At 44.1% G+C, this 57,671-nt stretch carries 58 protein-coding genes, 1 riboswitch and 1 other annotated feature (2 of these 60 only partly in view); of the genes, 6 read left to right on the forward strand and 52 right to left on the reverse strand.

Annotation, left to right across the window (positions count from 1 at the left end; translation table 11 throughout):
• Positions 1–1,627, reverse strand: the 5' portion of a protein-coding gene (locus tag FC62_RS01385) for a ribonuclease J (RefSeq protein ID WP_054745168.1). 95 nt of this gene lie to the left of the window's left edge; 1,627 of the gene's 1,722 nt are visible here — the first part of the coding sequence; the start codon lies at positions 1,625–1,627; its stop codon lies beyond the left edge, outside the window.
• Between the two features lie 142 nt (positions 1,628–1,769).
• Positions 1,770–2,039, reverse strand: a complete 270-nt coding sequence (rpsO, locus tag FC62_RS01390; protein WP_054745171.1) for a 30S ribosomal protein S15 — start codon at positions 2,037–2,039, stop codon at positions 1,770–1,772.
• A gap of 197 nt (positions 2,040–2,236) precedes the next feature.
• On the opposite strand from rpsO, the gene rpsT reads away from it, so the two are divergent.
• The gene (rpsT, locus tag FC62_RS01395; protein ID WP_056946089.1) at positions 2,237–2,488 is read left to right on the forward strand and encodes a 30S ribosomal protein S20; all 252 of its coding nucleotides are present in this window, start codon (positions 2,237–2,239) and stop codon (positions 2,486–2,488) included.
• Between the two features lie 52 nt (positions 2,489–2,540).
• On the opposite strand, the gene holA is transcribed toward rpsT, so the two are convergent.
• From holA to pdhA, 14 genes are all read right to left on the reverse strand, one after another.
• Positions 2,541–3,524: a DNA polymerase III subunit delta gene (gene holA, locus FC62_RS01400; RefSeq protein WP_056946088.1), complete on the reverse strand. Its 984-nt coding sequence runs from the start codon at positions 3,522–3,524 to the stop codon at positions 2,541–2,543.
• Between the two features lie 7 nt (positions 3,525–3,531).
• The gene (locus FC62_RS01405) at positions 3,532–5,814 is read right to left on the reverse strand and encodes a DNA internalization-related competence protein ComEC/Rec2 (RefSeq protein WP_056946087.1); all 2,283 of its coding nucleotides are present in this window, start codon (positions 5,812–5,814) and stop codon (positions 3,532–3,534) included.
• Positions 5,783–6,442, reverse strand: coding sequence for a helix-hairpin-helix domain-containing protein (locus FC62_RS01410; RefSeq protein ID WP_056946086.1), 660 nt, complete (start codon positions 6,440–6,442; stop codon positions 5,783–5,785). Before FC62_RS01410 ends, FC62_RS01405 begins: the two co-directional genes overlap by 32 nt.
• A 46-nt stretch (positions 6,443–6,488) precedes the next feature.
• On the reverse strand, positions 6,489–7,529 hold the full coding sequence (locus FC62_RS01415; RefSeq protein ID WP_056946085.1) for a SepM family pheromone-processing serine protease: 1,041 nt from the start codon (positions 7,527–7,529) through the stop codon (positions 6,489–6,491).
• A 9-nt stretch (positions 7,530–7,538) separates the two neighbouring features.
• On the reverse strand, positions 7,539–8,021 hold the full coding sequence (gene coaD, locus FC62_RS01420) for a pantetheine-phosphate adenylyltransferase (protein ID WP_056946419.1): 483 nt from the start codon (positions 8,019–8,021) through the stop codon (positions 7,539–7,541).
• 3 nt (positions 8,022–8,024) lie between these two features.
• Positions 8,025–8,576: a 16S rRNA (guanine(966)-N(2))-methyltransferase RsmD gene (rsmD, locus tag FC62_RS01425; protein WP_054745191.1), complete on the reverse strand. Its 552-nt coding sequence runs from the start codon at positions 8,574–8,576 to the stop codon at positions 8,025–8,027.
• Positions 8,576–8,896 carry a DUF2129 domain-containing protein gene (locus FC62_RS01430; RefSeq protein ID WP_054745193.1) on the reverse strand — a complete coding sequence of 107 codons (321 nt, stop codon included), beginning with the start codon at positions 8,894–8,896 and terminating at the stop codon, positions 8,576–8,578. Before FC62_RS01430 ends, rsmD begins: the two co-directional genes overlap by 1 nt.
• Positions 8,886–10,070, reverse strand: coding sequence for an FtsW/RodA/SpoVE family cell cycle protein (locus FC62_RS01435; protein WP_056946084.1), 1,185 nt, complete (start codon positions 10,068–10,070; stop codon positions 8,886–8,888). Before FC62_RS01435 ends, FC62_RS01430 begins: the two co-directional genes overlap by 11 nt.
• Positions 10,071–10,180: 110 nt before the next feature.
• Entirely contained in the window at positions 10,181–12,019 is a 1,839-nt protein-coding gene (gene typA / locus FC62_RS01440) for a translational GTPase TypA (RefSeq protein ID WP_141322540.1), read from the reverse strand.
• A gap of 42 nt (positions 12,020–12,061) precedes the next feature.
• Entirely contained in the window at positions 12,062–12,835 is a 774-nt protein-coding gene (locus FC62_RS01445; RefSeq protein ID WP_056946082.1) for an inositol monophosphatase family protein, read from the reverse strand.
• 105 nt (positions 12,836–12,940) lie between these two features.
• Positions 12,941–14,347, reverse strand: coding sequence for a dihydrolipoyl dehydrogenase (lpdA, locus tag FC62_RS01450; protein WP_056946081.1), 1,407 nt, complete (start codon positions 14,345–14,347; stop codon positions 12,941–12,943).
• Between the two features lie 6 nt (positions 14,348–14,353).
• Complete coding sequence (locus FC62_RS01455) at positions 14,354–15,943, reverse strand: dihydrolipoyllysine-residue acetyltransferase (RefSeq protein WP_056946080.1); 1,590 nt, start codon at positions 15,941–15,943, stop codon at positions 14,354–14,356.
• Positions 15,944–15,961: 18 nt separating this feature from the next.
• Positions 15,962–16,939: an alpha-ketoacid dehydrogenase subunit beta gene (locus tag FC62_RS01460; protein ID WP_056946079.1), complete on the reverse strand. Its 978-nt coding sequence runs from the start codon at positions 16,937–16,939 to the stop codon at positions 15,962–15,964.
• Positions 16,940–16,941: 2 nt separating this feature from the next.
• Positions 16,942–18,054, reverse strand: coding sequence for a pyruvate dehydrogenase (acetyl-transferring) E1 component subunit alpha (gene pdhA, locus FC62_RS01465; protein ID WP_054745203.1), 1,113 nt, complete (start codon positions 18,052–18,054; stop codon positions 16,942–16,944).
• 183 nt (positions 18,055–18,237) lie between these two features.
• Here pdhA and def point away from each other — a divergent pair, with 183 nt between their 5' ends.
• The 4 genes from def (at position 18,238) to FC62_RS01485 (ending at position 21,810) form a co-directional block, all read left to right on the forward strand.
• Entirely contained in the window at positions 18,238–18,792 is a 555-nt protein-coding gene (def, locus tag FC62_RS01470) for a peptide deformylase (RefSeq protein ID WP_054745205.1), read from the forward strand.
• 130 nt (positions 18,793–18,922) lie between these two features.
• A complete protein-coding gene (locus FC62_RS01475) occupies positions 18,923–19,144 on the forward strand; it encodes a DNA-directed RNA polymerase subunit epsilon (protein WP_054745207.1) in 222 nt (73 codons plus the stop codon).
• Complete coding sequence (gene rnjA / locus FC62_RS01480) at positions 19,144–20,829, forward strand: ribonuclease J1 (RefSeq protein ID WP_056946078.1); 1,686 nt, start codon at positions 19,144–19,146, stop codon at positions 20,827–20,829. The genes FC62_RS01475 and rnjA overlap by 1 nt, the downstream gene beginning before the upstream one ends.
• Positions 20,830–20,865: 36 nt before the next feature.
• Complete coding sequence (locus FC62_RS01485; RefSeq protein WP_056946077.1) at positions 20,866–21,810, forward strand: diacylglycerol/lipid kinase family protein; 945 nt, start codon at positions 20,866–20,868, stop codon at positions 21,808–21,810.
• A gap of 36 nt (positions 21,811–21,846) precedes the next feature.
• Here the strand turns inward: FC62_RS01485 and recD2 are convergent, their stop codons facing one another.
• The 27 genes from recD2 to FC62_RS01615 form a co-directional block, all read right to left on the reverse strand.
• Complete coding sequence (recD2, locus tag FC62_RS01490) at positions 21,847–24,249, reverse strand: SF1B family DNA helicase RecD2 (RefSeq protein ID WP_056946417.1); 2,403 nt, start codon at positions 24,247–24,249, stop codon at positions 21,847–21,849.
• Positions 24,242–24,874 (reverse strand): tetratricopeptide repeat protein, encoded by a 633-nt coding sequence (locus FC62_RS01495; protein ID WP_056946076.1) that lies wholly within the window; start codon positions 24,872–24,874, stop codon positions 24,242–24,244. Before FC62_RS01495 ends, recD2 begins: the two co-directional genes overlap by 8 nt.
• Complete coding sequence (locus FC62_RS01500) at positions 24,874–25,539, reverse strand: histidine phosphatase family protein (protein WP_054745214.1); 666 nt, start codon at positions 25,537–25,539, stop codon at positions 24,874–24,876. Before FC62_RS01500 ends, FC62_RS01495 begins: the two co-directional genes overlap by 1 nt.
• A gap of 62 nt (positions 25,540–25,601) precedes the next feature.
• Positions 25,602–26,480: a proline iminopeptidase gene (gene pepI / locus FC62_RS01505; protein WP_056946075.1), complete on the reverse strand. Its 879-nt coding sequence runs from the start codon at positions 26,478–26,480 to the stop codon at positions 25,602–25,604.
• 148 nt (positions 26,481–26,628) lie between these two features.
• Positions 26,629–27,750, reverse strand: coding sequence for a tRNA 2-thiouridine(34) synthase MnmA (gene mnmA, locus FC62_RS01510; protein WP_075362824.1), 1,122 nt, complete (start codon positions 27,748–27,750; stop codon positions 26,629–26,631).
• 14 nt (positions 27,751–27,764) lie between these two features.
• Complete coding sequence (locus FC62_RS01515; protein WP_054745215.1) at positions 27,765–28,106, reverse strand: hypothetical protein; 342 nt, start codon at positions 28,104–28,106, stop codon at positions 27,765–27,767.
• 68 nt (positions 28,107–28,174) lie between these two features.
• Positions 28,175–29,335 carry a cysteine desulfurase family protein gene (locus FC62_RS01520; protein WP_056946074.1) on the reverse strand — a complete coding sequence of 387 codons (1,161 nt, stop codon included), beginning with the start codon at positions 29,333–29,335 and terminating at the stop codon, positions 28,175–28,177.
• A gap of 14 nt (positions 29,336–29,349) precedes the next feature.
• Positions 29,350–30,048: a 5'-methylthioadenosine/adenosylhomocysteine nucleosidase gene (locus tag FC62_RS01525; protein WP_054745219.1), complete on the reverse strand. Its 699-nt coding sequence runs from the start codon at positions 30,046–30,048 to the stop codon at positions 29,350–29,352.
• Between the two features lie 10 nt (positions 30,049–30,058).
• Positions 30,059–30,343: a hypothetical protein gene (locus tag FC62_RS01530; protein WP_056946073.1), complete on the reverse strand. Its 285-nt coding sequence runs from the start codon at positions 30,341–30,343 to the stop codon at positions 30,059–30,061.
• Positions 30,336–30,896, reverse strand: a complete 561-nt coding sequence (locus tag FC62_RS01535; RefSeq protein WP_056946072.1) for an NUDIX hydrolase — start codon at positions 30,894–30,896, stop codon at positions 30,336–30,338. The genes FC62_RS01530 and FC62_RS01535 overlap by 8 nt, the downstream gene beginning before the upstream one ends.
• A 15-nt stretch (positions 30,897–30,911) precedes the next feature.
• On the reverse strand, positions 30,912–31,127 hold the full coding sequence (locus FC62_RS01540; RefSeq protein ID WP_056946071.1) for a cold-shock protein: 216 nt from the start codon (positions 31,125–31,127) through the stop codon (positions 30,912–30,914).
• A gap of 1 nt (position 31,128) precedes the next feature.
• Positions 31,129–33,906, reverse strand: coding sequence for an isoleucine--tRNA ligase (gene ileS / locus FC62_RS01545; protein ID WP_056946070.1), 2,778 nt, complete (start codon positions 33,904–33,906; stop codon positions 31,129–31,131).
• Positions 33,907–34,128: 222 nt separating this feature from the next.
• Positions 34,129–34,863, reverse strand: a complete 735-nt coding sequence (locus FC62_RS01550) for a DivIVA domain-containing protein (RefSeq protein WP_141322539.1) — start codon at positions 34,861–34,863, stop codon at positions 34,129–34,131.
• Positions 34,864–34,867: 4 nt separating this feature from the next.
• The gene (locus FC62_RS01555) at positions 34,868–35,668 is read right to left on the reverse strand and encodes a YlmH family RNA-binding protein (RefSeq protein WP_056946069.1); all 801 of its coding nucleotides are present in this window, start codon (positions 35,666–35,668) and stop codon (positions 34,868–34,870) included.
• A 4-nt stretch (positions 35,669–35,672) separates the two neighbouring features.
• Positions 35,673–35,963, reverse strand: a complete 291-nt coding sequence (locus tag FC62_RS07910; protein WP_075362823.1) for a YggT family protein — start codon at positions 35,961–35,963, stop codon at positions 35,673–35,675.
• A complete protein-coding gene (locus tag FC62_RS01560) occupies positions 35,963–36,382 on the reverse strand; it encodes a cell division protein SepF (protein WP_054745226.1) in 420 nt (139 codons plus the stop codon). Before FC62_RS01560 ends, FC62_RS07910 begins: the two co-directional genes overlap by 1 nt.
• A 35-nt stretch (positions 36,383–36,417) precedes the next feature.
• A complete protein-coding gene (gene ftsZ, locus FC62_RS01565; protein ID WP_056946068.1) occupies positions 36,418–37,752 on the reverse strand; it encodes a cell division protein FtsZ in 1,335 nt (444 codons plus the stop codon).
• A gap of 16 nt (positions 37,753–37,768) precedes the next feature.
• The gene (gene ftsA, locus FC62_RS01570) at positions 37,769–39,169 is read right to left on the reverse strand and encodes a cell division protein FtsA (RefSeq protein ID WP_056946067.1); all 1,401 of its coding nucleotides are present in this window, start codon (positions 39,167–39,169) and stop codon (positions 37,769–37,771) included.
• A gap of 89 nt (positions 39,170–39,258) precedes the next feature.
• Complete coding sequence (locus FC62_RS01575; protein ID WP_056946066.1) at positions 39,259–40,131, reverse strand: cell division protein FtsQ/DivIB; 873 nt, start codon at positions 40,129–40,131, stop codon at positions 39,259–39,261.
• 37 nt (positions 40,132–40,168) lie between these two features.
• A complete protein-coding gene (murG, locus tag FC62_RS01580; RefSeq protein ID WP_056946065.1) occupies positions 40,169–41,284 on the reverse strand; it encodes an undecaprenyldiphospho-muramoylpentapeptide beta-N-acetylglucosaminyltransferase in 1,116 nt (371 codons plus the stop codon).
• A complete protein-coding gene (gene murD / locus FC62_RS01585) occupies positions 41,284–42,657 on the reverse strand; it encodes a UDP-N-acetylmuramoyl-L-alanine--D-glutamate ligase (protein WP_056946064.1) in 1,374 nt (457 codons plus the stop codon). The genes murG and murD overlap by 1 nt, the downstream gene beginning before the upstream one ends.
• Before the next feature lie 27 nt (positions 42,658–42,684).
• Entirely contained in the window at positions 42,685–43,641 is a 957-nt protein-coding gene (gene mraY, locus FC62_RS01590) for a phospho-N-acetylmuramoyl-pentapeptide-transferase (protein WP_056946063.1), read from the reverse strand.
• A gap of 3 nt (positions 43,642–43,644) precedes the next feature.
• Positions 43,645–45,813 carry a penicillin-binding transpeptidase domain-containing protein gene (locus FC62_RS01595; RefSeq protein WP_056946062.1) on the reverse strand — a complete coding sequence of 723 codons (2,169 nt, stop codon included), beginning with the start codon at positions 45,811–45,813 and terminating at the stop codon, positions 43,645–43,647.
• Positions 45,810–46,202, reverse strand: coding sequence for a cell division protein FtsL (ftsL, locus tag FC62_RS01600; RefSeq protein WP_056946061.1), 393 nt, complete (start codon positions 46,200–46,202; stop codon positions 45,810–45,812). The genes FC62_RS01595 and ftsL overlap by 4 nt, the downstream gene beginning before the upstream one ends.
• A 19-nt stretch (positions 46,203–46,221) precedes the next feature.
• The gene (gene rsmH, locus FC62_RS01605) at positions 46,222–47,169 is read right to left on the reverse strand and encodes a 16S rRNA (cytosine(1402)-N(4))-methyltransferase RsmH (RefSeq protein WP_056946060.1); all 948 of its coding nucleotides are present in this window, start codon (positions 47,167–47,169) and stop codon (positions 46,222–46,224) included.
• Positions 47,166–47,597, reverse strand: a complete 432-nt coding sequence (gene mraZ / locus FC62_RS01610) for a division/cell wall cluster transcriptional repressor MraZ (protein WP_056946059.1) — start codon at positions 47,595–47,597, stop codon at positions 47,166–47,168. Before mraZ ends, rsmH begins: the two co-directional genes overlap by 4 nt.
• Before the next feature lie 194 nt (positions 47,598–47,791).
• A complete protein-coding gene (locus tag FC62_RS01615) occupies positions 47,792–48,127 on the reverse strand; it encodes a DUF3397 family protein (protein WP_056946058.1) in 336 nt (111 codons plus the stop codon).
• A gap of 122 nt (positions 48,128–48,249) precedes the next feature.
• On the opposite strand from FC62_RS01615, the gene FC62_RS07915 reads away from it, so the two are divergent.
• The gene (locus FC62_RS07915) at positions 48,250–48,366 is read left to right on the forward strand and encodes a DUF4044 domain-containing protein (RefSeq protein WP_082611548.1); all 117 of its coding nucleotides are present in this window, start codon (positions 48,250–48,252) and stop codon (positions 48,364–48,366) included.
• Positions 48,367–48,418: 52 nt separating this feature from the next.
• Here the strand turns inward: FC62_RS07915 and thiT are convergent, their stop codons facing one another.
• The 9 genes from thiT to thiI all read right to left on the reverse strand — a co-directional run.
• Entirely contained in the window at positions 48,419–48,997 is a 579-nt protein-coding gene (gene thiT / locus FC62_RS01620) for an energy-coupled thiamine transporter ThiT (protein WP_056946057.1), read from the reverse strand.
• 60 nt (positions 48,998–49,057) lie between these two features.
• Positions 49,058–49,157, reverse strand: a riboswitch (TPP riboswitch).
• Between the two features lie 34 nt (positions 49,158–49,191).
• Positions 49,192–49,734, reverse strand: coding sequence for a rod shape-determining protein MreD (locus FC62_RS01625; protein ID WP_156408166.1), 543 nt, complete (start codon positions 49,732–49,734; stop codon positions 49,192–49,194).
• Positions 49,731–50,591: a rod shape-determining protein MreC gene (gene mreC / locus FC62_RS01630; protein WP_056946056.1), complete on the reverse strand. Its 861-nt coding sequence runs from the start codon at positions 50,589–50,591 to the stop codon at positions 49,731–49,733. The genes FC62_RS01625 and mreC overlap by 4 nt, the downstream gene beginning before the upstream one ends.
• Positions 50,592–50,636: 45 nt before the next feature.
• On the reverse strand, positions 50,637–51,638 hold the full coding sequence (locus FC62_RS01635) for a rod shape-determining protein (protein WP_056946055.1): 1,002 nt from the start codon (positions 51,636–51,638) through the stop codon (positions 50,637–50,639).
• 95 nt (positions 51,639–51,733) lie between these two features.
• Positions 51,734–52,360, reverse strand: coding sequence for a RadC family protein (gene radC, locus FC62_RS01640; protein WP_056946054.1), 627 nt, complete (start codon positions 52,358–52,360; stop codon positions 51,734–51,736).
• A 45-nt stretch (positions 52,361–52,405) separates the two neighbouring features.
• Entirely contained in the window at positions 52,406–53,074 is a 669-nt protein-coding gene (locus FC62_RS01645; RefSeq protein ID WP_056946053.1) for an HAD family hydrolase, read from the reverse strand.
• On the reverse strand, positions 53,071–54,363 hold the full coding sequence (locus FC62_RS01650) for a bifunctional folylpolyglutamate synthase/dihydrofolate synthase (protein ID WP_056946052.1): 1,293 nt from the start codon (positions 54,361–54,363) through the stop codon (positions 53,071–53,073). The genes FC62_RS01645 and FC62_RS01650 overlap by 4 nt, the downstream gene beginning before the upstream one ends.
• On the reverse strand, positions 54,363–57,002 hold the full coding sequence (locus tag FC62_RS01655; protein ID WP_056946051.1) for a valine--tRNA ligase: 2,640 nt from the start codon (positions 57,000–57,002) through the stop codon (positions 54,363–54,365). Before FC62_RS01655 ends, FC62_RS01650 begins: the two co-directional genes overlap by 1 nt.
• A 35-nt stretch (positions 57,003–57,037) precedes the next feature.
• Positions 57,038–57,251 (reverse strand) — a binding site (T-box leader).
• A 47-nt stretch (positions 57,252–57,298) separates the two neighbouring features.
• On the reverse strand, positions 57,299–57,671 hold the 3' portion of the coding sequence (gene thiI, locus FC62_RS01660) for a tRNA uracil 4-sulfurtransferase ThiI (RefSeq protein WP_054745244.1). Its footprint extends 848 nt past the window's final position; only the last 373 of its 1,221 coding nucleotides appear in the window; its start codon lies off the right edge, out of view; it ends in the stop codon at positions 57,299–57,301.

The raw sequence follows: 57,671 nt of genomic DNA on the forward strand, positions 1-57,671 counted from the left end.
TCCTGTGCGTTTGATCGTAGAGAAATTTCTCAAGATCACTTCTAACATCTTGTTTCAAATCGTTCCAATCAAATTTCTTATTCTCAAAATTATTGGTAATTGCGGTTTTTACAACTTCAATAGCCTGATTCATTAAGTCACGGTTAGCCTTAATATAGACGAATCCACGCGTTGTTACCTTTGGCTGTGAGATGATTTTCTTCTTTTTCCGATCAATTGTGACCGCAGTAATGAAAATACCATCGTCGGACAATACCTTACGATCACGCAGGACAATCGTGCCAATATCGCCAATTCCAGAACCATCAATCATCATATCATCAGCAGGTACGGGCGTTGACAAGTGGAACCCATCCTCCTCATACCGCAGAGTATCACCATTCTTTGTAATGAAGATATTCTCCGGCTGGACACCAGCTTCAACAGCCAGTTCAGAGTGATTTGCTAGCAGACGGTATTCACCTTCAACCGGAATAAGATACTGCGGCTTTAACAGGTTGAGCATCAGTTGTAAATCACGTTTAGTTGCGTGACCACTCGAGTGGATATCACGGCCAATCTCCTTTACCTCACCGCCAGCACGATAAACCAGATCTGCAGTGCGCGCTACGTTTGTCTCCATTGCGTGAGATGGTGTGGTGGTGATAAAGACTAGGTCGCCCTCTTGAATCTTAATCAAACGGTGGCGATTTGTCGCCATCTTTTGCAGTGATTTCAATGGTTCGCCTGTTTTGCCGGTTTCTAGAATTACCAGATTCTCAGGATTGACCTGCTTGATATCCTTTGTCTGAATGAGCAAATCTTCTTCCGGTAACGTGAGGTAATTCAATTTCAACGCCGTGCGTACTATCTTTGCCAAATCCCGACCAGTTAGCAGAACCTTCCTGTCCGATGCTGCTGCGGCATTAAATACCTGCTGAATTCTTGAAATATTCGAAGCAACGGAAGCAACAATGATTCTACCTGTATGATATTTAAAAGTATCCAGTACATACTCTTCTATCTCGCGCTCACTAGCATTCTCATACGGAGCCTCTGCATTGGTGGAATCACTAAGTAAAGCGAGTACGCCCTCCTGACCAAGTTTGGCCAAACGACCGAAATCAGTCGCATACATTGGCTTTGCAGATTGATCAAATTTGAAGTCCCCGGTATAAACTATGTGACCATAAGCAGTCTTCAACGCAATACCGATTGACCCAGGGATTGAATGTGTGACCTTAAAGAAGCTAACGGATGTCTTGCCAAACTCAATCTCGGTATCCGCATCAATCTTGTGAAATGTACTATTCTTGACCTTCTTATTCTCTTTCTCAACCGTAATCTTTGCCAGTTCGATGGTCAATTCCGAGCCAAAAACAGGTATATCATATTGCCGCAGAATATATGGTAATGCACCAATTGAATCTGCGTGTCCGTGAGTCAGGAAAATACCGGCGATCTTGTCGATATTCTCCTCGAAAAATTTCAACTCGGGAATGACAATGTCAATACCTAGCAACTCTGTTTCTGGATACTTGAGTCCTGCATCGAGAATGAAAATCTCATCGTCAACTTGAACGGCGTACATATTCTTACCGTTCTCACGGACGCCTCCCAAAATCATTATTTTGATATCTTGCTTCATTTTTTTACCTCATCATATTTGTTTAGCTTAAAACTATGGACCGATTATGGTCGAAACGATAACTAACTAGTTAATTCTAACATAAAGCCCGAACAAAGTGATAGTAATAAAAAAACCGGCCACATATGTGTCCGGTTGTCGCTTAACGACGTAAGCCTAAGCTCTTGATTAATTCACGATATCTTGTAACATCTTTATTACGTAGGTAAGCAAGTAAGTTACGACGGTGACCAATCTTCTTCAAAAGACCAACATATGAATGATGATCCTTCTTGTGAATACGTAAATGTTCATTTAATGAATTGATCTCTTCGGTCAAGACAGCAACTTGCACCTCTGGTGAACCAGTGTCTCCTTCGTGTGTAGCATACTTGCTAATGATTTCGTTCTTCTTCTCTTTTGAGATAGCCATGGTTGTTCCACCTTTCAAATAATTGCCACTAACAACGCTTATCGTCGGTGAGTCGATAGGCAGCGTTAGTGGTTCCGAAGTAGTATTCTACACTATTGCTTTGTTACGTGCAAATAATTTTTAACTTGCAAGGAAGTTATTTCTTCAGTATAATAAAGACCGCTGAGATTTAAAACTATTTTACGGAGGTGATTTTAATGCCACAAATCAAATCAGCTATCAAACGTGTTAAAACAGCTAATGCTGCCAGCGCGAAAAATTCTGCTCAATTAAGTAGTTTACGTACTGCAGTAAAGAAGTTTAAGGTAGCGCAAGCCGCTGGTGCAGAAAACGCCTCTGAACTACTTAAAGACGCAATCCGTGCAATCGACAAAGCTGCTTCTAAGGGATTGATTCACAAGAACAAGGCTAACCGTGACAAGTCACGCTTAACATACCTAGCTAAATAAGTATTTTTTAAAGAGAACGTAGATGATTATCATCTATGTTCTTTTTTTGTCGCTAAAAAGTTAACAGAAAGCTCTTCAGCGGCGTCTCACCTTGAAACTGACCACTTTTGTAGCCAAATTCAAGCTCAATTATGCCCTTCTGTTTTGCAACCAGCATGGCCAGCGCTGCACGATTTTGAAGTGCAAGTTTAACACGATATGGGTGGGCCTTTAATGCGGCCACTATCTCTCCCTCACTCATCCGCTTACTTAGAATCTTCACTGACACGATAAAACTAAGTTGGCTCGAGAGGATCGATGTGAGCTGCACGACCGCAGTACCCTGTCGCATTTGGTCGTCAAACAGCGTCAGCATCTGAGTATAGTCGTGCTTCAGCGCAGCAGTAAGCACTTCGAAGATATTCTGTTCAATACTCTGCTCAATATTTGCCCGCACTAATTCCACCGTAATGGTATGCGTGCTAGTTGCGCTATACAACTTGTTTAAATTAGCAATTAACGGATCAATTTGGTTGTTGGAGCGATTCAGCAACTCTTTTTTAGCTGTGGGTTCAATCGTGAAATCATGCTCCCCTACTAGTTCGTCAACCAACTGCGGTAAAACAAATGGTTTGAAATCAGTCAGCATGACTTGAAAATGCTGTTTAACCAGCTTGAGCAGTTTTCGTCGTTGGTCTAGCTTAGCTACGTCTGCCTTCAATACAACCACATGATCCAAGGTATCTATTTGTGCAAAAATATTTTCCAACTCTGTCAATTCATGCTGCTTGAAACTAGTTAATTTGCCGGTAAGAAACAGCGGGTTTTTGACCACAATAATCTTCTGCGTACTAAATAAGGAAGATTCTGCTAATGTCGCAATTAACTCATCTAGCGGTTCAAGTTCCAAATCTAGTGTAATTCGTTCATATCCAACAAACGTTGGTTGTGCCAAATAATCCGCTAGTAAGAGGTCGTTCAGGCTAGCGGAGGAGCCGGAAATTAACAGATTTGGTTTATTTGGATTAGTTATTTTGAAAAATGATTTGAGAGCCATATTTACCTTACTTTAAATAATAGTTGAGCCAATTCAGCCCAAACGGATTAAAATACCAGTTAATCATACCACATTCAGCGGTATTTAATGACCGGATATCATACGTCTGCAGCTTATCAAGCGTTTCCTGGTGCGGATGGTGATACCGATTATTTCTCCCTGCGGAAATAAATGCCACACGGGGATTTACGGCCAAAAGAAAACTCTCATCAGTAGATGTTTTACTACCATGGTGTCCTAGTTTGAGAAAATCAGCCTGAATATCTGCCGTTTGTCGAATAATTTTCTGTTCACCAGCAATGTCTAAATCGCCGGTAAAGAGCCATTTTTTCCGTCCAATACTCACCTTAAGTGCCACGGAATCTTCATTTGTACCCAATCCCGCAATGCTCGGGTGCAACACATCGATTGTAATTGTACCAATTAACAGCTGATCCCCTGCCTGTACTGGTATGAGTTTGACTTGCTTTAGAAATGGCCGTATTTTACGTTGGAAACTCGGATTAGCCTGCATCCCGATTCCAAAGTACAGCTTATTGACCGTAAAATTTTCTAGTAAATCGGCTAAATCACCGATATGATCAGCATCCTGATGACTCAGGAAAACGGCATCGATGTGTGTGATTCCTTGGCTTTTAAGAAAGGGCAGAGAAACCTTTTCAAAGTTACTCCTCCTAGGCTTGGTACCGCCGAAGTTGAGTCGTCCACCAGTATCAATTAAGACAGTCTTACGATTAATCGGGGTCGTCAACAAAATACTATCTCCTTGGCCAACATCAATAAAGGTTACTTGACCATTAATTGGAAACAGATTCAAAAGGATATTTAACGCCAATAGAATGAGCCCGGTATACAGGCAGAATCTTCGTTTAGCCTGCTCACTCCAAAAGATGAGCCAGCTTATCAGCAAGAAAGTTACACTAAACGTAATTACCTGCGCTAATTGACCAAATACGACGTTTCCAAGGCCGACTCTCCCTAAAAACGAAACGCCACCGGAAAGGATACTAAGAATTTGCTCCGCCGGTGGAATCAGCCCCGGCATGAGCGCACCACAAATAACCACCCCCACCGTTACCGGTAGAATGATGAAATTAAATAGTGGAATGGCCAAGAAATTATAAAAGATGGTCAAGATATTCAGTTCAAAAAAATTGAATAAGAGAATTGGCGTGATCAACATATTGAGTCTAGCCGACTGGCCCACAGATCCCATTCTCGGCATGATTTTCAGACCAAGAACCATCAAATAACTCAGTTGCGCTCCTACATTTAAGAATAATTGTGGCATCAACAATTGGTGAATTAGCGCAACAATACCGAATTGATCTAGCGTACCAATGCGTTTCTTCGACAGCTTCGCAAGGATAGATACCACGTAAGCCAACGAGGCCCGAACCAGTCCTGCTTGAAAATCACCAATTATACAGACCACTAGCAGAAGCAATACCAAAGAAGCATATTTGACACGTTGATTGATTTTGCACAGATTAAAAAGAAAGGTGACTACCTGGGTATACAGTAAAACGTGCATTCCCGATAAACTTAGCAGATGAATAATACCGATATTTCTGAAATCATCCACCAGATTGTGCTCCCCTGTCCCTAAATTCTCGCCGAGGAACAACTCTCCCGAGAAGAACCTCAAGTTCTCAGGCAGTTGCGAAAGCCACTGGCGCAGCCTTGCTCTAAATTGAATAATTCGATCACTTAAAGTCACCTGCTTTTTGGCAATTAGATATTTGGTAAGCGTTAATGCGTACTTGATGCGCTTTCGTTTGTAGAACTCCCTGAGGTTAAATTCACCAATATTAGTCGCTTCAGTAATTAATTCCGCTTTAAATTGGTTGATTTTTACGAGAAATGGTAGACCCGCAGCCACCATCCTACGCATTTGTGGTGTTGGCTTAAGCTGCAACGTCACCGTCTGCTCGGCACTCGTGGCCTCACCATAGAAAAAGTCATCTTTCAGAGTCACCTTATCGGGACGGATGACGTAAATTGGTGAGCGCTGATTCGGTGCAGCCAATGCCTCAAATTTTTTATCCTGAAAGTACCCAAGAAGCAACACAATTAACGGTAACAGAATCAATAAATCAAGCTGCCGTTTATTCAGAACCATAAGCAAAAAGTAGCTTAATAGTACGAGTAATAATAAGAAACTCGCCAGCGTATTCTTATTCAAGAATGTCAGGACAGACAGCAAACTAAGCCCGGCCAAGACGAAAAACTTACCCGAGCTAAACAAATTCGTTACATCAAACGGTGACTTGATCGGCAAGACCTTCAAATGTTTTATCTCCAATACCACTCACATTGGTTAGTTCCTTGGCGTCCTTAAACGGGCCATTCTCTTCACGATATGTGACAATCTGTTCGGCCTTTTTCTCACCGATGCCGTTTAATTCCTGCAGCTCCGAGACCGTTGCCTGGTTAATGTCAATCTTCGCTGCAGCGGCCGTACCTTTTCCGGAGCCTGCGTCCCCAGTAGTATTTTCACTAATACCGACGGCTGGAGCGTTTTCTCCCTGATACGGCACATAAATTTTGGCCTCGTCAGTCAAAATCAGCGCCCGGTTGATTGCCTTTAAATCGGCTTTAACATCAATACCACCGGCAAGCTTGATCAAGTCATTTAACCTTGCTCCCGCCGCAATTTGATAGACACCCTCATGCGCTACCGCACCGAAGATATCTACGGTAATTCTGGTATTCTTCTGCTCCTTCTTGCTTGTCGCGCGCGCATTCTTTACTGTGCTCTGACCACTGCTTGACGAATTAGATACATCTTTAAATACCTGTTCGTTATCCACCGGTTGGGTAAAAAGCTTCATTGCGATTAATAATCCGCCAGCAAGCAACACGATTGCGCCAATCACATAAGCCTTCTTTTGCTTTAATAATTCCACGTACTTCATTAGTAATCACCTCTAATTGTAAGTACGCAAAAAAACACAACATCCATCAATGTTGTGTTAAATAATTTAATGCATCAGTGAAGTTCTTCACCGGCACGATTTTCATCTCTGTCTTTAACTTTTTGGCCGCCGTGACTGCTTCGGCGTAATTAGTGGTTCTTTTGGTCATCCCTGGCAGGCGTTCACTCGGAGCAAAAAATATTTTTGCTCCTTTTTTGGCAGCTGCAGCCACCTTCTTATCAATGCCCCCGATTGAGCCAACATGACCTGTTTCATCGATCGTGCCTGTCCCAGCAATTTTGCGGGATTGGGCAATATCTTGATGAGCAAGCTGCTGGTAGAGCTCAAGCGTAAACATCAATCCCGCGGAAGGTCCACCAATATCCGTGATATCGGCATGGACCGCCGGTGTACTGGTGACCCGCGACTTCTCCGTTAACGTGATGCCAATACCGACTCTTTTCGTCTCGGGCAATTTCGTGGCTTGACCACTAATTACTTGGGTCCTACCGGCCCTTTGCACACCAATCCTAATCGTCTGACCTAGTTTGACACCAGCGAAATAAGCAATCAACTCTTTGGAATCATGAAAAGTATGGCCGTCGACTTGATTAATCACATCGCCAACCGCTAATTTTCCTTTGAAATCAGAACTAGCTAGAACATCCATCACATAGATTCCTTCAAAAGTTTTTTTGACCGGAACGTGTGCGGTTTTGGCGGCAAAATAGACCGCATTATTGATTGAATCTGCCATGTAGAATTGTTCAACCTTATTATGTTCCTCTGTGGTATTATCACCATCAATTTCTTTCTTCGGTACAAGTTCACTAAAACTACGCCACGAATTCGTCAGGTAATCAAACACCATGGCGGGTCGGATGGACACCGCTGTAAAATAAAAACCACCGCTGTGACTTTGCGGTTGATCAATCTTGAAATACTTGCTTACTTGATAGGCACCACCGGGAGTTTCTACGTAGTATTTTGTCGGTAAAAAGAGGCCGGCGACAACTACGCAAACGGCCAGCACTAACCAAACTAGTTTATAACTCTTTCGTTTAATTATATTGGGCTGAACTTTCATAAATCAATCCTAATCTAACAACTTCTGTTGCAATGCCTGGGCTACTTCTTGGGGTACTAACTCCTTCAAGTTACCACCAAAAATTGCAATTTCTTTAATCATACTCGACGAGATGTAACTTTCTGTTGGGTCGGCAAGCATGAATACCGTCTCGAGTGTTGGATCCTGCGTCTTGTTCAGCGCTGCAATTGCCCGCTCGTAACTGAAATCTTGCTCGTTTCTAAGCCCTCGGAGGATGAAATCAGCCTTTAATTCATGGGCAACATCGACCGTCAGGCTGGCGGTCCGGCTGACCACTTCAACGTTATCAAGGTAACGCAAGCAAACTTTGGCCAAGGTAACTCGTTCAGACTGGTCAAATAAATACTTTTTCTGCGTATTTGTTAACACCACAAAGTAAATTTTGTCGAACAACTTGCTTGCACGTTCGAGTGTCTTTAAGTGACCATTTGTGATTGGATCGAAGCTCCCTGGAAAAATTGCTGTGCTCATCATCTACTGCTCCCTTTGATAAATTCTGATTGTTGTGTGTCCGTAGTTCAAAGTTTTCTGTAAGCTAGTGCCTGGTACCGTCATTAGCTCCGTCTGTTCATCTGTCTCAGCTACAACCAGAGCGCCTGGTGCTAACAGGTCCAAATCAAGCATCTTGGTTATAATCTGGCTAATCTTTTGTTTAGCATACGGCGGATCTAAGAAAACCAGGTTAAATTGGCAACTCTGTTGCACTAACTGCTGTAATGCCACAGTGTCAGGACGCTTGATTACCGTGAACTTGTCTGTTTCTTTAGTCAACGCCACATTCTTTTTGATAATCTCAATTGCTCCGGCCGCAATGTCCACCAAATAGGCCTTGTCCATTCCCCTTGAAACAGCTTCAATTCCCAATGCACCACTGCCCGCATACAAATCAAGGACCTGGCCACCATCAAAGAACTGGCCGAGGCTATTAAAGAGTGATTCCTTTACTTTGTCACCTGTAGGACGCGTCAGATTACTCTTTAATGTGAATAGGTTTCGTCTAGCATATTGCCCTGCAATAATTCTCACTAATGTTTCCCCCTCTCTGCCTCATTATGTTGCTGTGCCTCAAGTTTAACCTGTTCCATCAGCTCTTTCTCGTGGGCAAGGTCAAAGTCTAACTTTAGTACGTTTGAAGACTGGATTCTGCGCACAAAATGAGCCCGTTGGAGACTATGCCGAATATCGTGTACCTTCTCCTTTGGCACATAAAGATAAACATATTTCAGTGCCTTCGAAGCATGGACTACATTGCCATATTGAAAGAGCTTCTTTTGGTCATTAAAATTACGCAGCCAAACCACTAGTCCTACGCGATTATTGAATTTTTCACCCAAATTAACTTGCACTGGCAATCTCCTCCTCTGACTTAATTCGTTCATTCGCTGCAATATTTAAGACGAGCGCAATCGAAGCTGTCAACACTAATAGACTTGATCCCCCATAACTAATGAATGGCAACGTTACACCGGTAATTGGTAGCAGTCCCAGCACGGCACCGATGTTGAAGAAAGTCTGAATAAAAATCATCGTAGCCACACCAAAACAAACGAGCGAATTAAATGAATCATTCGACTTCAATCCGACCATCGTAATGCGCCAGATCAGAAAGAACATTAACGCCAAAATGGCAGCAGCACCGATCACACCAAGTTCCTCCGTAATAATGGAGAAGATAAAGTCGGTATATGGTTCTGGTAAATAGCCGCGCTTTTGGATACTATTACCCAGCCCAACACCGAACAAACCACCGTTATGAATGGCATAGTAAGAATTGACTAGTTGAGCACCACCGTGCTGTTCCAGTTTAAATGGGTTGATGAAAGAGAGGAGGCGCTGAAATTGATAACTATCCTGTAAGAATGGCGGATTCCACCAGATTAAGCCCGCAACCCCTAACACGATCATACTGATGAGCAGGACGTCGAGTAGAATGACGCGCCTTGAGGGGATGCCCGCGACCGAGAACATAATGATAGTAATCAGGAAGAGAATAGCCGCCCCGCCTAAATCGGGCTGGAAAAATGTGAGAAGCATCAAAAAAATTGCGATAATTGAAGGTGCCGTTAGTTCATAGACGATGCGACCTGGAACGAATCGCCCATCACGATTGGCCAAAATAAAACCCAGATAGAGAATTAAAATCAACTTGGCAAATTCCACTGGTTGGATATTAAATGAACCTAGGTTAATCCACCCAACCGCACCGTTAACCGCGGCAGAGTCCCCTTTGACAAGCTTCAAAACCATCAGGTACAGCAGCATCGCAATTACCCCGAATAACAGGACCTTGATGAGTGACTTGCTCTTAAACAGCCGAATTTTAAGTGAGAAAACGATGCCCCCGATGAACAACGCCAAGACGGCGAAGATTAATTGTCGTTTGAGGTAGCTCGTTGGGTCTAGCTTGTTGATAATCATCAAATCCGAACTTGCGGAATAGATCATCACTAGGCCGATAGTCATCAATAACAGAAAAGGTATGAAGATGCCATAATCTAAATATTTAATTTTACTTCGCACAATTGGTACTCCCCTAAAATCAGTCTTGCCTAATTATATCACGTGCATCCGTTTAGATAAAAAAAACTGAACAGTTGTACTGTTCAGTAATTTAAGTATCGGACTACTAATTAGTTAGCCATCCCTTTTTTCTTATCAAATTTTTGACGTTCTGTTGTATTCAGAATCTTCTTCCGCAGACGAATACTCTTTGGTGTTACCTCACAGTATTCATCATCGTTCAAGAATTCAATCGACTGTTCTAACGAAAGAGTCTTAGGTGTCTTAATTGAGGCAGAGTGATCCTTACCTGACGCACGGGTATTGGTCAAATTCTTTCCCTTTGTAACGTTAACCGCAATGTCTCTGTCACGTGAAGATTGACCAACAATCATTCCTTCGTAAACTTCAACTTGTGCGCCGATGAATAACTGACCCCGATCCTCAACGGATTGGAGTGAGTAAGTTGTCGAGTTACCTTGGTTAATTGACACTAAAGCACCATTTCGCCGGCCTGGTTCCCAATTTTTGATAGCTGGAGCGTATTCTTCAAACGTGTGGCTCATAATACCATAACCACCTGTGAGGGACATAAACTCGTTAGAATAGCCAATTAAGCCTCGTGATGGTGCGAGGAAGACAAGTCTAGTCTGACCATTACCGACAGACTCCATGTTCTTCATCTCGGCCTTTCTCTGAGACATAGTATCAATGACTGAACCGACATACTCGTCAGGTGTATCAATCTGTACTGATTCAAAAGGCTCCGACTTAACCCCGTCGATGTCGCGGTAGATAACTTCAGGACGAGATAGTTGTAACTCAAATCCTTCACGACGCATTTCCTCAACCAGGATTGAAAGATGGAGCTCACCACGACCAGAAACTACCCAAGCACCCGGCAAATCAGTGTCTTCAACTTTCAGCGAAACGTCGGTTCTAGTTTGCTTAAGCAGGCGTTCTTCGAGCTTTCTAGCAGTCACAAACTCACCTTCACGACCGACAAATGGTGAATTGTTCGCTAGGAACGTCATTTGTAGAGTTGGTTCATCAATGTGGAGAGGTGGCAAAGCTTCTTGGTGATCAACCGGTGTGATTGTTTCACCAACATAAATGTCGTCCATTCCGGAGATTGCAATGAGATCGCCGGCTTTAGCGTCCTGAATTTCCGTTCTCTTTAGACCAAAGTAACCAAACAGCTTAGTCACACGGAAGTTTTTGGCAGTACCATCAACCTTCATCACAGATACTTGGTCACCAATCTTAATCTTACCGCGGAAAATCCGGCCAACACCAATTCGACCAACGTAATCATCATAATCAAGCATCGTTATTTGAAATTGTAACGGCTCGTCTGAGTTATCAATTGGTGCAGGAATCGTATTCAAAATAGTTTCAAAAATTGGATCCATCGTGTGTTCTTGTGTATCCAGCTCAGGCTTGTAGCTAGAAGTACCGTTCAACGCACTTGCGTACAGAACAGGGAACTCCAGTTGGGATTCGTCAGCACCAAGTTCGATGAATAATTCAAGGACTTCATCCTCAACTTCTGCAGGACGGGCACCTGGGCGGTCAATCTTGTTAATGACCACAATTGGTGTCAACTTCTGCTCTAATGCCTTCTTTAGTACGAAACGAGTTTGGGGCATTGTTCCTTCGTACGCATCAACAACGAGTAAAACACCGTCAACCATCTTCATGATTCGCTCAACTTCACCACCAAAGTCGGCATGTCCTGGCGTATCCAAAATGTTGATTTTAGTGTCCTTATAGCTTACAGCTGTATTCTTGGATAAAATAGTAATCCCACGTTCACGCTCGATTGCATTCGTATCCATCGCACGATCCTCAATCTGGATGTGCTCAGCCAAAGTATCTGATTGCTTCAAGAGCTCGTTCACCAAAGTAGTTTTACCGTGGTCAACATGGGCGATAATCGCAATGTTTCTTATGTCGTTTCTAATTTTCAAAAAAGTTTTCCTCCCTGACCTCATAAAAAAACTGTGACGCAGTCACAGCTTACCATGTAAAACTTCCATAGCAGTTTCATGAAGTTGTTTCGTACTAATAATTACGTTTTCAGATTTTAGCATACTTGGTGGCTCACCGTCAATCGTTGTGACCCGCAAACCAAGTTTTTCCGCAATGAATCTGCCGGCGGCTAAGTCCCACGGTTGTAGGTGGGAGATATAGGCAATCTGTTTCTGATCAAAAATTTCTGTAAATTCAATTCCAGCACTTCCAAGAATTCTGAGTCCCAGTGAGCGTTTGATTAAACTCTGAACCGCAAAGCGGTCCTCTAACACGAAATAACTGCTAACAGAAACTAACCCTTCGCTGATATCCCTGTCCGGCACAGGCGGCATTTCCACCCCATTTTTGAAAATACCGGTATTCTTCGAGCCATAATAACTAACGGAGTTGGTCACATCATGAATGATGCCAGCAAATGGATCTCCATCCCGATAGACGCCCACCATCACCGCGAAATGGTCATATTGCTGCACGAAATTCATTGTTCCGTCAATCGGATCAACAAAAAAGACCAGACCAGCCATCGATTCAAGTGAATGTGCATTATATTCCTCACTCACAATCTTTGCGGACGGATATCGCTCTTCAATTAAGCTGTTGATTCTGCGTTCCACAAGCTTATCAACGTTAGTCACCAAATCTCTCTTGCTGGTCTTATTCGCCACCGTCATGTCGTGGTGATTAGTTGTGATTATTTGAACTGCTTCTGTAACAAACAAATTTAAATCCTGCAACAACTGATTCTCATTCATGAAAAAACCTCACTTACGTAGGAAATTGTACCATAAACTACGCTAAGATGTACGAAAAAAGCCGGTCTAAGACCGGCTTAATTACGCTTGAAAAAACAACTATTTTTAGATATGAGTTGGGAAACCAGTAGCAACATCGCCAGCTTCCATGATTGCCTCACCAAGAGTTGGGTGTGGATGGATTGTCAATGCCAAATCCTCAACATTCGCTCCTGCTTCAAGTGCAAAGGTTAATTCCGAAATCAAGTCTGAAGCGCCTGCTCCAGCAACCTGTGCACCTAGTAGCTCACCAGTTTCGGGTTCGGAAATCAATTTCACAAATCCCTCAGTTTGATCAAGGGAGATCGCACGACCATTTGCGACAAATGGGAATTTAGAAACCTTAACCTTGTGGCCATCTTTTTTGGCATCTTTTTCAGTCAGTCCAGCAGTACCAAGTTCTGGATCGGTATAGCAAACGGCTGGCATTGCTACATAATCAACCGTGCTTGGTTTGCCTGCGATTGCTTCTGCGGCTACCTTACCTTCGTAGCTTGCCTTATGGGCAAGGGAAGCACCAGCAACGATATCACCAATTGCATAGATATTCTTCTTGTTGGTTCTACCTTGTTCGTCTACTTTGACCAAACCGCGTTCGGTTTTTTCGATTCCCGCAATTTCTAGTCCAATGTCGTTGGTATTAGGACGACGACCAACAGTCACCATAACATAGTCTGCAGCAACTTTATTTAATTTGCCATCAGCTTCATAGCTAACCTCAACGCCATTAGCTGTTTCCACTGCCTCTTTAGCCATCGCACTTGTAACAACGGTGACACCCTTCTTCTTATAGCTATCAAGAACTAGCTTAATCATATCCTTATCGAAGTTAGGCAGAATTGAATCTGTTCCTTCGAGGATAGTTACGTGCGCGCCCAAGTTAGCGTATGCACCTGCAAGTTCAGAACCGATATAGCCACCACCGATTACTACAAGCTCTTTTGGCACTTCTGGTAGATTAAGTCCGCCAGTTGAGTCAAGCACCCGTTTGCCAAATTTGAAGCCCTTGATTTCGATTGGCCGTGAGCCAGTTGCGATAATCAAGTTCTTAAATGTATATGTTTGTGCACTATCTTTTTGAATCACGCGCAGCGAATGATCATCTTTCAAGAACGCATTACCCATGATCAAATCAATCTTGTGTTTCTTAAATAGCATGTTGACACCGCCGGTAAGACGGTCAACAACCTTATGTTGTTTCCAGTCTTGCGTTTTAGCAAAATCTATTTTGACATTCTCTGCGCTAACACCGAAAACAGATGAGTCTAGACTTTGTTGGAAACGATGACCTGCATTAATTAACGCCTTCGAAGGAATACACCCGACGTTCAAACAAACGCCGCCAACGAACTCCTTCTCGATTACTGTCACCTTCTGGCCCAATTCTGCAGCGTGAATAGCTGCAACGTAACCACCAGGTCCAGCACCAATTACTATTGTATCTAAGTCTATTGCAAAATCGCCTACAACCATGTCTAATTAACCTTCCATCAATAATAATTCAGGATCTGCAAGCAGTTCCTTTAATCTATTCATTGCACGTTGTGCTGTACCACCATCAATCAGACGGTGATCAAACGATAGTGAGAGCTTTAATACTTTGCCTGCTACCACTTCGCCGTCAGCATTGACAGTTGGTTCTGTCGCAATCTTACCGAAGCCAAGAATTGCCACTTCAGGATAGTTGATAACCGGAGTAAACCAACCACCACCGATGGAGCCAATATTACTAATTGTAATTGTGCCATTACGCATGCTGTCAGCAGAAAGTTTATTATCTTGAGCTAATGCTGCGTTTTCGGAGATTTCTGTTGCAATTGTGAACAGACTCTTTGCGTCGGCATGCTTAATGTTAGGTACATATAGTCCATGTGGCGTATCTGTTGCAATTCCGATGTTGTAACTATTGTGATATACAACTTCTTGTGTTGAATCATCTATTGAAGCGTTCAAAGTTGGGAATTCCTTGGCAACAATCGTCAGCGCCTTAACTACGTATGCCAAGAATGTCAGCTTAATACCGCGATCAGCAGCAACCTGTTTGAAGTGCTTCCTGTGCGCCATCAACTTCGAAACTTCTACATCATCAAATAGCGTTACATGTGGAGCTGTATGTTTACTTGTGGTCATTGCCTTTGCAATTGCGCGACGAGTTGGGCTCATCTTCTCACGTGTATCTTCGTCAGATTGGGGGATACTTGTTGGTTTAGGTGCAGCTACAGGTGCGCTCGCAGCAACCGGTGCGCTTTGTGGTGCAGCCGCAGCAGGAACAACAACTGCTCCACCATTTGACTTGAAGCCATCAATGTCTGCATTAACTACATGACCGTTCTTACCACTTGGCGTAACTTGAGTGATGTCCACGCCTTGTTCTTTCGCATACTTTCTTACGGAAGGCATTGCCAATACCTTTGCCCCTGATTGCGCAGCTGGAGTGCCCGTTGCAGGTGTTTCAGCTGTTGTTGGTGCTGTTGGTGCTGCGTTAGCACTTGCGGTTGGAGCAGCTTCAGCAGGCACGTCTCCCTGCACGCTCAATTGAATCAATGGTTGACCAACAGTGACTGTGTCACCCTCATTAGCCACAATTTCCACGATTTTTCCAGTTACTGGTGATGGAATTTCCTCGACAGACTTGTCGTTCTGAATTTCTACCAGAGTCTCGTCTTCCTTGATAGTATCGCCTACGGCAACGTGCCACTTAACAATTTCGCCTTCGGCGATTCCTTCACCTAGCTCTGGAAGTTTGAATTCGTAGTTTGCCCCGCCAGCAGGTGCGCTTGCTTGTGCGGGCTCTGTTGTCTCAGCAGGTGCGGCACTACTTGCGCCGGCGCCGTCACCATCAAACTCAACCATGTCTTGGCCAACAGTGACTGTATCACCCTCGTTAGCGAGAATTGCGGTTACTTTACCACTGTAAGGAGAAGGTATTTCTTCTACAGATTTATCATTTTGGATTTCTACCAGTGTTTCATCTTCCTTGATACTATCACCGACGGCAACGTGCCATTTGACAATCTCGCCTTCAGCAATCCCTTCACCAAGTTCTGGTAATTTAAATATCTTTGCCATGATCTAATTTACCCCTTACTAGAAATTTGCGATTTCTTTTGCTTTTGCTATGATGTCATCCGGATTTGGTAACCAGTCTTCCTCAGCAGAACTGAACGGATATGGAGTATCAGGTGCGGCAACTAGTCCAATTGGTGCTTCTAGTGAAAGAACTGCACGTTGAGAAACTTCAGACACTACTTGATTACCAACACCAGCTTGTCTCTGTGCCTCTTGCACAACAAGTAAGCGACCTGTTTTTTCAACGGATTTGACAATCGTATCTACATCAAGTGGCGCAATTGTGCGAAGATCAATCACTTCTGCATTGATATTATCGGCAGCCAATGCTTCTGCTGCCTTCAAACTGTCACGAACCCCTGCACCATACGACACGATAGTGAGGTCCGTTCCCTCTTTAGCAACATTAGCTTGGTCTAGAGGAAGTTCGTAAATTTCTTCTGGGACTTCTTCACGGAACGAGCGGTATAGTTTCATGTGCTCAAGGTAGATAACAGGATCATTTGAACGAATCGACGAGATCAAAAGTCCCTTTGCATCGTACGGATTGCTAGGAATAACTACTCGCAAGCCAGGTGTCTGTGCTACTAGACCCTCCAAGGAGTCTGAGTGCAGTTCTGGTGTATGCACACCACCACCGAATGGTGAGCGAATAGTAATTGGCATTTGTCTTGTGCCGTTCATTCTTAAACGTATACGGGACATTTGACCGGCAATTGAGTCCATCACTTCAAATAAGAAGCCAAAGAATTGGATTTCTGGAACCGGACGATAGCCCTTTAAAGCCAAACCAATTGAAAGACCACCGATGCCTGATTCTGCTAATGGCGTATCGAATACACGGTCCTCACCGTGTTTCTTCTGCAAATCTTCCGTTGCCCGGAAGACACCGCCATTCTTACCTACGTCTTCACCGAAAATTAAAACTTTTTCATCTGCGCCTAGTTCGAGATCAAGGGCATTGTTAATTGCTTGAATCATTGTCATGTTAGCCATGATTAGTTGTTCTCCTTTCTTTCAAACTCGGCGATTTGTTCTTGAATATTTTGTGGTGCTACTTCAAAAGTATTGCGTAAGAAACCTGAGACCTTTTGCTTTTCAATAGCATCAGCGTCTTCGATTGCTTTCTTAATCTCCTCTTTTGCACCTTCGACTACTTCGTTTTCTACTTGCTCGTTCCACAATCCTTTTTCGCCGAGGTAGATACGCATTCTATCGAGTGGATCACGTGAGTGCCAAAGATCCTCTTCTTCTTTAGTTCTGTAACGTTTTGGATCATCACCAGAAAGTGTGTGTGGGCCATAACGGAATGTCATCGTCTCGATCAGCACTGGTCCATTACCAGCTGCTGCATATTCGCGCGCTTCCTTCATTACCTGATAAACTGCTAATGCATCCATCCCATCAACTTGCACACCTGGGATACCAGCGGCCACAGCCTTTTGAGCGATGGTTTCTGCCGCAGTTTGACCTTTTCTTGGTACTGAGATAGCAAAGCCGTTATTCTCAACTACGAAGATAGCAGGTGCCTTGAAGTGTCCAGCAAAGTTAATTCCTTCGTAGAAGTCACCCTGTGAAGAGCCACCCTCACCAATATATGAGAATGCCACAGTATCTTCACCGTTCTTCTTGATTCCTAATGCGACACCCGCAGCCTCGACAATTTGCGCACCGATGATAATTTGTGGTGGAATTGCTGCGAAGTCTTCGGGATAGTTATTTCCCTCTTCATGGCCACGTGACCAGAGGAATGCTTTGTGTAAAGGTAAGCCGTGATGAATTAACTCAGGTACATCACGATACCGTGGTAACAAGAAGTCCTTCTTGTCCATTGCGTAGACGCTGGCAACTTGAGAAGCTTCTTGTCCAGCTGTTGGCGCATAGAAACCAAGACGTCCCTGTCTATTCAAGGCTGTTGAACGTTCATCGAGAACACGTGTCCAAACCATCTTCTTCATCAGTTCAACTAGTTGGTCGTCAGTTAAATCAGATTTAACCGTTGGATCAACTAACTTGCCTTGTTCATTCAAAATCTGTCTCATTGGAAAATCTTGAGCTTCGTCCTTGACTAAAGCCTCGAAATCAACAAAACTAGTACTTGATTTTGCCATTTATGTAACCCCTTTTCCAGTTCACCAATCTTTTTTGATGACTTTATTTTACACTCTCAATCTATCAAACTTAGATAAGTTGTGCAAGCGTTTTCCTGATAAAAATTCGTGATATTTCGCGTTTTCATTAAGGTTTCAATCTGGTATTATAGATATGAAAATATTTTTTTAGGAGTGACAATTGTGATATTAATGAAAGATATTGTACGTGATGGAGATCCTGTTCTTCGTGCAACAGCCCAACAGCTTGATTTCCCATTAAACGACGAGACTAAACAATTAGCTCACGACATGATGGAATTCTTAGTAAATTCCCAAGATCCAAAAATTGCTGAAAAGCACCAACTACGTGCAGGCGTTGGCCTTGCAGCACCCCAAGTTGGTCAGTCCATTCAAATGGCTGCCCTTCTTGTGCCGGGAGAAGATGACGAGATTCTGTTACAAGAAGTGATTGTTAACCCGAAGATCACGAGAAGTTCTGTCCGCCAAGCAGCGCTTGCTGAAGGTGAGGGGTGCCTCAGTGTTGATCGTGACATTCCCGGATACGTTCCCCGCGCCGACAAAGTAACGGTGCGCTACCAGAATCTTGATGGGGAAGAAAAAGAATTGAAGTTGAAAGATTATCCCGCAATCGTGATTCAACATGAGATTGATCATTTAAACGGTCATCTCTTCTACGACCACATCAATCAAACAGAACCATTTTCATTGCCTAAGAACACCATCATCTTGTCATAGATAACAAAGACCAGCATGCTGGTCTTTTTTCATATTCGTGTACAATGGAGCCCAATTGTGGTAGTATTTTTTTAGCTATTGGGCCAGCCCAAAACAGACTAAATAATAGAAAAATAAAGGAGTACAAATTTTGATTTATAAAGTTTTCTACCAAAATGATAAAATTGCAAACCCCAAGCGCGAAGACACTAAGTCACTCTATATAGAAGCTGACTCTTCAGTAATCGCTCGTGGTTTGGTTGAGGAAAATACACCCTATAATATTGAACTCATCCAAGAACTAACAGGTAACTCACTTGCCTATGAGCAAGAATCACCTGATTTCAAACTAACTAAGTTTGGCACTAAATAATGAAACTTAAAGTAAAAAACAACGAGACTGCAATCTTTGCTATAGGGGGATTAGGTGAAATTGGTAAAAACATGTACGTGGTCCAATTTCAAGATGAAATAATCGTCATTGATGCAGGTATCAAATTTCCAGAAGATGATCTTCTAGGAATTGACTACGTCATTTCTGATTATTCTTACCTAGTTGAAAACAAAGATAAGATTAAAGCACTAGTCATTACGCACGGTCACGAGGACCATATTGGCGGAATCCCATACTTCCTGGCTCAAATTCCTACTGTTCCCGTATTTGCCGGACCATTAGCCCTCGCGCTAATCCGCGGTAAGTTAGAAGAACACGGCTTACTAAAGACCACTCAATTACACGAAATACACGAAGACACAGTCCTGAAGTTTCCAAAGATTACTATTGACTTCTTCAGAACCACCCACTCCATCCCAGATACCCTGGGAATCGCCGTTCATACACCACAGGGTGTAATCGTCGAAACCGGCGACTTCAAGTTTGACCTCACCCCAGTTGGTAACCAGCCAGCACCCAATTTGCAGAAGATGGCAAAGTTGGGCTCTGAGGGTGTTCTTGCCTTGATGTCTGATAGTACAAATGCTGAGATTCCAGAATTCACCAAGAGTGAACGTTTTGTCGGCAAGTCTATCCAAAAAATTGTCGAAGGAATCGAAGGAAGGATTATTTTCGCAACCTTCGCTTCAAACCTCTACCGGGTTTCCCAAGCTGTGGAAGCGGCGGTAGCCAATAATCGTAAAATTGCCGTTTTTGGACGTAGTATGGAGAACGCCGTCGTAAATGGCCAGGAACTCGGTTACCTGAACATTCCTGAAGGTACGCTGATTGATTCTCGCGATATCAACAAGATTCCGGCCAATGAGGCCATGATTATCTGTACTGGTTCTCAAGGTGAACCAATGGCGGCGCTCAGCAGAATTGCGAATGGTACGCACAGACAAATTACCATTCAACCTGGCGATACAGTAATCTTCTCAAGTAACCCGATTCCGGGTAACACGATTAGCGTTAATCACTTAATTAATCAGCTCTACGAAGCTGGCGCAGAAGTCATTCATGGTAAAGTCAATAACATTCACACATCCGGTCATGGTGGTCAAGAGGAACAAAAGTTAATGCTACGCTTGATTCAACCGAAGTACTTTATCCCCGTGCATGGTGAATATCGGATGCAGAAGATTCATACTGAACTAGCCATTCAGTGTGGCGTCGATCCCAACAACATTTTCATCATGAATAACGGTGATGTCCTCGCACTCGGTAAGGATGAGGCCCATCGTGCTGGACATGTACCTGCTGAAGATGTCTACGTCGATGGCTCTGGTATCGGTGATATCGGCAACGTCGTCATTCGCGACCGGAAGATTCTTTCAGAGGAAGGATTAGTTGTTGTGGTCGCCACGATCGATCCCGTGAAGAAGCGTGTCCTAGCCGGCCCAGATATCTTGAGCCGCGGCTTCGTCTATATGCGCGAATCTGGAGAATTAATTAACAGCGCCCAGAAGCGCATTTACCATGTTTTAAGAACACTAATGGAAAATAATGACAATCTCCAGGAAGCAGATTTACGGCAAGGAATTGTTGACAGCTTACAAGAATTTCTTTTTGATAAAACAGAACGTAGACCGATGATTCTACCAATGATAATTATGAAAAAGTAAAAACCCTAGCGGGTTTTTTATTTTTAAAGGAAAACTATGACTCAGAAAACCGTGCACATTTTACTCAACCCGACGGCGGGATCAGGCATTGCAAATAACAACTTTGAGACAATCGAGCATTACCTCACAGCAAAAAAAATCGATTTCGACGTGACCACCTCCGAGTTTGCTGGCAACATGATTAATCTCGCGCGGATTAAGGCGAACCAGGTCCAGAATAATCCACACGAATTAATTGTCGTTATCGGTGGCGACGGGACATTTAACCAAGCAGTGAACGGTATTAAACAGTCCCATTATCAGGAAACGCCCATCGCATTTCTGCCTTCAGGCACAGGAAACGATTTTGCCCGGGCTATTCCCCTTGAAGTAGACCTCGAGCGGGCACTTGACAAGATTTTGGACTCCCCCACAGTTACGAAGACCGACCTCGGCTTCTACCGTGATTTAAACCATAACGAGAGCCATTATTTCATCAATAATCTGGGTATCGGTTTCGATGCCCAAGTGGTCTCGCTTACGAATAACTCAGTCCTGCGCAAGTGGCTCAATAAGATTTACTTAGGCAAATTTTCCTACGGTATCAACGTTATCAGGACACTAATGTCCCAGAGTACGTTTGAGGTAACCGTCCGGACCGCCATACGACAGAAATCCTTCTTTAACGCCTATCTTGTTACAACAACGAACCACCCTTATTTTGGCGGCGGAATCCCCCTCTACCCGCAAGCAAACGCTTTTAACAAGCAGCTAGCGACGGTCGTGGTCGAGAAGCCTTCGCTTCCGAAATTTATCTACCTCTTCTATTTGATGATGAAAAACGGTGAACACGTCAACAGCGAGTACTTTCACGTCTTCGAGGCTGATAAGATCATCGTTAATTCAAAGTCACTGCAATTTGGCCAGATGGATGGCGAGGAACTCGGCAGCAGAGCATTCGAACTAGAATTCTCGGTCGATAGTTTCAACTTACTGCACTAACATAAATTATTAAATGACACACAAAAAGCAGAAAAATTAATTTTTTTCTGCTTTTAATTTGGTTTCAGCCATCCCAATCATTGGATCAATGGCGTTTTCGATAATTAGTTGTTTGGTTAAAAAATAGCTGGTGGTTTGTTCTTCTGCCGGTGGGTCACGCAGCTCAAGAGTGTCAGACCCTGAATTGACCGTAATATTTGAATTTTGTTGTTCGGATTTCGTCGCGGTACCTAATAAAGTACGTATTCGTTCCACGAGCGCAGTGTCACGCTCGTTACCCGGCGTTGCAATCGCCTGCTCGTAAGCCCGTTTGTCGCCCACCATCACTAGTGAATCTCTGGCCCGCGTAATCGCTGTATACAAGAGATTACGCCGTAGCATGCGGTAATTCTGCATCGTCAGGCTCAGAATCACCAAAGGAAACTCACTCCCCTGCGCCTTATGAATGGTAATCGCATACGCAAGGGTTAAATCGTTCAAATCAAGTTTACTCAGGTTAACCTCGTTCCCGTCGAAATTGACGACAACGTACTTGCTCGTATCTTGATAATTAATACTAATAATCTGCCCAATTTGCCCATTATAAATGTCCTTTTCTGGGTTATTGGCTAGTTGAAGAACACGATCGCCGATTCTAAATTCTTGGCCATCTCGTTCGATAAATTTCTGGTGTTCAGCGGTACGCGGATTAAGCTGATTTTGTAATACCCGATTAAGGTGGTCAATACCACTGTCACTCTTATACATTGAACCAAGAATCTGAATATCATCCTTATGGAAACCGCGCTTCAGTGCCAGCGCGACGATTTGAGGAATCACAGAGTCAATCTGATCTGGTCTGCTTGCAATGAACGAGGAATTGATGGTTTTGCTAAAAATATGTGTCGCTAAACCCGTATTAACCTCGTGCGCTAAGTCTATGATGCTGGAATCATCATCTTGCCGATGAACGTGGCTTAGAGCAACGGTGGGCAGAATATTCGACTTAATTAAATCGGAGAAGATGTTACCCGGACCAACCGAAGGTAACTGATCCTTATCGCCCACGAAGATGATGTGTGGCGTCTCATTGATGGCCGACAGGAGCAATTTAAACAGGTACATGTCCACCATAGACATCTCGTCAACAATCAGTACTTTACCGTTGATTTCGTTCAGGTCATCAGCCAGATATGTATTCTCGTGGCCCAGTCCCAACAAACGATGAATGGTTTTGGCCTCAATCCCCGTGGTCTCTGTCATTCTTTTGGCAGCTCGGCCCGTTGGTGCAGCTAACAAAAACGGTGTGTCCGCACTGAATAGATCCTGTTCTGGTACCTGCTCAAGAATTCTAAACGCCAACAAAATACCGGCGATAATAGTTGTCTTCCCCGTTCCCGGTCCCCCAGTAAGTAAGAAGATTGGGTTAGCTAAGGCCTGCTTAATCGCACTCTTTTGGGTCTCGTCGTAACTAATCTTCAGCTTGCGCTCTACCTGTTTAATCACATCCGCAATCTCGGTGTCAGAATAATGCTTTTCTGCTAACTCACGTTTTTGTAACATAGCAATTTGTTGAGCAATAGCCCATTCCGTCTCAAAGATTTGCTTCAAGAAGGTCTGCTCGCCTTCAATAACCACAATTTCCTGTTCTGCCAGATGATTTAGTTCGATGGCAATCTGATCATACGTTAGTAAAGTCGATTTACCTGAATTCAAGAGCTTCATCGCTGCTTCCAGAAGAAGTTTGTTCGAAACAAACGAATTACCATCCGCATTCAACGCATCCTGGAGAATCTGCAACAGTGCTCCCTGAATCCGTTCCGCCGAGTCGACACTAAAGCCGAGATTATGGCCAACATTGTCAGCAGTCTTGAAACCAAATCCCTGGAGTTTACTGATGAAGAGGTAAGGATTCTGGCGAAATTTCTGTACAGCATCCCCCTGGTATTTCTGGTAGATTTGCGTGGCCATGCGCTTTGACAAACCAATTTGGGTGAGCGATAACAGGCTGTCTGAGAATGTATCCATTGAAGTAATTTCTGTGCGCAGCGTCTCTTTTTGCCGCTTCGAAATATCTAGGCTATCTACTACAGCTGGATTGGCCTTGATCTTGTTAATGACGTCATCGCCCAGACTGGCGATAATCGTCTCGGCCGTTTTGACCCCGATACCGACAAAACTATCGCCACTTAAATATTTTACTAGTCCCGCGGTTTCGTGTGGGAGCACTTCATGATACTCGTCACATTTAAATTGCTCGCCGAACCGCTCATGCTGCACTAGTTGACCACTAAATTCATACAAGCTGTCAAGCTCAATTGCACCGAAATTTCCGGTTACCGTGATTGTTTCGGCAACCCAATCGGTAATCTTGGTCTCCAGACTGACACTCAAAATTTTGAAGAAGTTTTTACTGTTTTCAAAAATAACCGCATCAACGCGGCCTTGAAATTTAATCATCATTCTTTTCCCTAACCAAAGCGAGAACACCCTCATATTGTTTCATTGCGGTTGTAAAATACTCAGAATCGAGCTCTCTGGATTTGGCGAAGTAACCCTCGGCCGAATCCTTGGAGTTGGTCGAACTAGTCACTCCTAACATGAACCAGACCTTGGCGGATCTAGCTGCTACCGGAATCTGCATTAATGCTTCCTTAGCTTGCTTCGTAGCACCCAGTGCCAGCCAAATATCCCCCAGGAGCTCCTGACTCTCATCTGTCATCTTCTTAATTGTTAACACAAACGCCAGTGCCTTCTTAATGTTTCCTTGCTTGAAGAAAATCAAAGCCTGCTGATACAGGACCGTATCTTCTACCGGTAGTTGTGCCAGTAGATTTAGTGCCGCGTCATATTGGCCATCATAGTAATAGGCCACGGCCAAATTAAAGTCCAATAACTCCGGTTTTGCCACCAAGGCATGGGCCTTTTGTAACAATTCAATTGCTTCAGTAAAAGCTTTCTGCTCAAGTAAAAGAGCGGATAACTCAAGGTAGCTTGTGGTATCGTTTGGCTGCTGCTCGATATCCTTCACTAGCTGCCGAATTCTCTCTTGATTTTGTTCGTGCTTCGCTTGTTTATTAACCATCAAATAATGTCCGTTACTCCTAATTTCTTATGCAGAAAATCAGTCTGATTCCAGCTAATTTCTTGAAAAGTCTGCCCCTGATCCTTCGTCTCTAAAATACTCAGACTGGTATTAACTAAGCCGCCCCGACTGCGCAGGTCAGCCAAATCAGTGCCGGCTAGGCTTTGAATGATTGCAACAAGGGCCGCACCGTGACTAACTATTAATACTTTATCATCCTCCGCCTGATACCGCTTCGCAATCTCCGTCACGAGGCTTTTGCCGCGTGCGATTAAGCTGGTAAACTTCTCACCACCAAAAGCACTCGGATCATAACGGTCCGGGTGATACCTAAAGGCCTTTATTTGCACGGGAAATTTGCGTTCGGCATCGGTGAAACTCATACCCTCAAGTTTCCCAAGGTTGAACTCCTTCAACCGGTTATCCGTGATGATGGGAGCCGTCGCACCCAGAGCCTGACGTAGGCTGATGACGGTATCACTGGCCCGTTGTAAGGGACTGGTATAAAAGGCTCTAAAATGCGTGTCCGTACTCTTCAGATAAGTCGCCAGGCGAGCGATATCCTCGTAGGATTCCGGTAAGAGCGGTGAGTTACCGTTACTACCTTGATATCTCCCCTCTAAATTCCATTTGGTTTTACCGTGCCGCACAAAATACAATTGCATGAATCAAACTACCTCAAAATTACTTATTTTTTTATTACTACAGATTGAAAAAACACAGTTGCTTAATCATTCTGTCCTAACCAGGTATCGAGTACTGATCGAAATTCCTGTGGTTGATCAAGTAAAGCCAAATGCCGACTATCGGCAAAGAGGTGCCACTTTGCGTTTGGAATATGATCGTAAACGGATTTTGCAATCAGTGGTGTACACAAGTCATCGGTCCCGCTCGTCACGAGCGTTGGTACCTGAATCTTGTAGAGCTCATCCGTTAATTCAAAGTCACTAATCGTGCCGTTCTCGGTGAACTCGTTTGGCCCCTCGGCAATCAGACTGGCACGTGCACCATTCGTTGGTCTCCTCAGAGGTTCTGGGGACTGCGCGTTTGGCTGCTCCCAACAATATTTATCCATATAACGTTCATTAGCAGCGTGATACTTGTAGCCAGAGAAGTTGCCCGTTCGTTCAGCCTCAGCGATTGCTTGTTGGTCCTCATAACTCATGTAAGAAATCAGCCTATGCTGCTCTTTGGTCCACAGCTTGATTGAGGCTGGTGAACTATTAATCATCGCACTCTTAATCCCTTTTTGAGAAACGTGGGTCAGGTAATACATCAGCAGCATGCCACCCCATGATTGCCCCGCCAAGTGAACCTCATCAAGCTCGAGGTAGCTGCGAATCGCACTCAGCTCCTCAGCCCATGTCTCCTTGACGTAGACAGCAGGATCTTCTGGCAAAGAGGATTTGCCACATCCAACCTGGTCATACATAATCAATTGACGGCCCGTAGCGGCATAATCATCGAGTAATTCAAAATAATTGTGCGAGGATCCTGGTCCACCGTGTAAAAGCAGTAGTGGTGCTTTACCTGGTCTTCTTTCGCCAACTATCCTGTAATACGTCTTGAACTCCCGAAACGGCATGTAACCTTCTTTAACTTGCATTATCTAATCCCCAATCATCTACACAAAAACCGCTTTGCATTGAAAAGTTAATACTCTAATTGTACTACTGTCGCCAATATTTTTCGCATTAATCACGGATTTTCGGCAAGAAAAAAAGGATCAAATTGATCCTTAATTGGTTAGACGCCTAAACGTATTGTAACTGTTTCTGCTCCTGGTATGCAACGTCGATTGTACCACCACCGAGGCACTCCTCGCCGTCATACAATACGACCGCTTGACCTGGTGTAATTGCACGAACTGGCTCGTCGAACTCGATCCAAGCCGTGTTGTCCTCGCGGTTATAATGCACTGTAACGCCAGTATCAGCCTGCCGATACCTAAACTTGGCAGTGCAATGGAAGACATCCTCTTGTGGCGCGGTCGTCGTGAATGATAACTGCGATGCATCAAGACTTGTAGCATACAACATTGGATTCTCAAAACCCTGATCAACGTATAGTGTGTTGGTCGTTAGATCCTTGCCAACAACAAACCACGGCTCGTTACCGTTACCAGTACCGCCAATTCCAAGGCCTGACCGCTGACCAATTGTATAGTACATTAAACCAGCGTGCTCACCCATCTCAACACCAGCGGGGGTGACCATCTTGCCAGGCTGTGCGGGTAGAAACTCACTCAGGAAGTTGCGGAAGTTACGCTCGCCAATGAAGCAAATACCAGTAGAGTCCTTCTTCTTAGCAGTTGCTAGACCGGCCTTCTCGGCAATCTCACGCACCTGTGGCTTCGTTAAATCAGCAAGTGGGAACATCACCTTTTGTAACTGTTGCTGACTCAATTGGCTCAAGAAATAAGTCTGATCCTTGTTACCATCGGCAGCACGTAGCATGTGCACCATGCCATTATCATCACGCTCAACCTTGGCATAGTGCCCCATCGCAACGTAATCAGCATTCAAATCGAAGGCAAAGTCAAGGAACGCTTTAAACTTAATCTCTTTATTACACATCACATCAGGGTTAGGAGTTCTGCCATGACGGTATTCATCGAGGAAGTACTCGAAAACTCTATCCCAATATTCTTTCTCGAAGTTAATTGAGTAGTAAGGCACGCCGATTTCTTCAGCAACACGCTTTACATCCTCATAATCTTCTGTAGCAGTACAAAAACCTTGGTCGTCGGTATCGTCCCAATTTTTCATGAAGACGCCGACAACATCATAACCCTGCTGCTTGAGGAGTAGAGCGGTGACGGATGAATCAACCCCACCACTCATTCCTACAACAACACGCGTTTTACTATTATCCAACGCAAAAAACCTTTCTATACTTCTTCGATGACTTGCTTTTCCATCAAGTCGCGTAACATGTATTCTAGAAGTTCTCGTGCCGGTTTAAGGTTCTCGTTCTTGAAAATATTCACTTTCTGCAGCCCGGTCTTATCCGTAATCACCATGGTTAGATGATTCATCTCTGCATTAACGGTTACCTTAAACTTCATGGTCGCATTGTACGGCGATTCATTATAAAGCGGATGGTCATACAAAAAGTTCTTATTATTCGTTTCCTTGAACCCCAAATCAATCATCGAGTATCTCTTGATTTCGTCACTGATGGCAAACTTACGTGTGTCACCGTTGATTGAAACTGGTTTAGATTTTGTCATTTTCTACTCCCAACAAATCAACACAAACCATTGTAACATAGTTTTGTGATTTTACTTATTTTTTGTACTTATTTTTTGTTCGTAACTTTATGTTGGAGACGTACACAAAGATTAACAAGCTGCATACTCAATTCCTGTACCTCAGCCAGCGTATTCATCCGGCCGAAACTAATCCGAATCGACTCGCTCACACGGGGTGAGTCTGCGCCAAACATTGCGGTCAAAACATGCGATGGCTCAAGTGAACCGGCGGTACATGCAGAGCCACCAGAGACAGCAATTCCGGCTAAATCAAGGTTGGTCTGCAACACATAGGTTGAGACGCCCTTGATCCACAAATTCAGTACGTGGGCCGAATGCTCATCATCAACGCCACCGTTCACCGCAAAGTCAACGTCATTTTCAGTCAAATCAGCCAATATCCGATCTTGAAACGAACGATATTTTGCCTGCATCTTTCTAGGATCCTGTGCCTCAATTTCGGCAACAGCTTGGCCAAAACCGGCAATTGCTGGTACGTTCTCCGTTCCTGCTCGTTTCTTTCTCTCTTGCTCGCCGCCGAAGATCAGCTTTGGTAGCTGCACCTCCTGATTAACGTACAAGAAGCCCAGGAACTTGGGACCATTGATTTTATGGGCGCTCGTTGATAGTAAATCGATGTGTGCGTCTTTAACATCTAATTTAAGATTACCATATCCTTGGACATCATCCACGTGAAAGAGCGCAGAACTTTCCGAGACAATCTCCCCAATCTCCTTCAGGGGCATGAGCGAGCCGACCTCGTTATTAACCGCCATCACCGAGACCAAGATGGTATCTGGCCTAAGTGTCGCCCTTAACTGGTCCAGATCAATCATGCCGTGCTCATTCACGTCCAGGTACGTCACCTCGTAACCGGCCCGTTCCAATTCGTGTAAGGGATTTATGACCGATGGGTGCTCGATCGCAGTTGTGATGATGTGTTTACCCGGACTGCTCTTGGCCACGCCAAATATTGCTGCGTTGTTACTTTCAGATCCACCGCTAGTAAAAATTATTTCAGTCGGCTTAGCATTAATCGAATCACCAATAATCTGACGTGCGTGATCAACAATTTCTCTAGCTTGACGTCCAAAGTAATGCGTACTAGAGGCATTACCAAAGTCCTCGGTCATCGTCTTCGTCATTAAATCAATCACGGTCTGATCCATCGGTGTCGTCGCCGCATTATCAAAATATAGATGTTTCATTTTATCGCCCTTTTTTATAGAATATCTGTGTCTAAAAACTTGCTGATGGTCTGTGCTGCCGTCTTACCGACACGTCGCACAAATTGATCGAAGTCAAAGTCTGCATTATCATCACCATTGTCACTAATTGCTCGTAACCCAATCAACGGCACGGCAAAGTGGGAGGCAACCTGGGCCATTGCCGCGCCCTCCATCTCAACCCCTAAGGCCGTTGGAAAGTTAGCCTTAATGGCCTCTTTCAGCGCGTTAGTCGAAACAAATGTATCACCTGTGACAATCAGGCCACTTTGGAATGCAATCTGCTCATCATGAAGAAATGAAACAAATTGCTCGCGGTAGTCATTAGCCAAACTATAGATGGCCGGTTCTTGTGGGATTTGACCAATAACGTACGGTCCAGCATTCACAGCATTGACATCATGGTAAGCAAAAGCATCTGCCACAACCAAATCATTAACACGCACGTTCTCTTGTAAGCTACCGGCAGAACCAGTCAAGAATATCAAATCAATTTTTGTGGTAGCCAACAGACTGGTCAAAGCCATTGCAGCCTGTACTTTACCAATGCCACTCAGACCAAGATAAATATCGTTGCTGCCGTGAGTAAAGTGTTCAAACTCCACTGCGCCAATTCGTTCCTTCGCCTCAAGCTGAAAATGCTCCAGATAGTATTCACGTTCTTCTGCCATTGGTATAATTATTGCTATTTTCATTATTTTTTCCTTACTTAACTAAGAAGAGAATCAAAAGTACAACGACAATCAAGCTGGCCGTCACGAAGATACCAATATTGAGCCGCCGCTTGATCAATCTTATTTTCTCTTCACGATTCAGTTCTGCACTATCAGTAACTGGTTCATCACCAATTGTAATAATCGTGGGTTCGTTCTCATAATTAGCCCGCTTTTTTTTTACTTTAGAAACGGCAAAAGGACGCCAAAAATGGCGTCTTTTTTCTTTTGCCTGATATTGTGCGCGAGTAAGTTTCTCGTCACGTCTTTTAACCATTAGTTGCACTCCGTAACTGCATTGTTTCCCAATAACTTAACGCAAACAATGTCTTCAAGTCAACAATTTCGCCGTCTGCGACCATCTGTTTAGCGGTTGCCAAATCAACCCACATTTGTTCCAGAAATTCATCGTCATCGGCTGCTAATTTGGTCTTAGCCGCGGTCAACGTATCACAGTAGAAGAGTGTTAGCATTTCATCGCTAAATCCTGGCGAGGAGAAGAAGTTATTCAACTCCTCGAAATATCCCGCCTGGTAGCCAGCTTCTTCATTTAATTCACGTTTCATGGCACTGAGTGGCGATTCATCGGTGGCATCAAGTTTACCAGCAGGAATCTCAATGCTCAAGCGATTCAGCGGCGAACGCCACTGCTTAATTAACAAGCACTCATTCTGTTCGTTGATGGCTAAACAACAGACTGCGCCCGGATGCGTTACAATTTCTCGTTCTGTTTTTTGACCATTTGGTAGTTCAACTTGCGTTACATCTACACTAATAATTTTACCGACAAACTTAGTTTCGCGACTTAACTCTCGTTCTTGTAAATTCATTAGTAATCATTCCTTCTAATTTGCCACTGCTTGTGGCACCACATTAATCGCCTGGAGCCCTTTTTTACCCATGGCAAGCTGGAACAATACATCCTGTCCTTGCTTCAGGTCTCTAAAGCCACTCTCTTGGATTGCGGTGAAAAACACAAAGTAATTGGCATCATTGATTTCGTCATGAATGAAGCCAAATCCCTGTTTTTCATTAAATTCTTGTACGGTTCCTTTACGCATCTTAGCCCTCAAATCCCTTTTCTACTTCCTCAGGGAAGTTCTCGGTGACAATTCTTGCGCACCGGGCACAAAGAGTTGGTAACTGAGGATTACTGCCTACATCAGTTGTCGTCATCCGACATCTCTGACAAACCTCACCCGCTGCATGCTCAACCAGAATAGTTTCATTGGCATATTCGTGCCCACCTGCTGGTTCAGTCGATGCAATCTCAAATTGCGATACAATCAAAATCTGCTGGAAATTGGCATCTAGAGATTCAAGCAAATCGCGGACAACTGGCTTAGGGTAAACGGTCAGCTTTGCTTCAAATGATTTACCAATGATTTTCTCGTTTCTGGCAACTTCAAGTGATTTCAAGACATCATCTCTGAAGTCCATGAATGTTGCCCACTTCTCCATCAAGGGTGCTGTATCCTGCAGGTGTTCTGCAACTGGCATCTCTGCTAATTGAACCATCTTTTCCGGCTCCTTCAGGAAGCCCCAGATTTCCTCAGTTGTGTGTGGCAGGATCGGTGTTAACAGTTTGGTCAGCTTGACCAAAATATCGTACATCACGGTCTGCATTGCACGCCGCTCAAAAGAATCCTTTGCCTCAATGTACAAGACATCCTTAGCAAAGTCTAAGTAGAAGGCCGAAAGATCGTTAGTCAAGAAGTCGGTAATTTTCTTGTAGACGTCATTGAAATTATACTCTTCGTAGGACTTTAGAGCTGCCGCTACAACCTGGTTTAATTTCACCTCTGCATACTTATCAACTGAACGGAGGTTCTCAAATGAAACTTTGTTTTTTATTGGTTCAAAATCAGTGGTATTGGCCAACATGAAGCGCATTGTATTCCGGATTTTTCGATAACTTTCGGAAACTTGCCGGAGAATATCCATGGAAACCGCAACGTCTGAACTGGCATCAACAGAGGCCACCCAAAGCCGGATAATCTCGGCACCCATTTGTTTGATAACGTCATTTGGTGCAATGATATTGCCAAGTGACTTACTCATCTTGTGTCCCTGATCGTCGAGCACAAATCCTTGTGAAATCAACTGCTTGTATGGTGCAACACCGTTAACAGCCACGCTCGTGATAATACTTGAGTTGAACCAGCCACGATATTGGTCGGAACCTTCAAGATAGACATCGGCCGGGAAGCTCAGACCACGTTGTTTGAGGACAGACGTATGGGATGAACCCGAATCGAACCAGACATCCATGATGTCTTTTTCTTTTGTGAATTCACCATTTGGCGAACCAGGGTGCGTGAATCCTGCCGGTAATAATTCCTGAGCGCTATGTTTGACCCAGGCGTTTGAGCCCTCTTTTTCAAAGATATTTGCTACGTGTGCAATCGTCTCCTCGGTGATGATTGGTGTCCCATCCTCTGCGTAAAAGATTGGTAGTGGCACACCCCAAGCACGTTGTCTTGAGATTACCCAGTCACCACGGTCGCGAATCATATTGTAAAGTCTGGTCTTTCCCCAGTCTGGCAGAAACTTAACTTGGTCGATTTGATCAAGGATTTGTTGCCTAAATGGGTCGATTGAGGCAAACCATTGGGTTGTTGCGCGGAAAATTACGGGCTTTTTCGTCCGCCAATCATGTGGATAGCTGTGCGTGAAGAATGAGAGCTTAAGTAAGGCGCCAACCTCTTCAAGTCGTTTAGTGACAACTTTGTTCGCGTCGTCATAGAAGAGCCCGGTAAAGCCGGGTGCATCTTCGTTGAAATGACCAGTTTCATCAATTTCCACATCGATTGGTAAATCATACTTCTGACCAACGATAAAGTCATCGGCACCATGACCAGGCGATGTATGAACTAAGCCAGTACCGTCGTCTAAAGTAACATGGTAGCCGTTCATTACTAGTGAGGTTCTGTCGTAGAATGGGTGTTTTGCGGTCATGTATTCAAGGTCCGTTCCCTTTAACCGTTTGACGGTCTCGTAGTGCTCCCATCCAAGTGTCTCAGCCACAACGTGAAGCCTTTCAGTAGCGATAACATACTTTCTATCTTCCACCTGCACAACCGAATACTCGAAGTCAGGATTAACTGAAATTCCGCGGTTTGAGGGAATTGTCCACGGAGTAGTCGTCCAGATGACGAAGTAAGTATCGGCAGGATCTAGCAGTCCCTTGCCATCGACGACCTTGAATGCAACGTAGATTGAAGCAGATTTGACATCCTTATATTCAATCTCAGCCTCGGCAAGTGTCGATTCTGATGATGGTGACCAATAAACGGGCTTCTTACCTTTATAGATATAACCCTTCTGATACATTTCACCAAAAACACGAATTTCCTCTGCTTCATATTCGGGTTGGAGCGTGATATACGGGTGCTCCCAATCTCCACTTACGCCTAGACGCTTGAAGTCTTTTTTTTGTTTCTCGACTTCATTCATGGCGAAGTCCCGGCACATCTCACGGTATTCAGCCAATGAAATTTCCTTGCGCTTTACACCCTTTTTAGCGAGTTGTTGCTCGATTGGTAGTCCGTGCGTGTCCCAACCAGGGACATATGGTGCGTAGTAGCCAGACATCGACTTGTAACGCACAATGATATCCTTACTGATCTTGTTTAAGGCATGACCCATGTGGATATTACCATTAGCAAATGGAGGACCATCATGCAGTACAAAATGTGGTTTGCCCTCATTTAACTTCAAGCGTTCCTCATACACATGATTCTCATCCCAAGACTGCTCCCATTCAGCCTCTCTAACGGGCAAATTACCTCGCATGGGAAATTCAGTTTTACCCAAATTCAATGTCTCTTTGATTTTCATCCAAACTCTCCTTAATAAAAAACTCGCCCTAACAATAGGACGAGAGACTCGTGGTACCACCTAAATTAGATGAACAAATTTATTGCTCATCCACTCAGTTTCTACGTATCGTGTAGATAACGCTAAATTACTACAAAAAGCTGATCAGCCTATTGGCAGTCGTTAATCTCGCACCATCATTAACTCGCTTTTATTGCCAGGCTTTGACTTTAAATTTAGATATTAGTGATTCTTGTAGTCATCAGGAAAAACGATTACAGGGCCGGCGCTATTTGGCAAACCATCATCTAGCATGGTTGGATCAACTTGTACAGGATGCTCGTTCTGATTAACCACTTCGTGATTGAATTCTACGTCACTTGTGGTCGAACTGTCAAGTGGCTCAATTCGTTCAGAATCATTATTAAGCATCTGGCCAGGCTCCACAGCGTCCCCATTGTCCGCATAAAAGTCGTTAGCATCATAGTATCGATCCAACCATAATTGCCAACCTTCATCATCCAAATGGTTAGCCTCTTCTCTGAGTAGTGATTGTGTCTTAGAGCGGAATTTGCCAACTCTAGCCTTCAACCGCTCATAATATACTTGAAGTTCAGTTACACTCTTCTTCAATTCAGCTAGTTGTGCTGTATATTCGGCAAGCTCGTGCTCAGTTTTATATGTAACGTTGGCCTCGTCCAACATCTTGTCGGCCTCTGCTCGAGCATCTTCACGAATTTTGTCTGCAGCCTTTTGAGCCATAATAATTGACTCGTTAATCTTTTCCTTTAAACTATCATACTCATCTATTTGTTCCTGCATCTTTGCTTGTGTATCCTCTAGCTCCACAATTCGGTCAAGTGCGTCACTATAAGATACTATAACGTCATCCAAAAATGTATCGACATCTTTTTGATCATACCCATGCATCTTTCTCTTGAATTCTTTATCATGAATTTCTATTGGAGTTACTGTCACAAAATCACCTTTTCTTTGATAACCACTGCTCAATCAAAAAGCGCTGTTTTCCTCTTTTTGTTTCACCTAGCTTTTGCATTAATTTAAAACGGCCGTAATATCGGAGACTGACGGTATCTGACACACTAAGCATTGAACTTGGATCTGTGGCCACCAGCCAATTAATTTTGACATCACCGCATGCTATAGCTTCCTTGGCCTGGGCACGACTCAACCGCGCAACAGCTGCAATCACGCTGTCCATTCTTCTCGAACCAAATAAAATTTCACTTAACGTACCCTCATCCACGGGATTTAGTATCTGATTTGGTGAAATTTCCATCAACCGCACACTATTACGGCCAATTCGGTCCACCTGTGTTTTAACATCCAACATATTGGGCTGCTGAACAAAAAACTGCCAATTGCCTTGCTCGTCATGGATGATATCACCATAAACCGCAGGCGTTAATCCGATGTTGTTGAGTGCACCATAGATGTCGGCATGCTTCAGTGTAATAAATTTATGATTGTACTCGATTGCTAGCGGAATAATTTCAAAATCCGGCTTTGCTTCATAGTCAGAAAAATCGGCGATGAAGGCCCGCTGACGCTCGGCGCCTTCGTAGCCACCGAAGAATTCAAGTTGCAGTTGTTGTCCAACAATAGTGGCCAGAATTCTTTGCTCACGCGGATTTAAAAAATCGGTGAGAATTTTATTTTTCTTGTAGATAACTTGATTAAAAAGGCCAACGAAATAATCAATCGTTGGCCGTTCATTATCTGCGAAATGTTGGTAAAAATTACTTGCTTGTAGTTTATTCATTATCTCATACCAATAGTTGTGCGATGAACGAAAATAGGTTGTACAGCACATACCGATTGACGAGGTAAAGTACAAGAATTGCCACAACCGGACTAAAACTTATACCAGCAATCGGTGGTATATAACGATCGAAAAAATCCAAGTAAGGGTTCACAACTTTTCCCAATAACTCTCCCGCTCGCGAGTTCATTAACGCAGGTACCCAAGTAAATAAGGTATAGACGACTATTAGCATGGTATATAAGTCAATCAAATTGGTCAAAAGTGTATACAATAGCTGAAGTAAACTAACCACTAGTATTCATTATCCTTTTGGTCAACGAGTTCGGCAATTTTACCGTCCGTTTCGAATTTAGGTGGTGTTGCTAAGAATATTTTATCACCCACGCGCTGAATCTTACCATTTAAGGCATAAACAGTACCTGTAATGAAGTCCACGATTCTCTTTGCCTGCTGGTCTTCCATCCGTGCAAAGTTAATGATAATTGCCCGGTTATTCAATAGGTGTGTTGCCACATCTTTTGCATCAGCATAGACACGTGGTTCGAACAGGACAATTTTACTTGTTGGGTTATTGCCTGCCTTAATCGAAACCACATTATCACGGGTGATACCAGCCTCGTCCTCTGTGCCTGTTCCCATATCATAATCATACTCTTCAGTATTATCTTCATCTGAAATTCCGAAAAATCTACCTAATTTGTCAAAAGCCATGATAAACTCCTCCTTATTTTCGGTCTATCCATTAACTAGTTTTCATTGCGACGACGTCTGAAGAATGGTGGCAAATCATCGTCATCATTGTCATCAATGCTCGTCTCAATTTGAGAAATACTATTCTCATCAACAACAGGTGTGTTCAAATCGTCATCAGTCACGTCAGCCACAACATCGCGGCGGCCACCACCCTCTGGTTTGAAGTCCCAAACCGAGGTTGGATCAACTAAAACCTCCTTTGGTTTAGTTGTCTCGGGGGTACCTTGTTCATTTTTATCGCTTGGTGCTACCGTATTTGCTTGGTCAGTAAACGATGCTTCTGGTTTAGTAACTGGTCGAACAGATGTTACGTTAGTCGTAGTCTGTTGCCGCCGAGAACCAGGAGCTCGCATACTTGCAGCCTTCTCAGCATCATCATCAATACCTGTTGCAATAACAGTTACCACGACCTCGTCACCCAGGTTCGCGTTGATTGATGTACCAAAAATGATGTTGATATCATCGCCTGCTGCCTGACTGACAATATTTGAAGCGTCTTGTGCTTCAAAGAGAGTCAGGTCAGGGCCACCGGTGATATTTAACAGAACTTGTTTAGCTCCATCAATTGAAACCTCAAGTAGTGGCGAAGAAATAGCCTTCTTTGTTGCTTCAATTGTCCTATTCTCTCCTGTGGCATAGCCGATACCCATCAAAGCTGAACCTTGGTTCTCCATGACGGTTTTCACATCGGCAAAATCCAGGTTAACGTAGTCAGTCGAAGTGATCAAATCAGAAATTCCTTGCACACCCTGACGCAGTACGTTGTCGGCTTCCTTAAATGCCTCAAGCATCGGTGTCTTCTTATCAACAATCTCTAGCAAACGGTTATTCGCGATGATCACTAGAGTGTCAACAAACTGCTTCATATTTGAGATACCTTCAGCAGCATTTTTGCTTCTCTTAGGACCCTCAAATAGAAATGGTCTGGTCACAACGCCAACGGTCAGTGCACCAGTCTCTTTAGCAATGCGTGCCACAACCGGGGCAGCTCCAGTACCGGTTCCACCACCCATTCCAGCGGTGATAAAAATCATATCAGCGCCTTTTAGTTCATCCTCAATCGATTGAGCGCTTTCCTCAGCAGCATTTTGACCAATTTCAGGATTCGATCCAGCACCTAGACCGCGTGTGAGCTTTGGTCCAAGTTGAATTTTGGTTTCTGATTTTGAGCTTTCTAGTGCCTGGACATCGGTATTAGCGGCGATAAATTGCACTCCTTGTACACCTTCGTCAATCATTCGATTGACCGCATTACCACCGGCACCACCGACGCCGATTACTTTGATGATGGCGTTGTTCGTCTCTTGCGAATCAAAAGTAAAATCCATATGTCACTTGCCTCCATTAGTCAAAGAATTTCTTTAGAAGATCTTTAACTCGTCTTTTCTTTATCTTATTTGGTTGATTGGGTACTTTATTCTGCTTCTCGGCTGTTTCATGTACCCGAGCATTGTTCATTCTGGCTTTGTTACTATTATAATCTTCTTTAGTCTTACTTTCACTACTTGGCTGGAGTCTTTTGAAAAATTTCGAATTATCTAATTCGTTATTTATTTGACTGTTCGGTGCGACTCGTAATGTATTAGAATTAACCACGCTATTAACTAGGAAATCTATGTCGTGGAGATTATATGCATAGTTCACAATACCATAACCCGTCGCGTAGCGTGCATCACGTAACCCCATTTGATCAGGCGTGTAAACGCGAGCGTTAACTTGATAGGTGTCGGCGATTAGTTGATCAAGACCTGGTAGTGCCGATGTACCACCCGTAATTACAATACCGCCTGGTAAATCAAACGCATTATGACTGTCTAAGCCCCGACCAATACGGGAAAGAATCTGTTCGAGCCTTGCATATACTATTTCAGCTAAGTAATCCTCCGTGATTTGACTCGGACTCTCCTTACCGACAACGCTCACTGGAACTTGGTTATCGGCCTTAGCCTTAGTTGGATCAGCCACCGCAAAATCAATTTTGACTTTTTCAGCTTCTGCTAATGAAGTATTCAAAACAGTGGAAATGTCTCTAGTTAAGTCGTCCCCGGCCTCTAAATCAACTGTGGCATAGGTAATTTTACTATCACGAATGATCGTTGCCGTGGTCTGGCCACCACCGATATCTAGGAGAATAGTACCGAATTTACGTTCACCCTCGTCTAGAGCAACTTCTGCCACAGCGAGTGGTGCTGCCACGAAGAAATTATTGACGTAGCCGGCACGTTCAATCGCTTTTTTGATGTTGTGTAAGGCTGCTTTTGGTGCCGTCAGTAGGATACCCCGAACCTCTAGGCTCATACCAATCATCTTCCGTGGATCAATGATTTTATCCTCATTATCCACCCGAAACTTTAGAGGTAGAAAAGTGATGACCTCACGTCCGTCATGAGCACCGGCGCTAAGTGCATTGGCTGTGACCCGTTGCACGTCCTCATCGTTAATTTCTCGGGCAACGTCACTCACGTTGACAACACCACGGGCATTCTCAAGTTGCAGCATGCTGACGGGAATTCCCGTCACTATTCGATTAATCTTTGTATTGGTCTTCTCCTCGACATTTGCCAAAACGGTAGAGATTGCGTTTGCAGTCTGATCAATATCAACGATATTACCATGGTCCATCCCCGCTGTTGGGACGGAGGCGGAACCGATAATTCTCAGTTGGTCAGACGAAGCATCCGCCACGACTGCCTTAACATTTGTTGTGCCGATATCGAGGCCAACTATTAAACTTGAGTTATCCAATATTTGTTCCCCCAATATAGTGCGATTTATTCTTATAATGTACTTGTTTAAATTTTAACATAGATTTAAAGCATTGTAAGCCCTTAGAATCAAGAGTTGTAGGTTTTTTTGTCGTTTTCGGAAAGTGGTTTACTAAACGCACCTATTTCTAAGTCAACTAACGAGGCCGCCTTTAAACTAACTTTAATTTTGGGATAAAGTGTAATTTTATTACCCAGCGTACGCTTGTCACCAAGGATCACATTTCCATCCTTCATTACCAGAACCATTTGTGTATCTTTTGCCACCCGTTCATTAATGTATTTGATTCCATTTCTAATATCCTTTGGAATCTTTTTGAACGTCTTCAAGTCAGCAGTTAAATCATCTGCTTTATCGTATCCAATAAAAACTGGCAGTGGCTTAATCTGGGTCTCTGGTAAATTTTCTGTGGCAATCTGGCCATTTTGAAGAATTTTGCGGTATACCAGGCCTTGCTTCAAATATGCTACGGTGCGGTGCTGCACCAACCTTAGTTTCACAGTAGTTGGTAGTTCAATTTCCAGATGGACATCTTTGATCGAGGGATAGCGTTTGGTCAACCTTTGTTTAACTGAGTTCTGACTCACATACGTAAACAGAATGTGGTCCCCACTATTAATCCCTGAGGTTTGTACAACTTCAGCGTCCGTTAAATCGGATTTGTTTTGCACCTCAATTTTTTGGACCAATGAATACGGGGAAAGATAGTACGCGAGGCCCGCAACTACAAGAACGGAGATTGTCAGCAATAATCCTAGTTTCAGGAAAATATTGCGTCTTCTGGTCCGTTGTAGTTTAGTGAGGGATTTGCCCACCTTTTTAGATTGAACCTTCTTCTTCTGTGCCTTACCCTGATAATTAAGCCATGGTGTAATCTCCTTTTGCGGATCCTTCTTGGTAGTAATTTTCCCCTCAGAATCTGTCTTATTAGATTTAGTCACTAGCCTCGCCTCCTTTCTTTCACTATCTTCAGAGGTCTCACTTCGAGATCTTTTGCTTACTTGTAATTAAGTCCTGCATCACTTTGATCAGGCGCGAGCCCGCATCCGTGATTGCCAAATCTTTTGAAGCACGCGACATCTTATCTGCATACGCGCTGTCCAATAAAATATGGTCAATCGAACTCACAAAATTGTTGACGTTTAGATCATCCTCGGCAATCACTACGGCTGCACCAGCGTGTTCTAAATCTAGGGCGTTTTTCATTTGGTGGTTATGTGTGACGTTTGGACTAGGAATCAGGATGGCCGGCACGCCCAATGCTGTAACTTCGGCTATTGTAGTTGCACCGGAGCGCGCAATCACTGCCGTAATATTCTGCAGCAATGCAGGCATATCACTAACATAAGGAACGATTGAGATATTTTCGTTTATTAGCTCGTGCGCTAACTGGGTCTTCACCTCGTTATAATAGGATTGACCTGTGGCAAAAATGACTTGGTATGGTTTCTGATTTAACATAGGGATGGCAGCCAACGTTGTCTGGTTAATGCGTTCTGCACCGCGTGAACCGCCAAAGATTAAAACAGTAGGTAACCCATTTTTCAACTTAAACCTAGTCAAGTCTGTTGGTGTTAGCTGCATTAACACCTCTTGTGACCGTGGATTACCAGTCTTCACCAGCTTTTTCTTCTCAGGAAACTGTTTGGCAGCGTCATCGAATACATAGGTGACTTTGTCGACAAAATGGGCAAGGAATTTATTTGCTAGACCCACGACCGAATTCTGCTCGTGGATGATCGTTGGTACATGCATCTTAGTGGCGGCATAAACCACAGCGGCCGAGACGTAGCCACCAGTACCGACAACAACGTCCGGGCGAAAATCTGCCACTATTTGCTTTGCATCGCGCGTGGCTTCGCGGAATAGCTCAACCGTCTTCACATTAGTCATAATCTTCTTCCGATTAAAGCCTTGGACCTTGAGTGTCTTAAATGCAATTCCTGCCGCAGGGACGAGTTTGCTCTCAAGCCCCCGCTCCGTGCCCACAAACAGCACCTCATCCAGGACATTCTCCTCTTTCATACACTTAATCAGTGCCAGTATTGGATATATGTGGCCGCCTGTACCACCACCAGAAAAAATTACTCGCATTAGTTTGTCCTCTCCATCAATTTGTCGACGTACTCGATAAATTTATCACCACGTTCCTCAAATGTGCGGAACTGGTCCCAACTAGCACAGGCGGGTGAGAAAAGAATCACATCGCCAGACTCGCTAGCCTCATATGCCTGTGGCACTGCTTGCTCTAACGTATCAACAATCTTAATATCCTTAATACCCGCATCTTTGGCTGTCTCTGCTAGCAAAAATTTAGTTTCACCATAGAGAATCACCGCCTTAACGTGTTGTTGCAACGGCTGTTTCAATTGTTCAAATGTGAAGCCACGGTCAAGTCCACCGGCGATTAGGACCTCTGGTTGCTTGAAGCTGTTAATTGCCACCGTGGCCGCCTCTATATTGGTAGATTTAGAATCATTATAAATATTTCTACCGTTAAACTCGGTCACGAACTGAATTCGATGCTTGACACCACTGAATGTAGTTAATACAGCGGCAATTTCCTTCTTTGTTGCACCGAAGAGCTGGCCAATTGCGCTTGCGACTAGCGCATTTTGGAGATTATGTCTCCCCGGTAACTTCACCTCTTGCACGGGTAAAAGCGCTTCGCCATTCGCGTACAGCGCGGTTTCACCCGCATAATAATCGGCCGTCTTGTCCTCCATCGAGAACGTAACCACATGTGCCTTGGTATCGGCCAGTTCTCTCTCTAAAATCTCCTTTTGATCGAAGTTAGCGATGAAGTAGTCTGTGTTAGTCTGATTGCTCGTAATCAGTAATTTAGCTGCGATATAATTCTCGAAGGTTTTGTGATAATCGAGATGGGTCGGATAAATATCTACAATGGCGGCCACGGCAGGATGAAAGTTCCTCGTCCCCAGCAATTGGAAACTGGAAATTTCAAGCACTAAGACGTCATCTTTAGTCACATCTAAAGCCAGCTCCGCGATAGGGCGTCCGATATTTCCCACTGCGTAGGCTCTCCCATTAGGCAGGGCCTTGTTGATTATCTCTGTTGCAAGCATCGTCGTGGTCGTCTTGCCGTTTGACCCCGTAATAGCAACAATCCGCGCTTCTGTCACATCTGCAGCTATCTCAGGCTCGGTCAAAATTGGTAGATTAAGCTCCTTGGCCCTCTGGACCATTACATTGTCATACGAAATTCCGGGATTTTTCACCATGAACGAGAAGCTGTCATCTAGTAATTCGGTTGGATGAAAGCCCGAGACGACCTTTACCCCTTGTTCTTCTAATTCATGCGCTTGTGCATTATCACTTAAGTCTGTTTGATCATTGACCACGATGCTTGCTCCAAGCCGCAAGAGTAACTTCGCCACAGCATAGCCACTCTTAGCCAGACCCAGAATTAAAACTTTTTGGTTAAGATACTTCTCAGTTTCCTTCATGCCTTCAAATCGACCTTACTTTTTAATTTAGAAAATAACTAGGTATAAAATTGCAGCAACCAAACCGACAGACCAGAAGAGCAGGTCAACTTGCCATTCACTAAAGCCACTCATCTCGAAATGGTGGTGCACAGGCGTCATCTTGAAGATTCTCTTCCCTGTCAGCTTGAACGAGGTCACTTGTAGCATCACGCTCAGCGTCTCCAGTACGAACACAATTCCGACGAGCAATAACGACCATGGCCGGTTTAGCAGAAGACTGATTAAGGCAATCCCACCACCAAGAGCCAGCGAACCCACATCACCCATGAAAATCTTTGCAGGTTTTTTGTTGAAGATCAAAAAGCCAATCAACGCACCAACCACCGCCATCGTAAAGTACAGCACTATCATGTTATGCTGCTGATAAGCGATAATCCCATATGTCCCATATGCGATAATCGCTAAGCCACCGGCAAGTCCGTCAATGCCGTCGGATAGGTTGACAGCGTTTGAGAAGCCAACCAGCCAGACAATCGTGAATAATGCATAAAACCAAATATTGTCAACCGAACCGATGAAAGGTACGTCAATCGTGAAGCTAAACTTATCCGTGAACAGAATATAGATGACAATCACCGCAATAATTATCTGCGCAAGGAGCTTCTGATACGCACGCAAACCCATATTTCTTTTCAGCACTAGACCAATGCCATCATCGAAGAAGCCAATCAGGGCAAAGCCCACAAATGCGATGACTAAGACCAACAGGGTCTTATTGGCCACTCCCTGCCAAATTGCCACCCAGGTTGCCGATACGATAGCGGCAATGGAAAATACTAGACCACCCATCGTCGGGGTGCCCGCCTTCTTCGCGTGCCACTTCGGTCCCTCTTCTCTAATCTGTTGTCCTTCGTCTCGCATGCGTAGGTAGCCGATAAACAATGGTAGCACCATCACGGTGATCACAAAACCACTTACTAGCGCAATTAAACTTTGACCCATTTTTTACTCCTTCAGCTGCACTGTAATCTGTGAAGCAGTTGTAATTTCTGTATTCTCTGGAACTGATTGTGTGGTGACTAAGCCACTACCCGACTGTTTAATCTTCAAGCCTGTTAATGAATTAAACGCATTAACTTCAGCGCTAGACCAACCAATCATGTCGGGCATCTTTAACTTACCACCGGCATACAACAGCAACTTCTCCCCGGCGTTGACCTTAATGTTTGCCGCTTGACTCTGTTTCGTGACCTTTGAACCATCGCCAATTAGTACGGGTACTAAACCTGCTTTTGAAGTAGCACTGACAGCCTGTGCAGCCGGTAAATTGGTCACTAATGGAACATTGAACTGAGTCTCCTTTGATTGAAGACCCCCTGCACTATAATTTTGCAGGACACGCGTCATTAGCGGTTTAAAAATCTCACTCATGATAGTTTCTGCCGCTTGTGTCATCTTTTGCGGTTGCTTGTACGTTAGATAAAGAATGTACTTCGGATTACTTGCAGGAGCTAGTCCTACAACGGAAAAGACGTAGTTATTTTTGCCTGAGAGGTAACCACCACCGTTAGGTTTAGCTAGTTGTGCCGTTCCCGTCTTAACAGCCAAATCCTGGCCCTCCATTTTGTATGCCTGTCCGGTACCATATTCTGCATTAACTACGTCCCGCATGCTTGATAGAACTGTTTTCGTAGTTTGCTCTGATACGACAGGTGTACCAACCTTATGCACTTGATATCCTTGAACCTGTTTGCCGTTTTGATTCGTTATCTTTTCTACAAATTGCGGCTTAATCATCTGCCCCTTATTTGCGATGGCTGTGAGGGCCTGGAGCATCTGCATTACCGTGACATTCACACCTTGTCCAAATGAGGTAACTGCCTGATCCAAGACAGACTTGAATTGCTTGGCACCAGCAGTTTCGCCTGGTAAGGTCACGCCGGTCTTCTTCGTAATACCGAAGCGATCTAGGTATGAACCCCACACTTTACCGCCCATCTTCTGCTCAAGTTTTAACATCCCGACATTACTAGAACGCGGAAAGGCTTGGGCGAACGGGATCGAACCCCAACCAGAATAATTCCAGTCACGAATAGTTGAACCCAGTACGTTGACCGAACCTGACTGATACAACTCATTCGGGTTGTAATGGCCGCTATCAACCGTGGCAGCTAACGTAAGGACTTTCATGACAGAACCCGGTTCGTAACTATCTTCAACCAGCCGGTTACGCCAAGAACTCTCCAGCCCAACCTTAGTCTGAGGATTGAACGATGGCCTCTGGGCAGCGGCCAATATTTTGCCAGTCTTAGCCTCCGCCAAAACGGCGGTCACACCCTTAGGCGCATACTTTGTCACGCTTTCATTTAACAAGTCTTCCAGATAATTCTGGAGCCTCGTATCGATGGTCAGATAAACATCTTGCCCGTCCGTCGCTCTTTTCAAAACTTTCTGGTCATTCGGTAGTTCGTAACCGTAAGAATCGATCTTCGCTTCCTTCAAGCCGTCAGTACCCGAAAGTTGCTTGTTAAAATACTTCTCGATGCCCATTGTGCCGATTAACTGATCGCTGCCAGACTGTTTAGTCTTCTCAACTTGAGCCAAGCCAACCACGTTTGATGAAAAATCACCGTTCGGATAGAGTCTTGAGGGGTTCTCACTAAAGTAAATACCCGGTAAATTCATCTGTTGGATTTTCTTCTTCGTCTGGAGTGATAATCCCTGCCCGGCGTTACCAAATTCTACTTGGTATGCTTTTTTCTTCGGTGAAAGGTACTTCAAAATAGCGGCTTCATCCAGCTCTAACACGGTTGCTAGTTGCTTGGCAGTCTTTTCTTTATCGACCACGTACAGCGGCTTTTCTTTTGCATCAATATAAGACTTATCGAGCACCGCGTAAATGGAGTAAACATGGGAGTCTTCAGCAATTATTTGGCCGTTATGATCATAGATAGTACCACGTTTAGCCTTCAATACAATGTTCTGCCTGTACTTTTGATTAGTCCGCTCCGCTAGGTTCTCGCCACTAACATAGTCAGAGACACCAATATAGATTAGTCGCCCAACAAAAACAAGAAAAACCAAAGCAACTACAACTTGAAAAGAACGCCCGACAGTGAAGCGATAGTTGTGTGCTTTGGATTTATTTTTTTGTAATTTATCTTTGGCGTTCATTTCTGTACAGTCCTTATGTTACTTTCTATTAATTGCAAACCCTGTTGTTTTGCAATTTTATTCATTCTTTCTGTACTTGTCAATTCGCCTTTTTCTTGTTCTAAATCACTATTATGACCTCGCTTGGTCACAACCGCAGTGTTAACCGTTTGCAATTGTCGCTGCGCATTAGTTGCACCGATACTGAATGTCACTAGGACAAACATCAGCGCAAAAGTAAGCACACAACCCACCGTCAGCAATGTTTTCTCAACACGTGAGTATGGTACTCGCTTAGGATTTAGTACAACTTGTCTTCTTGGCGCCTGAACCCGAACCTTTTTAGGTTCAAATTCCGGGATTGCTTCGTTCATAAATTGGTAGTTTTTTCTTGCTGTACTGTCGGCCATAATCTTGACTCCTCTAAGATTAAATCTTTTCTGCCACCCGTAATTTGGCACTGTGTGAACGTTTGTTGTTGGCCAGTTCTTCCTCAGTCGCCAAAATCGGTTTGCGATTTACAAGTTTCAACGGCGGTTTCAGATCATCTGGGATTACCGGTAACCCTCTTGGTAAATCTACTTCTGAATACTTCTTAAATAATTGTTTAACAATTCTGTCTTCGTCACTTTGAAAAGTAATTACGCTGATCCGGCCGCCCGGCTTTAACAATTTAATTGCCGCCTCGAGCGATTCCGACAGGACGCCTAGCTCGTTATTTACGGCAATCCTAATTGCCTGAAAGCTCTTCTTTGCCGGATGGCCACCGGTTCTTCTTGCATATGCCGGAATTGCTGCTTTAATCAAGTCGCTCAACTGAAAGGTTGTTTCAATCGGAGCAATCGCCCGAGCTTTTTCAATTTGACGGGCAATCTGTTTAGCAAACTTCTCATCGCCGTAACGATAAAGGATTCGCACCAGCTCATTGAAGTCCCACTCATTCACGATCTCGTAGGCACTCAATCGCTGATCCCGGTCCATTCGCATATCTAGTTTCGCATCAAAACGGTAAGAAAAGCCGCGCTCAGGTTGGTCAAATTGGGGAGATGACACGCCTAAATCATAGTAGATACCATCGACACCATCTATGCCCAATTTGGCTAATTCCGGTGCCAATTGACTGAAATTAGCTTTGACTAGTTGTAAATGTGGCTGGTGATCCTCTCGTAGATTAGTTTGAAATTTCTCCTGTGCTGCGCTAATTGCGTAACTATCTTGATCAAAACCAATCACAGTTCCGTTCGTGAGCTTGCTCAAAAGATACGCTGCGTGACCACCACCACCAAATGTACAGTCGACGTATATTCCACCATCTTTTGGTGCCAGATTATCAATCGTTTCATGTAATAGAACGCTCGTATGTTCGAATTCTGTCATAGGTCAAAATCCATCAAGTTCTCAGAAATTTCATCAAAATTAGCTGCAGCATTCTCATCAAAAGCATTCCAGCGTTCTGCGGACCATATCTCGATTCGTTCAGAAACACCGATAATCACGCATTCCTTCACCAATGCCGCATGCTTTCTCAGCACATCACTAATATTGATTCGACCCTGTTTATCGAACTCGCCTTCCATTGCACCCGCATAAAACGTTCTAGTAAAAGCTCGTGCATCTTTTTTAGTTAGGGATAATTGGCTTAACTTATCTTCCACATTAGACCAGCCAGTCTTTGAATAACCGAAGATACAGCCGTCCATGCCACGAGTAAATACAGCTTCTTCACCGAGTTGTTCGCGAAATTTAGCTGGAATGATCAGCCGGCCTTTAGCATCAATATTATGATGATACTCACCCATGAACATGGACCTCACCCCTTTCCATATATCTAATTTACCACATTCCCCCACTTCGTACCACATTTTTCTATAAATTAAATAATATTATTTATTTATCTAGCTAAAGCACTGGTATATCAGCGTTTATCATGGTGGGGAGGACATAAAAAAAGCGTAGATTAGTCTACGCTTTCATTAAAAACACTGATTTTTAATTTGAATTAGATAAATAACAGGATAATTAATCCTAGTAACCAGAAAAAAGAACAAATAATTAAGTAACGCCACAAACTTATCAGAGTCTTTTTCAACGAAATATTTTTGTCATGGACGGTAGTATAGACGCTAAAGCCAATGACAAAAAGAAAAAAATACAAAAAGCCGTATGGAAGATATGTTGGCCACTCCTTGACGTTCGTGATCATTTCAATCGTGGCTAGAAAAAATAACGGCAGGATATCATATCCCTTAAGCACCGTACGTCCAGTGAATTGCATGATGATTCCAGCCAGGATTATTCCCACAAGCGGAATTAGCAGAATTAAAAATAGGTTCATCAACAATACCTCCCTGGTAAGAATTTTACGCTATCCGCCGAAAAAAAACAGTACAAATCGCTTTCAAATTGCAATTACTTCGACTTTAGGATAAAATCTTTATGAAAACGAGGTATTCATAAATGAGCAAACGAAAAAAATCAAAGATTCAAGTTCTGACTATCATCATGGCTGTCCTTATGGCAATCATCACATTGGCCGGAATTCTGATTCAACCCATCATGAGCATGTTTCAATAAAAAAAGCAGGATCAAATTACTAATGGTTTTGATCCTGTTTTTTTGTTTGATTTTAGTTAGTCAAGAATAGCTTAGGATACTTCTTAATCAGAATTCCGAACAAAACTACTGCCAAGATAATATTGGCAACCGCTGAGCCCCCGTTTACGATGAGTGACCAAACCCACGGATTAGCCCATTTGGGTGCATAAGTGCCCCAGAACCAGCCGCCCGCAATAAAGTGAGCCAAGTATTTCGCAAACGTTCCTATTGCAAAATAAACGAGCATCAAACCATAGGCGCGATTCAGCTTATCGTGCTTAATTGCCTTAACAACTTGATATGTACCGAGACCCACGAAACCAGCTAGGGCAAAGGCCACAGGATATTCAAGTATGATTTGTTGTGGTCCAAATGTGACACCGCCACCTGTCCGTATCCAATCAAGCGTACCCCAAATTCCGCCGGCGATTACAGCCGGAATTGTGCCCCTTCTGATTGCATAAATAGCTAAGGGAATCAGCCCGTATGAGAACTGAATAGAGCTCACGCCCGTTGAATTAGGAATCCATTGGAGTACCAAACAGATAGCAACAATAATTCCACCCTCAACAAGGGTCAGCAATGACTTACTAGTCGTACTTCTAGACATAAAAAAACTCCTTTCAAATGTGTTACTCAACACAAAGAAGGAGTTTTTGATTGTTCGTCAAAATTACTCCACCACAATCCCTACACTCGCATTATCGAACAGGTTTGAAGGGTCTGATTTTAATCACTCTCAGCCAATATCGGCTCCCCTTTGTGATGAGTTCATCCACATGATAGCGTTTTTTTAGGCAGCAGTCAATTAACTTTTACCTGGAAAAATGGATACTTCAAAATTAGGTGATTCCAAAATGCATACGTTAATATCGTCAGGATTAGTGAAAGTACGAGGCTGAATGGTAACCCGCTTGTAATAAAATCTAGTAAACCTACTTGTCCTAGGCCAAAGAAATTGTACAGGATAAATTGGTATACTTGCCAGCAAAAGGTTACCAATAGAATCACGATTAGTCTGGCTGTGAACGTGAACGGTACCGCTTTTGAAATATATTGGACCGCCAGGATTGTTAGTGGCAAGAGAAATAAGCTATATCCTAAAAAGCCGTAGTAGAACCAATCACTCACCAGGCCAAAACACAGGCCGAGATAGATAATCTTCTTGTTCTGGTCGTCATCTAAAGCTAGCAAGACAAATCCAATCATGGTGAGATTTAAGCTGGCATTTACATGCGTATTGTGGACTATCTGCTGGAAATTCAAACTAAAAGTACCATCGAGTAACAGCGCTAGCAGAAGGTAGAGTGGGACAACCCAATTCTTCCAGCGAAAATTAAGCATCAATCACCACTCACCTTTCGTTCTACAACCGAAACGACTGAGAAATTATTCAGATCGGTCGCTGGCTTAATTTGAATCACATCCGTCAGACCAAATGAATCTCTCGTTGTCTTCTTGACGGTTCCGACGAGGAGGCCCTTTGGTGAGCGACCAGCTAGTCCACTAGTATAAACCTTGGTTCCCTTTTTGATTAACTTGCTATTTGCCACCTGAGATAGCAACAAATTCCCGCTTTTCGTATCAAAGCCTGTAATAATTCCGTGAGCATAGTCCCCCTCACTGTCTTTAAGCTCGACTGCAAAGCGGCTCGCAGACTTGTTAGTCGTCGTAATCAATTCAACTTTTGCATTGGTATCGTTGACCTCAATCACACGACCTACCAAACCCGCACCCGACATGACGGCCATATTCTTCTTCAGGCCACTATTTAAGCCTTGATCAATCACCACGATATCAGACCAGCTACCTGGTGCGCGAGAGGTGACTGACCCAAGAATCAGGGTATAATCTGTCAGGCTGGCTTTCAGATCCAACGTAGCCTTCAATTCCTTATTTTCTTTCTCAAGATTACTATTACGCACTTTCGTTTGCGCTAAGTCATCGATCTTCTGTTGTAGATAGTTATTTTCCTGATAGGTTTCAAGCAGGTCGTGCATGCTTTCTATTCCCTGGTTAAGCTTTTCAAATGGCCAGTTAACGACTTTAGCGGCAATACCAATTGTATTGTTACTAAAACGCTGGCCAAAGAAAGGCGTCTCCCTACTAGAACGCAAAGAAACAGAGCCTGCTAAAATAATCAAAGCGAGAATAAAGGTTGACAAAATAATTAATAATCTTCTATTTTTTAGAAACTTTTTCATAAGGTTTATTATTCCTCACCAAAAAACCGGCGTGAGCCGGCTTTTTTAATGTCTTTTACGAATAACGTCAATATTTTTCAAAGACTCGCCCGTTCCAATTGCAACACAATCAAGCGGATCTTGTGCGATGAAGACTGGAACCTTCGTTGCATCAGAGATAACCTCTGGTAGGTGTTTCAAAAGCGCCCCACCACCTGTGAGCACGATACCGTGGTCGATCACATCGGCAGCAATCTCTGGCGAGGTCTCTTCAAGCGTTTCCTTGATGGCAACAATAATATCCTCTACAACCTCATGAATCGACTTTGCAACATCAACGGCTGCAACGTCGATTGACTTAGGTAATCCTGTCAGAAGGTCACGACCGCGGATATTCATGCTCTCAATTTCATCAGCCTGTTCTACTGATGCAGAACCAATCTGAATCTTAATTGCCTCAGCTGTTCTCTCACCAACAAGGAGGTTGAAGTTCTGCCTGATGTAAGTGATGATTGCCTCGTTGAATTTGTCACCAGCCATTCTGGTAGAGCGCGATGAAACGATGCCGCCAAGCGAAATAGTAGCAACATCTGTGGTACCACCACCGATATCAACAACCATGGAGCCAGTTGGCTCCATTACCGGTAGCCCGGCACCAATCGCTGCCGCAAAAGGCTCTTCAATTACGTACGCCTCACGCGCACCAGCAACCCGAGTTGCATCAATAACTGCCCGCTTCTCTACCTCAGTTACACCACTTGGCACACAAACCATCACAAAAGGCTTACTGTTACCAATCGTCTTCTCCATGAAGTATTTCATCATGGCAGCAGTTGTGTCGTAATCAGCGATAACGCCGTCCTTCATTGGACGGATTGCCCGAATACTTCCTGGCGTTCTACCAATCATTTCCTTTGCCTCAGAACCGACAGCAATCACCTCTCCCGATTGCGTATTCTTAGCAACGACAGATGGCTCACGCAGGACAATTCCCTTGCCCTCAATATAAACTAGTGTATTTGCGGTACCTAAGTCGATACCAATGTTTTTTGATCCTAATCCGAACACGGAAATCTCTCCTTAATTAATCAGCTTTAATGTCGCCCATCATTATATCATATATTTTAGACTCACCTGAGCGATTCTGATTATTTTAGGAATATTTAAATTAAGGCTGCTTCACGCAGACTGAGGTACGTCCCCTCACCGACGATGAAATGGTCCAGGCACTCGATGCCAATGATTGAACAGGCATCGCGTAATTTCGTCGAAAAGTCCACGTCTTCCTTTGACGGAGCAGTATCCCCACTCGGATGATTATGGGCAATAATAATGGCTGCACTATGAAACCTAATTGCTGGTTCTAGAATTTCCCTTGGATGAGCCACCGACTTATTTAGGCTTCCTTTGAAAATCACTTTCTGTGCCAGGACGCGGTTCTTCGTGTCCAAGTAAATTGCCAGTAACTGTTCCTGGCTCTCACCGTTAAACAGGTCGACCAGGTAATGACCAACCTGCACGCTTGAATAAAACTTACTCAGCGTACCGTGTTTGATCTGTTGCACACGTACTAGTAGTTGGCCCAGGAGCAACGTTAGCTCTAAGTCACATTTCTTCGAACGAACATACTCGTGTAAATCTGTGAGACTGCTGATTTTATGCTGGATAAAGAAATCACTCAATTCAGCAAAATTGTTAATCTTCAGTCCCACCAATTTCTGCTCGATGTTCAGTAGTAGCTCCCCATCGCTTTGGAGATTAATTTGATAATCCTCGATATTTTTTAACATGAATAAACCACCCTTCATATTAAAATACGAAAATTAAGGGCAAAATCATTTTACTAAATCAATAAATTCATAGAAACTTGGCATAATTCTGCTCGCGTCGATTTGATCTTGTGCGGTTGGGCGAGTGATAAATGGCACCATGATCACCTTGATACCGGCATTTTTCGCCGCCTGCACGCCTGTTGTTGAGTCCTCGAAAATCAGCAATTTTTCAGTTGGAATACCCAATCGTTCTTGGGCCAATTGATATATATCCGGGGCAGGTTTTGGATTCGGCACAGCACCATAATAAAGATAGAACTCGAAGTACTTGCTAATACCGGTCACCGTAAGAAACTTCTGCACGAAGTTCTCGTAATTACTCGAGGCCACCGCCATCTTGACACCACTACGACGGAACAACTCTAACGCCTCTTGCACACCGGGTCGTAGTTTAAGTTGGCCCTCTAGGACCCATTGCCAAACCATGTCGTCCGTCTCCTTGATGAAGGCATCGATGGCCTCCTGGCTATCAAAGTGTTCGTCGAAGAAGGCCTGAACGCCAAGTAGGGAGGAACCCGACAGCGTCTCGTAGAAATCTGCGGGTAAGTCAAGCCCAGCGTTTCGCGCAGCAATTTGATTAGCCTTCTCATATAATTCTTCGGAATTAACCAACAACCCATCCATATCGAAAATTACGCCGTTTAAATCATCAATTATGCCATCTACTCTCATCTGCTACTCTTCCTCGCCTCTTTAATTTCTCGTAAAAAATCCGTTACAAAATAAAACGAACCCGTTACAGCAATGATATCATCTGCATGACTCTTTTGCCTAAGCTTTTCATATGCGAGTCTGAAATCTGACTCAAATGGTAGCTTATCAATTGCCAACTCAGCGTAATCCGTTTTTTGGGCGGCACGAGGACTAGCAATCGTGGTGAGCGTCACATCAGCAGCAGCAATTACATCAAGGACTTCACGGACATCCTTATCCCGCATCATCGTCACCAAGAAGTGAATCTTTGTTGCATCCCCTTTGACCAAGCCCAAGAGATAGCGGTAGAAATTAGTCATCGCTTGCACGTTGTGCGCACCATCAACAATCACGAGTGGCTCGTTTAGAACAGTCTGGTATCGACCCGGCACCAAAGTCTGGTTAATACTTTCCTCAATCTCGGACGTCATCAGTTGCGCACCAATAATCCCGAAGGCCGTCACAGCAAGTGCCACATCTATCTGTTCCACGTCCGGGCGTGGCAGGAAATGAAGCGTGCTAGCAGTAGCCTGATTCGAATAGCTAAATGTGTGGTCGTGCGCATTCTCGCTGGTCGTAAAATCCTGCCCATAGACAGACAGAGGGGCAGCGTTTCGCTTTGCCGTCGCCTTAATCAGCTTCAAGACATCTGGGCTTAACTCGCCGACCACCACTGGGACATTCTGCTTAATGATGCCGCTCTTCTCCGCCGCGATGTCTAGTAGTGTTGGACCAATCAATTGCTCATGGTCCAAACCGACCGATGTAATGAGTGAAACGACTGGTGTTAAAACATTCGTTTTATCATGCTTTGCGCCGATTCCAGCCTCGATGATGGCGATATCTACGCGCTCTTTTGCAAAATAGATGAACGCTAACACCACAATAAACTCAAACTCGGTTAGCTCAAATGAATCTTCCTGGGAAACTGCTGCCACTGCGTTTTGGACTAGGTTAGTCAATTTCACTAGCTCGGCGCTTGGAATGTTTTGACTATTCAGTTGGATACGCTCGTTGAACTCGGTAATGAATGGAGACACAAAAAGCCCGGTCTTGAACCCGGATTTTTGCAGTAGATTATTTAGATAATAAGACGTCGAGCCTTTACCGTTCGTTCCCGTAATGTGAACAGTCTTGATCTGGTCCTGCGGATTACCAAAATACGCCAGCACCCGCTTAACATAGCTCAAGTCATTCTTGCGATGTAATCGTGGTAATTGGTGGATGTATTTAATGGCCTCTGCCTCATTGCTAAGTTTCTTATCCACTATTGATTGTCCTTCAAATCTGCAATTCGTGCGTCGACCGCCTCTAGCTGAGACTCATAGTCGGCACGCTTAGTCTTCTGTTCGTCAACCACTGCTGCTGGTGCCTTAGAAACGAAGCCTGCGTTACCTAGCTTCTTGTCAATCCGTGCAATCTCAGCCTTTAGCTTGGCCTGATCCCGCTGGAGCTTCTCAATTTCTTCACCTAAATCGACCAACTCCTCAAGTGGTACAAATACCTGTGCACCTTTGACCACAGCATTCTTGGCTAATTTTGGTGCTTCAATTTCAGTCGCCACCTTGAGGTTCTTTGGGTGAACGAAATTAGCTAGGTAGTCAGTATTGTGCTCGATAATTGCGGCCTCTTTATTCGAGTCAACCTGAATTAAAAGATCGATGGAATTAGACATCGGCGCGTTTGCCTCAGCTCGAATATTTCTTACCGCCTTGATCAACTCAATCAGGAAGTTCATCTCTTTCTCTGCGGCATCGTCTTGGTAGTTAGCATCAACTTCTGGATAGGCAGCAACAGTCAGGCTGCTACCCTCGTGCGGCATTGAGAGCCATAATTTCTCGGTCACGAATGGCATCGTTGGGTGAACCAGACGCAGAATTTGGTCGAGGACGTAAATTAGGTTAGCTTGTTTATTGCTTTTTGCTTCCTCATCTGTGCCGTTCAGAACAACCTTACTCATCTCAATGTACCAGTCACAGAAATCATTCCAGATGAAATTGTAGACTATCCGCCCTGACTCGCCAAATTCGAAGGAGTCACTGAGCCGAATTACGTCCGCAATTGTCTGGTTCAAGCGGCTAAAAATCCAGCGATCCGACAAATCAAATTTGGTCGTATCAGGCTTCCTAGCCGGTACAGCATCTTCTTCCAGGTTCATAATCACGAACCGGCTGGCATTCCAAATTTTATTGATGAAATTCCAGGCAGCGTCCATCTTATCATAACTGAAGCGTGTGTCCTGTCCCGGGGTTGAGCCGGTCATCAAGAACCAGCGTAATGCATCTGCACCGTACTTCTCGATGACTTCCATCGGATCGATTCCGTTTCCGAGGGATTTGCTCATCTTTCTGCCTTGTTCATCTCGAATAAGACCATGAATCACAACATCATTAAAAGGACTCTTACCGGTGAACTTCAGACTCTGGAACATCATCCGAGAGACCCAGAAGAAGATAATATCATAACCAGTCACTAGCGTATTGGTCGGGAAGTAACGCTTGAAATCGGCGTCATCAGTATCAGGCCAGTTCATTGTTGAGAATGGCCATAAGGCACTTGAAAACCAGGTATCTAGGACATCATTATCCTGCGTCCAGTTCTCAATATCCTTTGGCTCTTCTTCGCCGACATAAACCTCACCGGTTTGCTTATGATACCAGGCTGGGATTCGGTGGCCCCACCATAATTGCCGCGAGATTACCCAATCGTGGACGTTCTCCATCCACTGTTCATATGTATGTTCGAACCGATTTGGGATGAAGTTAACCTTATCGTCGGTTTTTTGGTGGGCTAATGAAGCCTCAGCTAATGGTTTCATCTTCACGAACCATTGCGTGGACAACCGTGGCTCAACCTGTACACCGGAGCGCTCAGAGTGACCAACACTATGCACGATTGGATCCGTCCGCAACAGGTAGCCCTCATCGTCCAGTTTCTGCACAATTGCTTTTCTGGCAGCAAATCTGTCCATCCCGTTGAATTCGCCGGCATTCTCATTCATCGTACCGTCATCGTTCATCACGTTGATGCGGGCCAAGTTATGCCGATTTCCAACCAAGAAGTCATTGGGGTCGTGTGCCGGCGTGATTTTAACTAAACCAGTACCAAACTCCATGTCAACGTGTTGGTCAGCAATGATTGGAATCTTCCTATCGGTGAGCGGTAACAGAACTTCCTTGCCTACGAGTGCCTTGTAGCGTTCATCATCCGGATTTACAGCAACCGCAGTATCACCAAACATCGTTTCCGGCCTGGTGGTGGCAATCTCAATGCTGCCACTACCGTCTACAAACGGATAATTGACGTGATAGAAGGCTCCTTGGTCATCCTGGTGAATAACCTCGATATCGGACAACGCTGTCTGAAGTTGTGGATCCCAGTTGATGATGTATTCACCGCGATAGATCAATCCTTCGTTATAGAGTTGGACGAAAACCTTCCGCACGGCCTTTGAAAGTCCATCATCAAGTGTGAAACGCTCCCGCTCGTAGTCAAGTGACAATCCGAGCTTAGCCCATTGTGATTTAATGAATGCGGCATACTCGTCCTTCCACGCCCAGACCTGTTCCACAAATTTTTTGCGGCCCATCTCGTGCCTATTCTTACCCTCGGCCCGCATTTTTGCCTCAACTTTAGCTTGTGTCGCAATTCCGGCATGGTCCATTCCTGGAAGATACAGGGTGTCGTAACCCTGCATCCGTTTCATCCTAATTAATGTATCCTGAATAGTCGTATCCCACGCATGACCCAAGTGCAGCTTTCCTGTCACATTCGGCGGTGGAATAACGATTGAGTATGGTTTGGCTTTCTTATCGCCCGATGGCTTGAAAACACCCTCTTCAAGCCACTGCTCATACCGACCGGCCTCAACTTCAGTCGGATTGTATTTCGGTGCTAAATCTGTCATGGTTCATCCTCCAATAAAAAAAGTCCTAGACAAATGTCTAGGACGAATTAACCGCGGTACCACCTAAATTAAGCTCACCCATTGCCGTAATTAATCTCAATAGGCGGCTTCACTTAAATCGATAACGGTGTCCCGGGTTTACTTACTAAACTCAGTAAACCAGCTCCCAAGCTACTGCGTTCGGTGATGAAACTTCTCAGCTACGTTTCTCTCTGTTGGTGCCGAACTTCTCTTGTTCAAAGCTTATAGTGAAATTCTACTCGAAATAGTGCGCAATGTAAAATTTTTCTGTTCGATTAGAGCAGACTTGTGGCAAAATCTTCTTCATCATTGAGGAACTGTTGCTCTGGGTAAACTGGGGTAATCTCAATGCCCGAGAGTGCCCGCTCGATGAGACCAGTGACATCAAGCATCTGCTCATAGTGTCGCGCTTTATCTAGGTTTGGTCTCGTCTTTGGACGCGGTGGAGCGAAGATTGTACAACAATCCTCAAACGGCATCACCGAAAGATCAAATGTGTCAATCTCCTCCGCAATTTTGATAATCTCTGTTTTGTCCATCGTTGCTACCGGCCGCAGGATGGGCGTGTTGGTCACGTCATTAATTGCGGCCATACTTTCAAGAGTCTGGGAGGCCACCTGCCCGATCGCCTCGCCGTTAAAAATGGCG

This window comes from Amylolactobacillus amylotrophicus DSM 20534 (genome assembly GCF_001434555.1).
GTDB lineage: Bacteria > Bacillota > Bacilli > Lactobacillales > Lactobacillaceae > Amylolactobacillus > Amylolactobacillus amylophilus.

Coding starts and splice junctions, on each gene's coding strand:
- FC62_RS01595 (WP_056946062.1), bottom strand. CDS start 45,813: ATGAACGCCAAAGATAAATTACAAAAAAATAAATCCAAAGCACACAAC.
- recD2 (WP_056946417.1), bottom strand. CDS start 24,249: ATGATTAAATTTCAAGGCCGCGTTGATGCGGTTATTTTTGAAAACAGT.
- FC62_RS01655 (WP_056946051.1), bottom strand. CDS start 57,002: ATGACAGATTTAGCACCGAAATACAATCCGACTGAAGTTGAGGCCGGT.
- ftsZ (WP_056946068.1), bottom strand. CDS start 37,752: ATGGATTTTACTTTTGATTCGCAAGAGACGAACAACGCCATCATCAAA.
- ftsL (WP_056946061.1), bottom strand. CDS start 46,202: ATGGCCGACAGTACAGCAAGAAAAAACTACCAATTTATGAACGAAGCA.
- FC62_RS01615 (WP_056946058.1), bottom strand. CDS start 48,127: ATGAACCTATTTTTAATTCTGCTAATTCCGCTTGTGGGAATAATCCTG.
- FC62_RS01560 (WP_054745226.1), bottom strand. CDS start 36,382: ATGGCTTTTGACAAATTAGGTAGATTTTTCGGAATTTCAGATGAAGAT.
- FC62_RS01445 (WP_056946082.1), bottom strand. CDS start 12,835: ATGAATGAGAATCAGTTGTTGCAGGATTTAAATTTGTTTGTTACAGAA.
- FC62_RS01520 (WP_056946074.1), bottom strand. CDS start 29,335: ATGAAACATCTATATTTTGATAATGCGGCGACGACACCGATGGATCAG.
- FC62_RS07915 (WP_082611548.1), top strand. CDS start 48,250: ATGAGCAAACGAAAAAAATCAAAGATTCAAGTTCTGACTATCATCATG.
- FC62_RS01460 (WP_056946079.1), bottom strand. CDS start 16,939: ATGGCTAACATGACAATGATTCAAGCAATTAACAATGCCCTTGATCTC.
- radC (WP_056946054.1), bottom strand. CDS start 52,360: ATGTTAAAAAATATCGAGGATTATCAAATTAATCTCCAAAGCGATGGG.
- FC62_RS01540 (WP_056946071.1), bottom strand. CDS start 31,127: ATGCGTAAAGGAACCGTACAAGAATTTAATGAAAAACAGGGATTTGGC.
- FC62_RS01415 (WP_056946085.1), bottom strand. CDS start 7,529: ATGAAAGTTCAGCCCAATATAATTAAACGAAAGAGTTATAAACTAGTT.
- mraY (WP_056946063.1), bottom strand. CDS start 43,641: ATGGGTCAAAGTTTAATTGCGCTAGTAAGTGGTTTTGTGATCACCGTG.
- rsmH (WP_056946060.1), bottom strand. CDS start 47,169: ATGACAGAATTCGAACATACGAGCGTTCTATTACATGAAACGATTGAT.
- FC62_RS01535 (WP_056946072.1), bottom strand. CDS start 30,896: ATGAATTTACAAGAACGAGAGTTAAGTCGCGAAACTAAGTTTGTCGGT.
- rpsO (WP_054745171.1), bottom strand. CDS start 2,039: ATGGCTATCTCAAAAGAGAAGAAGAACGAAATCATTAGCAAGTATGCT.
- FC62_RS01525 (WP_054745219.1), bottom strand. CDS start 30,048: ATGAAAATAGCAATAATTATACCAATGGCAGAAGAACGTGAATACTAT.
- holA (WP_056946088.1), bottom strand. CDS start 3,524: ATGGCTCTCAAATCATTTTTCAAAATAACTAATCCAAATAAACCAAAT.
- rnjA (WP_056946078.1), top strand. CDS start 19,144: ATGAAACTTAAAGTAAAAAACAACGAGACTGCAATCTTTGCTATAGGG.
- pepI (WP_056946075.1), bottom strand. CDS start 26,480: ATGCAAGTTAAAGAAGGTTACATGCCGTTTCGGGAGTTCAAGACGTAT.
- murG (WP_056946065.1), bottom strand. CDS start 41,284: ATGCGAGTAATTTTTTCTGGTGGTGGTACAGGCGGCCACATATATCCA.
- mreC (WP_056946056.1), bottom strand. CDS start 50,591: ATGAAAAAGTTTCTAAAAAATAGAAGATTATTAATTATTTTGTCAACC.
- pdhA (WP_054745203.1), bottom strand. CDS start 18,054: ATGGCAAAATCAAGTACTAGTTTTGTTGATTTCGAGGCTTTAGTCAAG.
- FC62_RS01645 (WP_056946053.1), bottom strand. CDS start 53,074: ATGAGAGTAGATGGCATAATTGATGATTTAAACGGCGTAATTTTCGAT.
- ileS (WP_056946070.1), bottom strand. CDS start 33,906: ATGAAAATCAAAGAGACATTGAATTTGGGTAAAACTGAATTTCCCATG.
- mraZ (WP_056946059.1), bottom strand. CDS start 47,597: ATGTTCATGGGTGAGTATCATCATAATATTGATGCTAAAGGCCGGCTG.
- FC62_RS01515 (WP_054745215.1), bottom strand. CDS start 28,106: ATGACAAAATCTAAACCAGTTTCAATCAACGGTGACACACGTAAGTTT.
- FC62_RS01555 (WP_056946069.1), bottom strand. CDS start 35,668: ATGAATAAACTACAAGCAAGTAATTTTTACCAACATTTCGCAGATAAT.
- FC62_RS01410 (WP_056946086.1), bottom strand. CDS start 6,442: ATGAAGTACGTGGAATTATTAAAGCAAAAGAAGGCTTATGTGATTGGC.
- lpdA (WP_056946081.1), bottom strand. CDS start 14,347: ATGGTTGTAGGCGATTTTGCAATAGACTTAGATACAATAGTAATTGGT.
- FC62_RS01495 (WP_056946076.1), bottom strand. CDS start 24,874: ATGGTTAATAAACAAGCGAAGCACGAACAAAATCAAGAGAGAATTCGG.
- rpsT (WP_056946089.1), top strand. CDS start 2,237: ATGCCACAAATCAAATCAGCTATCAAACGTGTTAAAACAGCTAATGCT.
- FC62_RS01455 (WP_056946080.1), bottom strand. CDS start 15,943: ATGGCAAAGATATTTAAATTACCAGAACTTGGTGAAGGGATTGCTGAA.
- coaD (WP_056946419.1), bottom strand. CDS start 8,021: ATGAGCACAGCAATTTTTCCAGGGAGCTTCGATCCAATCACAAATGGT.
- thiT (WP_056946057.1), bottom strand. CDS start 48,997: ATGTCTAGAAGTACGACTAGTAAGTCATTGCTGACCCTTGTTGAGGGT.
- FC62_RS01500 (WP_054745214.1), bottom strand. CDS start 25,539: ATGCAATTGTATTTTGTGCGGCACGGTAAAACCAAATGGAATTTAGAG.
- FC62_RS01485 (WP_056946077.1), top strand. CDS start 20,866: ATGACTCAGAAAACCGTGCACATTTTACTCAACCCGACGGCGGGATCA.
- murD (WP_056946064.1), bottom strand. CDS start 42,657: ATGAAGGAAACTGAGAAGTATCTTAACCAAAAAGTTTTAATTCTGGGT.
- FC62_RS01530 (WP_056946073.1), bottom strand. CDS start 30,343: ATGGTTAAAAGACGTGACGAGAAACTTACTCGCGCACAATATCAGGCA.